The following is a 56,287-nucleotide window of genomic DNA, read 5'->3' as shown; positions in this document are numbered from 1 at the left end:
GACGGCACCGGCGTCGGCGGCGTGACTGCGCAGCAACCGCATGCCATGCTCGGTGTCGCGCGGGTCCACCGCCGTCAGCCGGTTCGCGCCGACCCCGGTGGAGCGCCCGTAGACGGCCCGGCGCTCGCTGATGGCCGCCGCCTGAAGGCAGGCCCGCTCCAAGGCGGGCAGGACATGCGGGGCGAGCGCCACCGGTGCGCCGCCGGCCACGCGGACGATCTGCTCGGCGCGCAACGGCCCTCCGCCGATCTCGACGACTGAGCTCGAATCGTGCCCGGGGCGGGAAATCACCGCCGAGGTATTGCCTTGGTCTTGCATGACGGATAGTCTGCCTGACTATCGACAATTTCACTAGATGGCCCTCGCATTTTACTTAGTGGAAACATTTGCGGCATTGTGCCGCGTATCACCACACAAATGCGCAGGCCACCGGTGAACTGCCGAGACGATACCCGATCGAGAGGATGATCTGTGGCCGAAGCATCGACCCGCACCGTGGAGCGCGCGCTCGGGCTCGTCGCCGCCGTCTGCGAGCGCGGGAACGCGAGCCTGGCGGAAGCGGCGAGGGACGTCGGCCTGCCCGCCAGCACGGCGCTGAGGCTGATGCGCACCCTGGAGAACGCCAGCTTCCTCCGCCGGGACGAGGACGGCACCTACCGGGCCGGGAGCAGGCTCATCCAGCTGGGGGCCCGCGCGTTCAGCAAGGAGATGCTGGTCTCCCTGTGCCGGCGGCCGATGGAGGACGTGGTCGAACTGACCGGCGAGTCGGTGTACCTCAGCATCGAAGGGCATCACGAGACGGCGCTCTACATCGCCATCGTCGAAGGCACCCATTCGGTCCGCCACACCAACTGGGTCGGCAGGACCATCCCGCTGGAGACCTCGGCGGCCGGACGGGTGCTCCGGGACGCGGTCCCGGAGGCCGGATACGTCGTCGTGGAGAGCACGGTGGAATCCGATGTCACCGCGATCTCGGCACCGATCCGCGCGGGAGAACGGGTGGTCGCGGCGCTGAGCATCCTGGTGCCCACCTACCGGGTGGACGACGTCAAGGCGGCACGCTTCGGACAGCTCCTGCTCGAAGCCGCGCGGGAGGTCTCCCACGGCCTGGGAGAAGGCAGCGGAGCCGGCGACGACAAGGAGAGCTCGCGATGATCGTGTTCGACCACGTCTCGAAGACCTACCCGGACGGCACCATGGCCGTCGAGGATCTGAGCTTCACCGCCCCCAACGGGAAGATCACGGTGCTGGTCGGGCCCAGCGGCTGCGGCAAGACCACCTCCATGCGGATGATCAACCGGCTGATCGACCCGACGTCCGGCACGATCACCCTCGACGGCCAGCCCACCGCCGGCATCGACAAGGTGGAGCTGCGCCGGAAGATCGGCTACGTCATCCAGAACGCCGGGCTGTTCCCCCACCGCACCGTCGTCGACAACGTCGCCGCCCTGCCCCGACTGCTCGGCGAGAGGAAGCAGGACGCGCGGGACCGGGCGCGCCAGCTCCTGAACCTGGTCGGGCTCGACGAGAGCTTCGCCCGCAAATATCCCTGGCAGCTCTCCGGCGGACAGCAGCAACGCGTCGGCGTCGCCCGCGCCCTGGCGACGGACCCGCCGTTCCTGCTGATGGACGAGCCCTTCAGCGCCGTCGACCCCATCGTGCGGGCCCAGCTGCAGGACGAGTTCCTCAAGCTGCAGGAGACCATCGGCAAGACCATCGTCATGGTCACCCACGACATCGACGAGGCGCTCATCCTCGGTGACCAGATCGCGGTGCTGCGCCAGGGCGGACGCCTCGCCCAGATCGCCTCACCGGAGGAACTGCTGCGCGCCCCGGCGGACAGGTTCGTCGCCGACTTCGTCGGGACCTCCCGCGGTTACCGGTCCCTCGGGTTCATCCACGCCGACGAGCAGCTCACCGTCCGGCACACGCCGGCCGCGCCTCTCGGCAGTTCCGCGGCCGCCCTTCCTCCCGGCTCGGACGGCTGGCTGGTCGCCGTGGACGAGCAGGCCCGCCCGCTGGGCTGGATCCACCGGGAGCGCATCGGCGAGGTCGTCACGGCCGAGGCCGTCGATCACGCCGGGTCCATCGCCGCCGAGGACGCCCCGCTGCGCGATCTGCTCGACGCGGCGCTGTCCAGTCCCAGCGGCGACGGGATCGTGGCCGGGGCCGACGGCGGCTACCTGGGCACCGTCGGCACCAGCGACATCGTCGCCGCCATCCAGCGTTCCAAACGCGGCCGCGCGCGGCCCGCGGACGAGGAAGCCGGCGACCGGGCATGAACACCGTCTGGCTGAGCTCCAACCTCTCCTGGATCGCGGAGCTGACCTTCGCTCATCTGTGGCTGACAGTCGTGCCGACGGCGCTCGGCCTCGTCCTCGCCCTGCCGCTGGGCTGGTGGGCCCATCAGGTCCCGCGGCTCTACGGGTTCATCGTCGGGTCCTCCGGCCTGTTCTACACCGTTCCCTCCCTGGCCTTCTTCGTCCTGCTCCCGGGCATCATCGGCACCAGGATCCTGGATCCGCTGAACGTGGTGATCGCGCTGACCGTCTACACCATCGCGCTCATGGTGCGGGTCGTCGCCGACGGTCTCGCCTCCATCCCGCCGGAGACCGTCCAGGCCGCCGAGGCGATGGGATACCGGGCGTTCCAGCGGTTCGTCCTGGTGCAGCTTCCCGTCGCCGTCCCCGTCATCCTCGGCGGCCTGCGGGTCGCGGTGGTCTCGAACATCAGCATCGTGACGATGGCGGCGATCATCGGCGTCCAGCAGCTCGGGTCGCTGTTCACCCAGGGGTACTCGCTCGGGCTCATGACGCCCATCGTCACCGGCATCGTGCTGTGCCTGGCGATCGCCGTCGTCCTCGACCTGCTCATCCTGTGGGCCTCGCGCGCCCTCACCCCGTGGCGACCCAAGGAGGTGGCGGCATGAGCGGCCTGGTCGAGTTCTTCGCCGATCCGGCGAACTGGAGCGGCAGCACCGGCATCCCGATGCGGGTCTGGTACCACCTGATGTATTCCCTGATCGCACTCGGCATCGCCCTGGTCATCGCGGTGCCGCTGGGCATCTACGTGGGTCACACCGGCCGTGGAGAGGCCAGCGTGGCGGGGATCGCGAACTCGCTCCGGGCGCTGCCGACGCTCGGCCTGCTGATCGTCGTGGTGATGCTCGCCGCGCCGCTGTTCAGCAGTTCCCTGGTCTTCACCGCGCCGGCCATCCTGGTCCTGGTCCTGCTGGCCGTCCCGCCCATCCTGACGGGCACCTACACCGGCATCCAGTCCGCGGACCGCAGTGCCGTCGACGCCGCCCGCGGCATGGGCTATAAGCCGTCGCAGGTGCTGCTGCACGTCCAGCTGCCCTGCGCGCTCCCCCTCATCATCTCCGGCATCCGGGGCGCGATGCTGCAGATCGTCTCCACCGCGACCGTCGCCGCCTACGTCTCGCTCAACGGCCTGGGCCGCTACATCATCGACGGGCGCGCCAACAGCGACTTCGGCCAGATGGCCGCCGGCGCCGCCCTGGTCGCGCTGGTGGCCCTCGCGCTGGAACTGGCGTTCCTGCTCATCGGCCGGCTGGTCGTCTCCCCGGGCCTGCGCAGATCCGTACGCCGCACCCGGATGCCGGGTGCCGTCGAACCGGCGGCCTGATCCCGGTTCCCCCTTCACCACACACCGCACCGCACACCGACACCACACACCTTGAGGAGCACATCATGAGAACGCGATCCTTCACCGCTCTGGCAGCGGCGGGAATCCTGGCACTGTCGGCCTGCGGGGGCGATCCGCTCGCCGATGACGGCGGCGGGAACGACGCCGGTTCCGGCGCCGTCGCGATCGGCTCCGCGGACTTCCCCGAGAGCCAGCTGATCGCCACCATCTACTCCCTCGCCCTGCAGGACGCCGGGGTCGAGGTCTCCGAGAACTTCAACATCGGCAGCCGCGAGGTGTACATCGCCGCGGTACAGGACGGCTCGATCGATCTGGTGCCCGACTACGCCGGCGCCCTGATGATGCACCTGGACTCCTCCTCGGACGCCTCCGAGACCGATGAGGTGCTCGCCGCGCTCGACGAGCTGCTTCCCCCGGAGGGCCTGACCCGCCTGGAGGCCGCGGAGGCGGAGAACCGCAACGTCCTGGCCGTGACCCAGGAGACCGCGGCGGACTACGGCCTGGAGACCTTCTCGGATCTGGAGCCGCACGCCTCGGAACTCGTGCTCGGCGGGCCGCCGGAATGGATCGACCGCTACAACGGGGTGGTCGGCCTGGAGGAGGTGTACGGCCTGCACTTCCAGGACTTCCAGGTGCTCGACGCCGGAGGCCCGCTCACCCTGACCGCGGTGACCACCGGGCAGATCGACGTGGCCAACCTGTTCAGCAGCGATCCCCAGGTGGAGGCCAACGACCTGGTGGTCCTGGAGGACGACCGCTCGCTGTTCGCCGCGGAGAACATCGTCCCCATCCTCTCCGAGGGCACCGTCACGCCGGAGATCGAGGAGGCGCTCAACGCCGTCTCCGCCGTGCTGACCACGGAGGACCTCATGGCGATGAACCAGCGGGCCTCGGAAGGTGAGAACATCGGTTCGATCGCGGAGGACTGGCTGAGCAGCAACGGCCTGGTCTGACCGCGCCGGCGACGGGACCGGGGCCTTGCGGACACCTCCGCGAGGTCCCGGTCCGACGATTCTGATCCCCGCAGTTTGACCCGGTTCACCCCCGCAGCTTGACCCGAATGAAACGAGAAAGGCGACCGCTCATGCCGTCCACCGTCACCCTCACCACCGCTCCGCTCACGGCCGGGGAGGTCGTGGACATCGCCCGCCGGGATGCGGCGGTGGAGATCGGCGCGGAGGCCCTGCGGGCGATGGCGGAGTCCCGCGCGATCATCGACGCCCTGGCCGAGGACACCGTTCCGCACTACGGGGTCTCCACCGGCTTCGGGGCGCTGGCCACCAAGCAGATCCCGCACGAGCAGCGCGCGCAGCTCCAGCGCTCCCTCATCCGCTCGCATGCGGCCTCCTCGGGGCGGCCGGTGGACCGCGAGGTGGTGCGGGCCCTGATGGTCAACCGGCTGGCCACCATGACCACCGGGCGCACGGGGGTCCGGCCGCTCGTCGCGCAAGGTTATGCGGCGCTGCTGAACGCCGGCATCACCCCGGTCATCGGCGAGTACGGCTCCCTGGGCTGCTCGGGAGACCTGGCTCCCCTCTCTCACTGCGCCCTGGCCCTCATGGGCGAAGGCGAGGTCTTCGACCGCTCGGGTGCCCGCACCTCCGCCGGGGAGGCCCTGCGTGAAGCCGGCATCGCACCGGTCGAACTGCGGGAGAAGGAGGGCCTGGCGCTCATCAACGGCACCGACGGCATGCTGGGCATGCTGCTGATGGCCGCCGAGGACCTGGCCCGCCTGTTCACCACCGCCGACGTGGCGGCGGCGATGACCGTCGAGGCGCTGCTGGGCACGGATGCGGTCTTCGCCGAGGATCTGCACGCGCTCAGGCCGCAGCCCGGCCAGATCGAGTCGGCGGCGAACATCCGCGCGCTGCTGGCCGGTTCACCGCTGATCGCCGCGACGAAGGACGGCGAACACCGCTTCACCCGCGTGCAGGACGCGTACTCGCTGCGCTGCGCACCGCAGGTGCACGGCGCTGGCCGCGCCACCCTGGCACACGCCCGGCAGGTGGCCGACTACGAGCTGGCCTCGGCCATCGACAACCCGGTCGTCACCCCGGACGGCCGGGTGGAGTCCAATGGCAACTTCCACGGCGCGCCGGTCGGCTATGTGCTCGACTTCCTGGCCATCGCGGCGGCGGACTGCGCCTCCATCTCCGAGCGGCGTACCGATCGCATGCTGGACAAGAACCGCAGTCACGGGCTCAACCCGTTCCTCGCCGATGACCCCGGCGTGGACTCCGGCCACATGATCGCCCAGTACACGCAGGCGGGGATCGTCTCGGAGATGAAACGGCTGGCGGTCCCGGCGTCGGTGGACTCCATCCCCAGCTCGGCCATGCAGGAAGACCACGTCTCGATGGGCTGGGCCGCAGGTCTCAAGCTCCGCCGCGCGGTCGACGGGCTGCAGCGCGTGCTGGCCGTCGAGCTCCTCACCGCGGCACGGGCGCTGGACATGCGCGACGGCGGCGTGGCCGCCTCGTCCTCATCGCCCGGGGTGACCGCCGTGCGCACGCTGATCCGCGAGCACGTCGAGGGCCCGGGCACGGACCGGTTCCTGGCCCCCGAGATCGAGGCCGTGAACACGCTGGTGGCCGCCGGCAGCCTGCTGGATGCGGCATCGGCGGCGGTGGGGCAGCCACTGCGCTGAAGCCGGTTGGTTTCGCGGTGATGCACCGCCCCGGCGGTAGTCGTCACACCTCATCGGGCACCAGGCCGTCGAGGATCAGGGCGAGCCCGAACTCGAACTCGTCGCCGTAGTCATAGCCCGGCGCGAGCGCGTGCTCCATCGCGATCTCCCTCAGGTAGGGGTACCGGTCCTCCGGCAGGTCGCCGAAGATGCCCTCGGCGACATCGCCGGCCTCCTCGGCGTTCCCGAAGGGAAGCGCGACCTCCTGCAGGACGAAACCGTAGATGTAGCTGTCCAGGACGGAAACGGCGTGCGCCGCCTGCCGGATCGAGAAGCCGCCGGAGCGAAGGGAGCCGAGCACCGCATCGTGATGGCGCAAGGTGGCGTCGCCCGGGCGGCTCCGCGAATCCATCAGCCCCACTGCCCATGGATGCCGGCCGAGCGCTGCGCGCGCGGAGAACGCGCGGCGGCGCATGGCCTCTTTCCAGTGCGCTCCCGGCTCCGGCAGTTCGATCTCAGCGAAGACGGCGTCCACCATGCCGTCGAGGAGATCGTCCCTGCTGGAAACGTGATTGTAGAGCGACATCGCCTCGACGCCGAGACGCGCGCCGATGGCTCGCATGGTCGCGGCCGCCCTCCCTTTCTCCGAGGCGATCTCCATGGCGGCGGCGATGACGCGCTCACGGCTCAACGGCGTCTTCTGCCGTCCTCTCGGCTGCCGGTCGGGACTCATCGGGCCGTGCTCCTTCGCGATCTTGACCTGCTTACAGTGTAAGCCTAGGCTACTTACAGCGTAAGTTTCGGTCTTGCGCCCATACGGGAGGGAACCCGGATGAAAGCGATCGTGCATGACCGCTACGGCGGCCCGGAGGTGCTCCGGCTGACGGACAGGACCATGCCGGTCCCCGGCCCGGAGGAGGTGGTGGTGCGCGTGGTCGCGGCGGGAGTCGACGCCGGCGTGGTGCACCTGCTGGAGGGCAGGCCGTTCCCGGTGCGGATGGCGTTGCCGCTACGCGGCCCGCGCGTACTGGGTACCGACGTCGCCGGGGTGGTCCACGCCGTCGGAGAACGAGTCACCGAGTTCCGCCCCGGCGATGAGGTCTTCGGCGTGTGCCCGGCCGGCGGGGACGGCTCTTTCGCCGAGTACGCCCGGACCACGGCGAGCAAGCTCGCCTTGAAGCCACGCCGCCTGTCTTTCCATCACGCCGCGGCGATTCCGGTCTCCGCCACCACCGCCCTGCAGGCGGTGCGGGACGCCGCGGCCGTCCGTGCCGGGCAGCGCGTCCTGGTCCTGGGCACGGCCGGCGGGGTCGGCCATTTCGCCGTCCAGATCGCCGATGCGGCCGGCGCCCGGGTGACCGGCGCCTGCAGCACCGCGAAGATGGCGGTGGTGCGAGACCTCGGGGCCGAGACCGTGATCGATTACACGGCCGAAGACCCGCTCCATCGAGGTCCCTTCGACGTCATCATCGACACCGGCGGCCACCGCAGCCTGCGGTCGCTGCGCCGCGCGCTCGCCCCGCGCGGGACCCTGGTCCTGGTCGGTTCCGAGCCGGAGGGGGCACCCCTGGGAGGCATGGGCCGCTCGATGCTGGCCGGTGCGCTGAACCCCTTCTCCCGCCAACGGCTGGTCATGCTCGCCTCCGCGGTGGACCGCGACGCCCTCACCGATCTGAGCGCGCTGGCCGAGGCCGGGAAGCTCGCCCCCACGGTGACGGCCACGCTGCCCCTGGACCGCACGGCGGAGGCCATCCGCCGGCTGGGCCGCGGCCACGGTACCGGCAAGACCGTCATCGCCGTCGAGGAGTAGACCGGCTGGTTCCACGGTTGTGCACTATTTCCTGGTGAGCTCACCCGGAAATAGTGCACAACCCCGGCAGCAACACTCGCACGGGTACAGGTTCAGCCGACCGCGGCAGTGCCGTCACCCCTCGTCCACCAGGAAGCCGAGTACGGGAGGTAGTTCCGTGACTCCGTCGGCACCGAGGAAGTGCCCCGCATCCGGGACGACAACCGGTTCGGTCCCCAGCCGCCGCGCCAGGCGGTCGGTCTGACACGGCAGCACGAGCTCGTCGGCGTCCGACCGGATCACCAGGAGCCGGCCGAGATGGCGTTCGATCCCCTCGACGGCGGCTCCGTCGCCGATGTGCGCGTCCAGCTCCGGCAGCGAGGGCAGCGGCTCGGCGAACGGCGCCACCAGGACCAGAGCGCCCAGCTCCCATGGTCCGCGCAGCGTCGCCAGGTGGCGGAGGATCGCCAGGCCGCCCAGGCTGTGCGCGATCACCGCGGTCCCGCCATCCGGTGTGCCGAGGCACTCCCCGACCGCGCGCTGCCATCCCACGGGGTCCGGCGAGTCCGGCGCCGGTAGCTCCGGGATGCGGACATGCGCTCCCGTCGCGGCGAGTTGCTCCGCCAGCCAGGGGAACCAGTGGTCCCGCGGGGTGGCGAGGTAGCCGTGGATGATGATGGCGCGCCTCAGCGTTGTCGTTTCCGTCATGTTCCGGAAGGCTAGGGCTTCACGCCGGCGTGAAGGTCAAGCCCGTGAGACCAGGAGGCAGATGTGCTGATCGGGGACCTCTCCCGCCGCACCGGGGTGAGCACGCGCGCGCTGCGCCACTATGAAGACCAGGGTTTACTGCGGCCCGAACGCGATACCAGCGGTTACCGGCGCTACGACGAGCACGACATCACCCGGGTGGCTCAGATCAGGACGATGCTGGCGGCCGGGATGAACACCGCGGCCATCTGCCGGTTCCTGGACTGCGCGCGGAGCGAGGAAGACGGCGTCCGCCTGGAGATGTGCCCCGATCTGCGCGCACAGCTCGACGCGCTGCAGGAGCGGCTGGAGAGCGAATCCCGCCGGATCCGCGTGACGCAGGAGAGGCTGGGCGCGCTCACCGGCTGCTGACACCCACAGGTGCCGGGCGGCCTCGTCGCCTGTTTCAGCCGCGGCCCGTGGTCCGGCCAGAGCTCGCACCCAGCAAGTGAGTACGCCGGCCGGCCCTCGCGCCGCCCGGTCCTCGACCCGGGCGGTTTCCACTGCCGGTTCTCCGGCTGGCGTTGCAGTTATGCACTAAGTCCCGCTGAGCTCACGTGGCATGAGCTCACGCGGAACTGGTGCGCAACCTGCGGCAGCAGCCATCGCGATCGGACGCCGGCGCCGGGTGATCTGCTGCGCCGCGCGCCAGGGCCTCTTCCGCACTCACCGGGGCCTCTTCCACCTGCCCCGGGCACCACGGAGGTACTGTTCTGCTAAAGCGCAAGGACTCCTGTTCCGGGCAGCCGCCCGGGGGCCACACGTGGAGTACCCGCGCCTCGGGTGGCGGAGTGCGTGAGAGCGCGCCCGGGGTGCCGCGGAGGAGTCCCCGGGGACAACGGGTGAAGGGTCAGGTGCACGCGCTGCCTGGAGCCACGCGCGAGGATTGGTGAGGCCGCAGCCGGCCGGGAACGAGGAAGGAACGGTGCATGGACGCATCGACGACGCCCCACCGTCCCAGCCCGGCCACGAGAGGCGCGCCGCCACGGGTCCTGACGGCGCTCATCGCGACATTGGCCCTGCTCGGCGGGTGCGCGCTGCCGCTCGACCCGGAGGACAGCCTGGAGCGGATCCGCGGCGGTGAGCTGCTCGTCGGCGCCACCGAGCACCTCCCATGGGTCGATCTCTCCGGGGAGCGCCCCGCCGGCCCGGAAGTGGATCTCGTGGAGGACTACGCCGGGAGGGCGGAGGCCGACGTCGTCTGGGTGCTCGGCAGCGAGGGCGAGCTGGTCCGCCAGCTGCGGGACGGTGAGATCGACCTGATCATCGGCGGGTTCGACGATCAGACGCCCTGGGAGAAGGAGGCCGCGGTCACCCGGCCGTACGCCACGAGCGCCGATGGCACCGGTCGGGTGCTGCTGACCCGGCAGGGCGAGAACGGCTTCCTGTTCGATCTGGAGAGCTTCCTGGTGGAACGCGAAGAGGCGGCGGGGGCGAGCCGGTGAACGCCGCGTTCGGGCGTGCCGAGCTGCCCGCCGAGCAGCGCGAAGCCCTCGCCAGAGCACGGCGCATCCAGTACCTGTGGCTGGGTATCCTGCTGGTCACCGTACTGGCGATGGCGGCGGTGATGGGCAATTCGCAGGCGATGAAGACCGCCTGGGCGGAGGACCTGCTGTCGTTCCTGCCGCCGCTGGCGTTCCTCATCGGCGCCCGCGTCGCGACCCGCACACCCACCTCCGCCTTCCCCTTCGGCTTCCACCGGGCGGTCGGCGTCGGGCATCTGGTGTCCGGAGTGGCGCTGGCCGGTGTCGGGCTGATGCTGATCTACGACGGCGCGAGCAGCCTCATCATGCAGGAACGTCCGCCCATCGGTGCTGTATCGGTCTTCGGCCATCCGGTCTGGCTGGGCTGGCTGATGATCGCCGTCGCCCTGGCCAGCTGCGTGGCGCCGGTGATCCTGGGCCGGATGAAACGGCGGCTGGCCGAGCAGCTGCACGACAAGGTGCTCCGCGCGGATGCCGATATGAACCGCGCCGACTGGATGACCGGGGCGGCGACCGCGGCGGGCGTGGCCGGCATCGGCGTCGGGTGGTGGTGGGCCGACGCCGCTGCGGCACTGCTGATCTCGGTGAGCATCACCAAGGACGGCTGGGAGAACGTCCGGGACGCCATCCGCGACCTCACCGACGCACGCGCCACCACGGTGGACAACTCACGGCCGCACCCGATCATCGCCCAGTTGAACGCGGCCATCCTCCAGGATCCGAAGGTGGTCGCCGTGCAGACCCGCGCCCGGGATGAGGGCCACGTCCTCCATGCCGAGGTGTTCATCCAGGTCAGCGAACCGGTCGTGGAGGTCGCCTGGCTGGAGGACCTCCGCCGCCGATCCGTCCAGATGGACTGGCGGGTCCAGGATCTGGTGATCGCGGTGACCGCCGAACCCCACCCCGACGCCGACGCCGCCTACGGTGGCCCCGAACAGGACGGCCCGGAGCAGGCGGCTGAGAGCTGAGAGACACAGAACGGCTGAGGGTCAGCGGCGCGGGCACCACGAGTCGCCCGCATCTACGCCGTCGTGTGACCGCGAACGCCCGCCCGGCGTCATCGCAGAGGATAGATTTAAGGTATGTCCCGTTCCGATCACCCCACAATAGAGTGGGGCGCACTCCGCTTGATCGGCACACCGGAGCACGCGCACGGCCCCGATCGCGTCGCCGATGCCCTGCGGAGGACGATCTCCGAAGGACGTATCCCCCCGGGTGCCAAGCTGCCCGAGATTCGGCTCACCGAGGAGCTGCGGGTCTCGCGTCACACCCTCCGGAGCGCCTTCCGCATCCTCGCGGGGGAAGGACTCGTCGAGCGGCGTCCCAACGTCGGTGTGTTCGTCCTCTCCCCCACCGCCGAGGATGTGCGCGAGATCTACCGGGTCAGGCGGATCGTCGAGACCGGGGCGGTCCGGTCCTCGGAGTTCCCCGCCGAGGCCATCTCCGCTCTGCGTGACATCGTCGCCCAAGCCGCTGCGGCACGCGAGGTGGAGAACACCTTCCTCATGACCGAGGCGAACCAGGATTTTCACCGTACGATCGTGGCTCAGGTCCGCAGCGACATGCTAGATGCGCTGATGGAGAGGATCCTCGCCCGGATGCGCCTAGTATTCGCCATCATGGGCGGGGATCCCGGCTTCCACAACGACTATCCACGACAGAATGCGGAACTCGTCGAGCTGATCGCTGCAGGTCGCAGGCAAGACGCAGAGCGCTACCTTTCCGACTACCTGACCCGGGCCGAAGGCGATCTCCTCGAGCATTTCGCGGATCCACCCCGGTAGAGACCCGTCAGCCGCAGAGACGCACGATCACACGCTTGTACAGCTGTATCGCGTCCAGATAATCATCCACCGCGACACGCTCATCAGGCATTGTGTTGAACTGGCCACCTGGACCACACACGACCCCGGGCATGCCCGTCGCGGCGAGATGCGCCGCGTCGCTGCCGAAGAACGACGAGGGAAAAAGCAGCCCGGTCGGCTGCGACGCTCCCCGAAGATCCGCCCATTCCTGGTTCAGCGTCCGGACCAGCAGGCTGTCCGTGTGGGCCTCGAACGGAGGAAAGTACGGGCGCTTCTGGATTTCGTCCAGCCACAGTACCTCGACGTGCAGCCCGGGAATGAGGTCCTGCACCGCGGCCGCTTCGCGCCGGATATCCTCGAGCACTCCCGCGACCGTCTGGCCGGGCGCGAACCGGGCACTCCCCGTCAGGTGAGCCACATCGGCAATCTGGGGTGGCCTGGATTCGTCCAGCGACTCGCCTATGCCCGCACGGACCAGCCCGATGTGACACCGATTGACAGCACGGTGGTCCGGATCCTCGGCCCCGGAGAATACGAGCCCGTTCAACATGGGTACGAGGGCCATCGCGGCGGGGATCACATCGACCGCTTCCTCCCGCTTGGATAGATGGCGAGTGCGGCCCCGCAGGACCACGCGGAAGTTGATGGAACCCGCATGCATCGTCATCGCCGCCAGATCGGTCGGTTCGCAGTTGATGAAGAAGTCAGCGGACCAGCCATCCTGAAGCAGGGCGAGGGTGCCGATGCCGTTCTGAAGCTCTCCGACCACATGGGTGAGGACGACATCGCCGGCAGGCTGAAAGCCTTCCGCAGCAAGCTCCTCCACGGCACGGAGATAGGCCGCGCATCCCGCCTTCATATTGGACACGCCTATCCCATAGATGTGGCCGTCCGCGACTCGCCCCTCCCATGGGTCCACGGTCCACCCCTCGCCCACATGATTCGTGTCGAGGTGCCCGTTGAACATCAGCCGCGGCCCCCGGCCATGCCCTTTCCACACGCCGACGGCGTTCAGCCGGCCCTCGCCGGCGTCGACGAGCCGGGTCCCAAGCCCGTGCGCCGACATCCTCTCGGCGACGTACTCCACGACCTCGGACTCGCCCGGCGTCTCTGTGCGGCTGTCGAACTGCACCAGCCGCTGCAGCGTGCGGATGCTCTCGTCCCGGTCCAGGTTCACGCGATGGCCTCCCACCCGGCGGCTCCCGAGTTCTCGCGAGCGCGGGCGGCATCCACGAATCGCTCCAGCAACCGGCGTGAGTGGGCATTTGAGGGCCAGTCGACCTCCGGATGCCATTGAACGCCAACGGCCCGGGGAGCGGGGCCTCCGATCTCGATGGCTTCAACTGTGCCGTCATAGGCCTGAGCGCTCCGCGCGACGCCGGTGCCGAGCCGGTTCAGCACCTGGTGGTGCTGACTGTTCACGACCATGCCGGTCTGCGGAAGCCCCGCGAAGATCCGTTCGAGGTACGAACCTGGCTCGACGCTCGCCTCATGTGCCGGCCCGGTCAGCTGCTCCAGGCCTGGACGATGTTTCTCCGCGGAGAACCCTGCAACGCCGAGGTCGGTCACGAGCGTGCCTCCGTGGATCACATTGACCAACTGCATCCCCCGGCAGATCGCGAGCACCGGAACGCCCAGGTTCACCGCGGTGCGGTATAACGACTCTTCGAAGTCGTCCCGGAGCACCGAGACGTTGGCTGTGAACGCATCGGCGTCAGCGTGTCCATACCGGAGCGGCGCGACATCGCCGCCGCCGCTCAGGAGCAGGCCGTCGATTCTGCCCACCCACTGCCGGACACCACCAGCCTGTTCCCGGTCGATCAGGAGCGGCACCGCCTGAAGCTCCGCGATTCCCTGGAGCATCACCCGCCAGTGGGTGAACTCCTCCAGGGTCGCCAGATCCGCGGTGACGCCGATGACGGGCATCAGGGGATCACCATCAGTTCCCGGGGGTAGTTGGTCAGCCTCTCGTAGCCATCGGCAGTGATGGCGATGGTGTCCGAGATGTTCAATCCGTCATAGCTCAGATAGGTATGGAAGGTCATGCCCTCCTCGAAGGTGAAATCGCTGGCGCTCGTCACCTGCAGAGGCTCCCAGCTGATCGGCGGAAGCATCAGCCCGACGCTGTAGAAGGTCTTGTTGATGTAGTTCTCCGCGATACCTGCCTCGCGCATCCCATCGCGATACGCCGCATCGGCCGGCCGGCAGCTGACTCCGGCCCTGACATGCTGCAGGGCGCTCTCCTGGATCTGGACCATCGCGTCATAGGTCCTGAGAATCTCGGGGGCGGGTTCTCCGATGACGGCGGTGCGCATCGCACGAGCGTGGTAACCGAGCACCCTCGGGGTGAACTCCAGGAATGCCCTGTCACCGGGGACGATCTCCCTGTCCTCGTAGGAGGCGTGGATGTGGAAGGCGCGTTCGCCGGTGGAGATCGGCCCGGGCTGGGCCCAGTCGCTGCCGGCCGAAACCGCCACCCGTGAGATTTCCGCGGCGAAGTCGCGTTCGTTCGTCCCGGCGCGGAGGGTGTCCTGTGCCGCAGCGTACATAGCGTCGACGATCTTTCCGGCCTTGCGCTGGTACTCGATTTCCGCCGGAGACTTGGTGAAGCGCAGCGCCGTGACCAGAAGCCCCACATCGACGAAGTCGATCGACGGATACGCGGCGATCATCCCGTTGATCAAACGCGCGTTCGCCCGCCAGGAACTGCCTTCATATCCCACCCGTCCCGTCACGCCGGCTTCCGCAAGCGCCATGCGGACGACCTCGTCCACCGTCTGCCAGTCTTCCCACCACACCACGGAATCCGGATAGCGGGAGTCGCGGAACCAGAACGCTTCCGCCTTGCGCACGACGTTGACCGGCTCTCCCGTCATCGGGACCGCCAGGAAGCCGAACGACGTGGCATAACCGTTGGTGAAGAATCCCGAGATGTAAGTGAGATTCTCCGGTTCGAAGATCAGGACCCAGTCCAGCCCTTCGTGACGCATCCGCTCACGCAGACGTTCCAAGCGGGCATCGTATTCTTCCGGTGCGAACCACATGCGAGCGTGGGTGTCCTTTCTTCCAGGAATGAGTAGGTATCAGAGGGACGCGGCGACGTTCTGACGCCGGCGCATGACGATGACCGCGACGATCCCGACGATCAGGATGGCCACGAAGAAGAGGAAGCCGACTGCGGCGACCTGGGGACTGACGACTTCCCTGATCGTCCTGAACATGAGCCGTTCGAGCGTCTCCGCTCCCGGCCCGCCGACGAACTGCGCGAACACCAGGTCGCTGAAGCCCATCACGAAACCGAACATCACCGAGGCGATAAGGGCCGGAGCGACCAGTGGCAGCACAACCGTGTAGGCCACCCGCGACGGTGATGACCCGAGGCTCGCAGCAGCGTTCTCGTAGACGCGGTCGAGTCCCTGAAAAGCCGTGTTCATGACGATGACGGCATACGGCAGGCATAGCAGCACATATGCGAGGAAGACCGCGGTCTCGGTGCCCTGGACATCCACCTCGACGAAACTGAACAACAGCGCCACCGCGACGACGATCTGCGGCACCACGAGCGGAGCGATCAGGAAAACATAGGCCATAGGCGACCAACGGCCCGCTGCTCCGCGAGCGATGGCGAACGCCGCCAGCGAACCGATCGCGGTGCCGATGAGCGCGGCGAGGATGGAGACTCGCACGCTCAGCTCCGTGGCTGCGAGCCACTGCGGAGAGGAGAAGTACGACTCGATCCACTGGGTCGAATAACCGGACGGCGGGAACCTGAGATAGGCGTCCTGGCTGAACGCCAGGATCGAGATGATGATGAACGGCGCCAGGGCCAGCAGGATCGCCGTGAGGGTCAACACCCAGGCGATCCAGAGCCTGACCGGCTCGAGCACCCGGCTCACAGCGGTTCCGCATCGGGAGAGCAGGCCATCGGACAGATACCGTCCCATGTCCCCGCGTCTTGTAGTGACCGCCTTCTGCTTGAGCTTCCGGCGGGCACCTGCAGACGCGTCGAGTGTCAGCCCCAGCTGCTTGCGGAAGAGCACCATGAGCACAAGGGTGATGAGCAGCATCACCACGGACTCGGTGGCCACTGTTCCGCGTTGCCCCGGCTGTCCCAGCAGTGTGTCCATCCGCTGGGCGAACATCGGCGAAGACGGGCCCTGGAGGAGCATCGGCGTGATGTAGTAGCCCATCGCTGAGATGAACACCAGAGTGGACCCGGCAAGGATGCCCGGGCGGGACAGCGGCAGGTAGACCCGAGCCCAGCTCTGCACCGCGTTGCTGCCGAGACTCCGGGAAGCTTGGAGCAAGGACCTGTCGATCCCGCGCATGGTGTTGTATAGCGGGAAGACCATCATCGGCAGGAGCACCTGGGACATGCCGATGACCACCCCGATGTCGTTGTAGACGAGCCGGATGGGATCGTCGATGACGCCGATGCCGATCAGAAAGGAGTTGATGGGCCCGCGGTCCGCCAGGATGATGGTCCAGGCGTAGGTGCGGACGAGAGCCGAGGTGAAGAACGGGAGGCAGACGAGTCCGAGCAGGATGATCCCGACGACGCTGCCCTGCCGCGAAGCGATGTACGCGACCGGATACCCGAGCACGAGGCAGACCACGGTCACGATTGCGCTGATGGTTGCTGTCCGTAACAGGACCCGCACGAAGACCGGGTCCGTCGCGTCGGCGAAGAACGTGCTCGTCCCGCCGTCGGCGAAGAGCGCGCCGTACACCATGTTCACCAGCGGCAGAAGGAACACGATGACGGCGAACACGACAGCCGGAATCAGCAGAGCCGCCAGGACCGGTGCCCGCTTGGCGCCACCCGGCGTGGCGCGTCGGCGCGAAGCGGCCCGTGCAGAGCCGTGGAACGGAAGTCTCATGGGAATCCTTCATCCGCGGATGCCGCTGACGGGACGGTGCACGGTCCCGTCAGCGGCATGCGCCAGGAGCTGTCTGGAGGGAATACAGCAGGAGCAGCGGTCAGCGGCTCATCCGGAGATCCAGTCCTGCCAGTAACCGATCGCGACCTCGGACCAGAGGCCGCCCTCAGGGGACTCCTCGCCCCAGTACTCGGTGCTCTGCGGCACGACCTGGTCGGCATGACCGGGCGCGGTGGGCAACGCAGCCTGCCGGTCTTCGTCGATGTCGTCATAGGCCGCGGCGTTGGTCGGCGCATAGGTGATGAGGCCGGCGAACTCCGCCTGGCGATCGGGGCGGCTGGCGAACTCGATGAACTGCTGAGCGGCTTCGACATTGTCGGCGCCCTCGGGAACAGCCCAGTAGTCGACATGCAGCAGCGCCTGGTTCCATGTGTATGCGATGGAATCGTCATCCGCCGCGAGGTCGTTCACGCGTCCGTTCCATGCCGACACCGCGGCGACCTGCTGATCGGCGAGGAGCTGGGCGGACTCGGCGCCGGAGGACCAGAACGTCAGGATGTCCGGACGCAAGTCGTCCATCTTCGCGAGTGCTCGCTCGTAATCGATAGGATACAAATCATCGGGTGCGACGCCGTCGGCGAGAAGCGCAATCTCGAAGACGCCGTTCGCCAGCACCGAGCCCTCTCCCATCGAACGCTGGCCGGGATAGGCGGCGGTGTCGAAGAAGTCCGACCAGTCTTCCAAGTCGCCGCCTGTGGTGTCCGGTCGGTAGGCGATCTGGGTGGCGTAGATGAGCGAGGGGACAGCGTGGTCGAGTACCGGGAACGGGTCGAAGTCCGCGGTGTCGACCGTCTCCCAGCCATCCGAAGAGACCGGCTGCAGAAGTTCGGCGTTCTCCCAGTTCGGCAACATCGAAGCGGCGATGTTCACCACATCCATGCCGGGATTGCCCGCCTCCGCTGCAGCGTAGATGGCTGTTTGTGATTCTTGCGAGGCCGGCACGATCTCGATCCCGGTCTCTTCGGTGAAGGGCTCGAAGAACGCCTGGCGTTGCGCTTCTCCCCACGCACCACCGCCGTCCGCCACATAGAGCTGCGCCGAGGCATCGCCTCCCGCGCCGGAGCCGCATCCTGTGGCGAGGAGCGTGGCGGCGGCCGAGGCGCCGAGGATCGTCGTCAGTTTTGTCGTCCGGGGCATGATGTTTTTCCTTCGCTGCGGGTTCACGGAACTGTTCACGGGAAGATGACTTCGGATCTCCGATCCCAGGTCAGGGAGACGCGGTCCCCCATCGTCCGGGACGGATTGCTGGCGGGTTCCTGCACACGCAGCGCCACCCCGTCGACATCGACGAGGACATGACGGTTCGCGCCTTCGAAAATGGTCTCCGAGACCGTCCCACGGAGGCCGGATGCGTCATCGGCTCCAATGCGCATGAGTTCGGGGCGAATGCCGAAGTTCTGCGCCCCGGCGGCCGGATCCGACGCACCGGTAGCCTCCGCATCGACAGCCCGGACCTGGCCCGACTCGCGGCGGAAGAAGTTCATCTGCCCGACAAAGGCGGCGACGAACTCGGAATTCGGGGCGTTGTAGAGTTCCTCCGGCCCGTCCATCTGGAGTATCCGGCCGTGGTTCATAACGGCAATGCGGTCGGCCATGGACATCGCTTCGCCCTGATCGTGCGTGACGAAGATGATGGTGGTTCCCAGAACCCGGTGGATCCTGCGGATCTCCAGCTGAACCTGTTCTCGCAGCTTCCGGTCCAGGGCGCCCAGCGGTTCGTCCATCAGCAGTACCGGCGGTTTGTACACCAGGGCCCGGGCAAGTGCCACGCGCTGCTGCTGGCCGCCGGAAAGCTGATGGACCTTCCGGCCGGCGAGATGCGTCATATCAGTCAGCTCAAGGACCTCTGCGATCGCCCGCTTCTTATCCTCCCGGTCCCATCTGCGGTTGCGCAGGGGGTAGGCGATGTTCTTCTCGACAGTGAGATGAGGAAACAGCGCGTACTTCTGGAACACCATGCCGAGGTTTCTCCGGTAGGTGGGTACGCGCGTCTGCGGTACCCCGCCGATGGAGACCTCTCCCTCGTCGAGTTGCACGAACCCGGCCAGTGACATCAGCAGGGTCGTCTTCCCCGAGCCGCTCGGTCCCAGCAGCGCGACGAACTCACCGGGTCGGACCGACAGGGTGACCTCGTCGAGGGCACGCATCGATCCGTACTGTTTGACCGCTCCCACCACCTTGATCGATGCGCCGTCAACCGAGGTGGCACGCGCAGCAGGAGAGTCCGTGTTCACCGGCATGAGTCCCCAATCGGTACGTTTCGCTTCAAGATTGTTCCACAATATAGCACGTGAGTGTGGGCCCCACCACACTCACGACCGCTCGGCAAAGGCTGCCGCCAGGCGGCTTGTCCCTACAGACGGACACGTTCGGCAAGTGTTCATGCGCCTGTCACGGTGCCGCGACCGGGTGAACACTCCGGGCTTCTAGCTTGGGGAGTCACCGCGGGCGAGGTCTCCCACCAGGGAGAAGATCCCGCGCAAGCCGGAAACGACCGTGAAGAGGAAGTGAGCGCACATGGGCCGTCACGACGGAGTGACCTACGACGATGCCTCCTGGCACACTGGCAGCGACTTCCCCGAGGAACTCGACACCCACGCCGGCCGCACCCACATCGGGATGTTCCTGGCCTGGGCGATCGAACGGGGCCTGGGCGGCGAACTGGTCCACGAGTCACAGCCCGGCCTTGCGGACAGCCTGCGGGCAGGAACCCTCACCGGCGCCGAGGTCCTCCGTGACACCTGTGACGACACCCTCAGCGACGACTGCTTCTCCGAGACCGGCAGGGCGTTCGCCGGCGACTACTACGAGGAGCACTACCTGGACGACTATGTGGCGCTCTCCGACGACCGCCTCCCGACCATCTACCACGAGCCGAATTCGCCGGAGAAGTACGCACGGATCTGCGCCGTCCTGGACCGACGTTTCGCCGAATGGCGGCGCGGGGAGCTGGGGGCGGCGTAGCGCTAGGACGTGACGTGCACAGCGAGGCGCCCCTGACGATGGGGGTCAGGAGCGCCTCGTCTGAAGCTCCGGGGCCTGGCCTGGCCGCGCCGGTGTCAGTGCAGCGTCATGACGTGAGCCAGTGGCGGTTTGGCCGAACGCGTGACGTAGGTGCCCTCCTGGGCGTATCCAAACGCCAGCATGCAGACGATGAGTTCTGATTCGGGAATCGCGGCGACCTTCCGGAGTTCCCTGCTCGCGGCGTCCGGCATAGACCAATTCAACAGACAGCTTCCGATGCCCTGCGACTGGAACCCCCACACCAGATTCATCAGGAAGAGCCCGCCGTCGATCCACGGTTGCGTGAGTTCCTTCGCACCGGCGAACATGCTCAGTTCTACGGTCGCGACGGCCAGATGCCTGATCCCCGTCAGCCCTCGGTTTCCCTGCTGCAGGTCAAGAAGCGGGCCGATAGCCGCCCGCCCCTCGTAGAAGTGCACCCGGCCCGCCGCCCGATTGCATACAGATGGCGAATGCAGGGCCACTTCGACTGCGCGCTCGATCGCTTCCGGACTTACCGGTTTCTCGGGGTCAAACGACCGTACGCTACTCCGCTGCGCGAAGAACTCAGTCAGCGCGTCCCGTTTCCGGCTGGGACCATCATCGGGCGCCAACAGAGCTGGCTGGGTGAGGTCGGGATCGCGCGTGCCCCTGTCAGCGCTATTCCACCGCTGCAATGCCCGCAGTGCCTCCCGCGCCTGGTCTTCTGCGCTCACCAAACCATCGCCCTTACCGGAGAGCTCGGCAGCCAGCGCGAGAAGGAATGTGAGGCGTTCCTGTGCCAACCGCCCGAATGGGCGACGAGGCTCGGCGATGCTCAGGCCCTTCTCGATACGGTGAGTCTCAAGCCGTAAATGCGCCTCGATGTTACCAGGCGGCAATGCCACGCCGGGGCGCGGCGTCTCGGGTGCGCGGAACCTCTCGAAGCGTTCTGCGACCATGGCGCTCTCGTGCATCACCAGGTCATCGCCCGGCTCGTGAGTCCCGCCGTTCTGCACACCGCAATCGCATGCACTGGATGAGGCTGTCATCCGTTCCAGAGGCGTCGGGAACCGGTCATTCACGGCGCCGGTACCCATTCGATCGTCGGACCGGACACCACGCAATCGATGTGAACGCCTGCCGCGAGCGTGCCGCCGAATGTGTCGTTGGAGCCGAAGGCGACATGAACGGTGTCATAGGCCTTCTCATCTTCCAGGATCTCACCGATGATCCGCGCCTTGTGGTTCGTACCGATCCCGAGCTCGGCGACCTGCCGGCCGAGTCCGTCACCGAGCAGCTCGAGAAGACGCTCACCCGCACTCCCGGACGCAGAGAGGAGACGCCCCTCCTCAATGGCCAGCAGCACTGGTTCCCGCAGCAGTCCGATCCCGGCAATGGAACCGTTCACTTGCAGGGTGCCGGAGGCGCGATACTCCAGGGGCGCCAGATACGCCTCGCCGCTCGGGAGATTCCCTCCGGTTGCCTTACCCCGGTAGACGCCGGTACTGGCAATCCCGGCCCGGCCCGCGACCGGGATGCGCAGCACACAATCCTTCCCGGTTCTCAAGACCACTTCATCGGCGCGGGTCAGCCGCTCCGCCATATCCAGGGTTTCCCGCTCCACCCGGGCGTAATCGGCGGTCAAGGCGCCCGATGTGAGCATCTGCGCTGTGATACCCGGCATGGTGATGAACAGCTTGCCTGCGTTGATCGCCTGCCTCCGCGCCGCGGTATGGGTGAGCGAGTGCCGCGTGAGGCAGAACACCGCATCGAACTGCAAGAGCGTGTGCACCGCGGTCTCTGGCGGTTCCTCACCTGAGCGTGACCGATCAGCGAATGTGTGGATCTCAGCGTGCCCGTGCACAGTTCGCATCGCAGTGGTGAATCGCGTGGCCAGTTCACAGGTGGAATCGTCGCTGAGGACAAGGATCCTGTCGCCGGGCTCGAGCGCGACGTTCTGATCGAGGATGTTCCGGACTGTCGCCTCAAGTGTCCGGTCGCTGGGCATCGTTGTCATTCTGCCTCTCCGAGCTTCTGCGCGACGTACCGCGGAATGAACTCCTGCGGCACAAGCACCTCACATCCACTGGCTTCCTGGACCGTCTGTCCATGCGCCGCGGTGTATCCCATGCAATCCAGCACGATCAGCTCCGGCCGGTGGACGGCCAGCACGGCCGCCGCAGCCGCCAGATCGGCCTCTCCGTAAGGCGTCGCCACGGCGGTATGGATGGTGACGCCGAGCTCGTCCCATTTGGCGCTGATGTCTTCCGTCTGCCTGCTGAGCGGCACGACCAGTCCGAGGCTCCCGTCCAGCTGACGGTCACGCGCTGCCTGAAGCAAGAGCTGGTCGGGGAAAAACAGCGGCAACCCAGAGGTGAGCATCGGGAAATCACCCGTGCATACGACCACGACGGCTGCGCACTGAGACTCCAGCTCGTTGACCCGCTGCTGCAGCAGCGGGACGACGTGCCTCTTGGCCAGTTCGACACTGGTGCCCGAAAGCAGCCTGGTGATGTAGGTGGTCTCACCTTCGGCAGGGGCCAATGTAGACCTGATCGCGTCTTCGCTCAGGCCATCGAGCGCCCCGGCCTGGACGATCCCTATACCGGCACGATCGAAATGAGGCGCGAAGGACTGGGCGATGTCCTCCCTCGGGGCCTGCCCGATCGTGACGACGCCGAGGGCGCTCATGCCGGGGCCGGCGGGACGTAGAGATGTTCCAGCGAGCCGTACAGGTCCACCAGAGAGGCATACTCCGCCTCGTCGATGAAGGCCGCGCGCTCAATGCCGAATTCCTTGGCGACCTCGATGGCGAATCGTGCGGCCAACGCGATGTCCGTCTCGTGACTGGCACCGGTTGCGCTGCCCGGGACCACGCTCTGCGCCGTGATGGCCACACCGACGACGGGGACCTGGGCGGTGACGGCGGGCTGCAGGATGCTGTTGATGTGATGAATCCCGTTCCCGTAGGGCGTGATGTCCTGCGTGGTGATGGGAAGGGTCTGCGCCGGCACCCCTGAGACGGTCTCCAGTATCCGCAGGAGATCCTCCGAGAACCGCAGGATGTATCCGCCCAGCACGGGGGCGGAAACTGCGACGCCCCGGTGATTCACTATCCGGTTTCCCTTGGTGGTATCGATGGAGAGGATCGCGTCCATCTCCGGGATCACCTCATGGGCGTTCATGGTGGCGATGTCCACCGGCGAGTCCATGAACTCCACCGGCTCATGCGGCAGGGTAGGGGCGTCGGGACAGATGTGGGTCGCGATGAGCACGTCACCGGTGAGCTGGTCACCCCGCTCGTGCATCCGCGCCAGCTTGAGTGCTGTGGCCACGGCCGCGACGGCGCCGTCGCCGTCAGAGACCAACCCGATGCGATCCGGCCGCGCGCCGATGCCGCCGAGTCGGCCGATCACGCCGAGAGTCCTGGCCTGTCCGCCGGTGCTCTTTCCCGCCGCTCCGGGGATATCGATACGGACGAAATCCGTGCCGCCCTTCGCCGTAGTGACACGCTGTGTCGAGACCGTGACTCCGGGGTAGGCGGCGAGCAACTGCACCACCTGCTCGCCGCTCACTTTCGCGTCGTCGAACAGGTCGACGACCTCCAGAACTTCCTTCAGCGCCACAGAGCCTCCTGGTGTTCGATGATCTTCTTGTTCACGATGGGTTCGATTCCGGCGAGCAGCGACGCGTCACGCATGGTGCTTCCCAAAAGCAGCCGGTCCACGGCAACTTTGATCACAACAACGTGCTGCTGTTCCTGGATCTCGGCGGTGACGACCGGCGCCCCGGTGCGCGCATCCAATGTCATGAGAAGCTCCGGGAAGGTGCCGATACGTTCCTGCCCGCACTCGGCGGTCATGTACTCGTTCCAGAACGTCAGCTCAACGCCGTCGACGCGGACGAGGCCGACGTCGAAACCGCCGCGTTGCACGATCTGGACTTCACTCACCGGACCCTCGGCCAGCCGCTCAGCGCCCAGATGCCCGACGACGGCATCGACCCGCGCCTGACCCTGCTCGGCGCCGAGGAAGACTTTGCCCAGCTCAATCGCCTGAGAGACTCCGCCCAGCGCAGCATGCTGGCGGATGTACGCCACCTCGACCGGGTTGCGGCACACGCTGACGAGCCCACCGGCGTAGACCGAAACCTGACGAACCACATCGGACGCCTCGCTGAGCGTCCCGGCGATCGTTCCGGCAAAGCGTCTGGTGCCACTGCCGCCGCTGAAGCCTTGCAACGAGCGGTATCCAGTCCGTGCATGAAGACTCAGCGCACCCATCGACCCGGTCGGATGCGCACGGCCGTTCGCAGGGCTGTCCACCACCGGAAGTCCCAGGGCAGCCGCCTGCAACCAGCCGTTGATCGTCGTCGCCGCGCCGTTCTCGTTGGTCATCAGCGCGCTGAGCCCGCTGTCGGCATGCTGCTGGACCAGTTCGACCGCCTCGACCATCTGATCAGCGGTGAGAAAAGCGTCTTGCGCCGAAGGAGCCCCTACCAGCGCCACGCACGCCACCGTCTGGTCGTCATCCAGTTCGTCGAGGCTGATCAAAGTCGGTCCCTCGGACCGTTCGAACAAATCCCGCACCTTGGCCTCACCCTCCGCGATGAGGCCACCGCCTCCGCCGCCGAGGATGCATCCGCCGTAGATGGCCGCGACGCCGTCGTCGTGGGTAAGTCTCCGTTGTGTCATGCACGTGCCTTCCAAAGTGAACTGAAGAAGCTGTAGAGCGCGTCACCGGCGATGAAGCCCGCCGCGACCGTGTACATCGTGTTCTGGGACTCCTCGCCACGCAGGCGCAGGATGATGAAACGGAGCGTGATCCCCGCGATCACAGCCCAGCCGGCCAGAGGGTTGAGGATCAGGAGACCGGTGGCGAACATGACGCCGATCTGGCGCTTCGGTCCGCCCAGGAGCTGGACCAGGGCACCGGGGATGGCCCACAGCAGCAGGAGTACGCCGACCTCGCCGCTGATACCCGATTCGATGGTCGCCGCGTAGACGTGGTTCACCGGAGCGAAGAGGTCCTGGGAGAAGTAGCTGTCATGGGCGAGCATGACGACGACGAAAGCGACCGTGAAACCGATGATGCCGGCCTTGAGCTGCTGGCGGCGACCGAAGAGTTCCTGCTGGACGCTCATTCCCTCGCGGATGAGCCTGCCGGTCTTCAGGTCGTACCCCATGTCGGCGAACGCCGGCCCGGTCGCGGCCACGTAGCCTGTGAGCAACGCCAGGGCGACCGGCGGGAAGCCCAGGAGAATTCCGACGATGAGCATGATGAGAGTGACCGCGAAAGCAGGAAACCACCCCGAATGCATCGCCGCGATGCCAACGATGATCTCCGTGGCAAAAGTGGCTGCAGCTGCGAACGCCATGAAGAGCAGCAGCTGCCCGATAGAAAGGTCCGTGATGAGACCGCCGATCAGAGCCATCATCAGGGAGCCCGAAAGGTAGAGCCCTCCGCCCACCATGAAGGCGTTGCGGATGTCCCGGTCATTCCGGGTGTACTGATGGTCCACTTCAGCCGACGGTCCGGGATTTACTTCGGCGGGGGAAGCCTGCGGTGATGGCTCCGCGGCTTTTTCGACCTTTGCCTTGCGCCGGGACTTGATCAGAATGAAGACGAACTGACCGAGGGCGACCACACCGGCACCGACCATCATGCCGTGCGGCACGTAGAGGGCGTCGAGGTCGACGCCGAACAGAGGGTCGGAGTATGCCCGCGACAGGAGGCCCACCCCGAAGAAGCCGAGCGCCCAGATATTGCCGATGAAGGCGACCCCGAATGCGGACATCGAGACCCCGAAGTGTGCCCCTGCCGCCCCTCCGAGGATGCCCAAGCCGAGCAACTTCGCCTTCTTACCGCCCTGGTCCCCAGCTCGCAGCGCTTCGGCGGAGGCGACACCGACGGGCCACGCTTCGTTCGATCCGAACAGCTTGGAGTCGAAGAGCTTGTAAAGCACGAAGACGTCGACCGCCAGGGCAAAGCCGGCACCGAAGAGCATCGGCCACACCAGCTCGGGCATTCCCAGGACATAGGGAATGCCGATGGGAATCATCAGGCTATTGGCAGCACCGAACGTCGCCGCAGAGATCGTGGTCTGGATCAGGTTCTGGTTATGGATGTTCCGGAACTGCAGGAACCAGCGAATCGGGATTCGCGCGATGATGATCGCGATCAGTACACCGATGATCGATGTGTTCGGCGTGATGCCCAACGAGGTGATGAGCTGGATCCCGATGATCGATCCCAGGACCGCCACGCCGGCCGAGACGACGACGAACGTGAAGTTGAACGACTTCTGCGGAACCGTGGTCGTGCTTGTCTGTGTTGTCTCCTGCGACATGGCTATCCCTCTACGGCTAGGAGTGTGTAAGCGATGGCCTGAGCCCGGACGAGATCAATCGAGGGGATCGTCAGGTGAGAGTCGAAATACGATTTCAAATGAATCGTAGAAAACCCGGTGCAGGCAAAGAGTATTGCGGTGGCGCCCTCTCCCTCCGCTTCTTGCGCACATTCCAGCAATGCTTTCCGGGCTCCGTCCGCATGCAGATCGGTCGCTTTACGGTAAAGCGGGTGAAAACGCACGGAGTGGAGCGCCGGACCCAGGGCGATTCTCATCTGATCCGGGACGGTTTCAGTGATGCCCAGGACTGCGACGGAACTCGAAATCATCCGTGCCGCATAGGCGCCGCTGACGCCGGCGCCGATCACAGGCAGAGACACTGCTTGACGCGTCTCCTCCAGAGCAGGGTCCGCTGCGCAGTTGATGGAAATCGCGTCGATGCGCTCGTCAGCTTCGAGGGTGCGGGCCAGTTCGACGATCTTCGGTACGGCCTGGGCTTCCGTGACCGCATCGTAGATCCCGAACGGCTGGTCCGGAATACATCTGGTCAGTGAGTCCACGGAGGACTCGTCCTTCATAAGACGGCCGTGCTCCTGGAGCACAGACTCGTCCTCTGTGGTGAGGACACGGATGATGCCCAGCATCGATAAGACCTCTTCGTTCCGGGAGGAATGATTCAAGTCGCGGCACAGGAGTGTGCTGCAGACAACATTCCGGCGTTAGTACGTCAACGCTATCCAGAACAGATCGTGTGTTCCATGCACGGAACATGCAGGATTTTCCGCTCGACGATTCCCAGGTGAGAAATCATGTTTCGTGCGCGTTTCAGGGACGCATCGACTCCGTTGCTTTGAGTGCCAGGTACAGGAGCACCTTGGTCTCGAAGGCGGCGAGATCGACTCCAAGCGTTTCTGAGATCCTGCCCAGGCGATAGGTGACGGTCCGGCGGTCGACCTGAAAGTGGTCAGCGGTACGGGTGGCGTTGCAGTCCAGCGCGATGTAGACCTGAAGTGTCTCCAACAGCGTGTGGTCTTTCCGGCGGAGCGTGTTGACCAGGCCAGCGGCATACTTCCGCAGTTCCGCCGAACGAGTCAGCGGGAAAAGAAAGGCTTCAACGCCGATGTCCCGTTGAGTGTAGACGCGGCCCTCGATCTGCTGCTTCCATGCCAGCCCCCGGATCTCATCTGCCTGCTGGACCTTCTCCTGCGCTTCCTCGGCATGCGTGAACGGTGGGCTGATTCCGACGGTGGCCCGCCAGCTTTCGGCCTCCAGCGCCCTGCGGAACCGGCTCTCGATCCAGCCTGGTGGAGCACCGGCTCCGACGTGTTCGAAGACGATGGCGCACCGCAGAACATTGCCGTCGTTCGGCAGGATATGCGGTTCTTGCCAATGGTCATGAGACCAGGAGTCACGAAGATGCCCCAGCAGTTCAAGTGTGTGGTACGCCGCGATACTGGCGTAATCGATGATCGACTGCTGAACATCGGAAGAACTGATCTGCCCGAAGTGGACCACCGCGGCTTGATAGTGTGCCTCGGCATCGTCGGAATGCTCGGGCCAGGCGCGCACCTTCTCCGCAGGATCGTCGGGAGTCAGGTACTTCCGGCGTAGCGCATTCATCGTACCCATGATGACGATGTAGAGCTTGTCGCCGATGATTTTCACCGAGTGCGGGTCAGTGGCAAGGGGCACCAACTCCGGCATAGACGACACGATGTGAACGAAAGCGAAGAGATCGCCCTGGTACGTCAGCGCGAGGAGGACACGGTACTCCTTGAGGCTCAGGTCCACGGTGCGCGCCCGGTAGAGGCCGACCGAAGATTTCCATTCGGCCAGCAGTTTCTCCCGGCGCGGATGCTCGGTCGCGGCGAAAGGGGTGAAGTCCGCGCGCCAGCTGTCAGGAGGCGCCTCCGCACTCGTATAGAGCAAGCGCCCCTGTGTGTCCTCGACGTATACCGAACCAGCCAGCTTCTCCGCGAGGTAGTCCAAAGTGGACTGAATTCGCGTCCGTTCGTTGAGTCCGGCTTCGAGGAAGTGCGCGGCCTGGTCCGCCACCATGATCCGCGCCCCTTCCCTTTCGCAGACACCTTCTTGAAAGTATCGCTCATTACACGCCGGGACGAGGCCTATGAGGCGTGCAGGGCGGGAATGCGGGGAACCGGTAAACGGAAACAGTCCAGGTCGTTCGACCTGGACTGTTTCATCGGGGTGGCTAACGGGACTTGAACCCGCGGCCCCCGCGACCACAACGCGGTGCTCTACCAACTGAGCTATAGCCACCATCTGCTGCGCAGGCAGCACCGACAATCCTACCCCGCCCGAGCGCAGTTCGCCAAACCCGCGGACCGGGGGCGCCCAGGGTCCGCCGGCCACGTCCGGCACCGGACCGGCAATGCACACGAACGGTACCGCCATGCGCGGGCGCCACGCCATCATGCGGTCGCGGCGACGTCTCCGAGGTCGGCGATGCCGATGCCCTCGAATGCGATGGCCATGTCCGGCACGCTACTCGCCCACCCCGCGACAGCCAGGTCGTAACCGCCCGGAGCCCGCCGGGACTCACACTGGCGCGGCCACCAGGTCCACGGCACGCTGCAGCCGCCGAACGCCCTCCTCGATCCGCTCCGGCCCCGAGGTGGCATAGGAGAGCCGCAGGGACTGCCGGAACGAACCGTCGATGGAGAACGCCGGGCCCGGGATGAACGCGACGCCTTCGCGGATCGCCGGCTCGAACATCGCCTCCGTATCAGCGTGAGCGTACCGGCCGGTGAAGGTCAGCCAGAGGAAGAACCCTCCCTCGGGGTCCGTGACCCGCGCATCGGCACCGAACGTGCGTTCCAGCGCCGCGCGCATCGCGTCCTTCCGCTCCCGGAACAGGCCCGTGGTACGGCTCAGATGCGCGGCCAGCTGGCCGCTGGCGACGAACTGCGTCACCAACCGCTGCGTCGGCATGCTGGTGCAGGTGTCCATCGCCTGACGTGCGCTGATCAGCAGCGGCTGCAGCCTCGCATCGGCGTCCACCCATCCGATCCGCAGGCCCGGCGCGATGATCTTGGAGAACGTCCGCACCGAGAACACCAGCGGATGTCCCGGCGCGATCGACAGGAAACCCGGCACCTCCTCTCCGGTGAAGCGCAGCATGCCGTACGGATCGTCGTCGACGATCATGGCGCCCCATTGCTCGGCGAGTTCCAGGAGCCGTCGCCGGCGCTCCAGGGTGAGGGTCACGCCGGAGGGGTTCTGGAACGTCGGGACGGTGTAGATCACCTTCGGCGGCTGGCCGGCTGACGCGACCAGGTCCGGTAGCGCATCCACCACCATGCCGTCCTCGTCCACCGGCACCTGCATCAGGCGGGCCCCGTAGCCGCGCGCCGTGACGCTGCCGTTGGTGTAGGTGGGGCCCTCGACGATCACGAGGTCGCCGGGATCGACGAACAACCGGAACGCCAGGTCCAGGCCCTGCATGCCACCGGTGGTCACCAGGATCCGGTCGGCGGAGGTCGGCGTGCCCGCCGATTCCGACAGCGCCAGGATCTGCTCGACGAGCGCCGCCTCGCCCTCCGTGGCGCCGTAACCGTACTTCCCGGCAGAGGGCCGGGCGTAACACTCGTCGAGCATGTCCACCGGCAGCAGATCGTCACTGGGCGCACCCACCGCGAACCGCACGATGTCGTGCTGCTGGCGGGCCAGCAGGGAAGCGCAGGAGTCGATGATCGAGCCGCTCAGGTCCGATGTCCGGCCGGCCAGCGGCAGCGGTGCGGAGTACATGGGCTCATCCTAGGACGCCCGCACCCACCCCGCCGCCGCGACACCCGGCGCAGGACGTCAGGCCATCACCTTGCGGGCAAAGGCCTCCGCTCGGGCCCGCAGGTTCTCCACCCGGCGGCCGATGAACGCCTCCGGATCCCCTCCCTCCACTGCGGTGGGGAGCCGCCTGACCAGTGCGGGGCAGCGGAAATCGGCGTGCAGCAGCGTGGCGACCGAGTTGCCCTGCCGTCCGCTGGCACCGGCACGGCGGGCGGAGAACATACGGACATCGGCGACGTCCGTGATGTCCTCGCACCAATTGCACATGGCCTGGTTCCTGGTGGAGGGGACTGCCCGCAGCAGGATCCCGCCCGGGGTCCCGTCCACCGGGACGACCGCATAGGCGCGCTGCGGCGTCTTGGGGTCGGTCCAGCCGAGGTACTCCAGCCGATCCCAGTCGAGGGTGTCCAGGTCGAAGGGCAGCGTCATCCGCGTGACATCGCGGCGGGAGGCGTTGACGAAGGACTTGGCGAGCGTGGCGTTCGTGAGTGCATCCATGAGGCATCTCCTACTGATTCGTTCCGTGCGCACGACGAACCGGGACGCCCGGCGCTCATCGCGGTGCGTCCGGCCCGCCCGTGCTGTGAGGGCGGGAGGAATCAGCGGGAGATGATGCAGGCCACGAGGGCCACTGCTCCTTTCATGGGGACGAACCCCAGGTCCTTCCCGGGAGCGAACCCGGGGATCAAGGCGAAAGGCTCCTCACCGCGCGGGTGAGGAGCCTTCTTTCGTACACCCCCCGGGACTCGAACCCGGAACCCACTGATTAAGAGTCAGTTGCTCTGCCAATTGAGCTAGAGGTGCGCGGCAATGCCAGATGAGTACTTTACCCACGTCCTACCGGCGACGCAAATCTCCATCGCCGCCCGCGACGGCCGAGACGCCCGCGGTCGTCTGCACCAGGGCCGGGAAAGCCACAAAGCCACGGCAGTTCTCGATTCCCACCGAAGATCGCCAGTGGTTTTTAGGAACGGGCGTGGGTTTCCCTGTCGTCCACGGCCGCCAGCCCCGGCCGGAGCGGCGGGTCTTACAGGTACAGCCCGGCGGCGGCTTCGGACTCGGTCTCGGCGATGGCGTGGACATCACGCTCCCGCAGCAGGATGTAGGTGTTGCCCTGCAACTCGACCTCGGCGCGGTCGGCCGGGTCGAACAGTACGCGGTCGCCGATGACGGCCTGGCGGACGTGCGGCCCCGCGGCCACGACCTCCGCCCAGCCGAGCCGCTTGCCCACCTGCGCCGTCGCGGGAATCACGATTCCCGCCTTCGAGGTGCGCTCCCCGGAGTCCTCGTCCACTTGCACGAGGATGCGGTCGTGCAGCATCCGGATGGGCAGCGTCGCGCTCATGGAGTCTCCGTGCCGGTCTTCGCTCACCGGCCGCGCTTCCTGAGCACGCCCGCCACCACCAGTCCCGCCACCACCAGGACCGCACCGCCGGCAGCGGCGATGCGCCCGGTATCGGGGCGCCCCTGGGCGTCGGTGAAGGCGCCGGCGGCCTTGTCCACGGCACGGCCTGCGAGCACATTGGGACGCAGCCGGCCGATCAGCTCGTCGATGTTGGACGCGATCCGCTGCTCGCGCAGGCGGATGGATTCGACCAGCGCCTCCTTGGGGGCGTCATCGACGGTCAGATCCGAGGTGTAGACGGTCGTGCTCATGACCACTGCCCTTCGCTAGTGCCTTCACGCTTCATGACTGTCTCGAGCTTATCCTGTCGGCCCCTGGCTGCGGCGGCGGCCGTGACGCAGACCGCGGCGCACTGTCCGTGACCGGCGGTAGAGTCGGGCCCAGACACCTCGCCCCTGCGAACACTGCGATCAGGAGAACCATGTCAGACGCGACTCGCCTTCAGGTGGGCCAGGAGGCCCCGGACTTCACCCTGCCGACCGCTGACGGGTCCTCCGTCACGCTCTCCGACTACCGCGGCCAGCGGGTCGTCGTCTACTTCTACCCGGCGGCGATGACCCCCGGCTGCACCACCCAGGCCTGTGACTTCCGGGATTCCCTGCCGGCGCTGCAGTCCGCCGGCGTGCAGGTCATCGGCGTCTCCCCCGATACCCCGGAGAAGCTGGCCGCCTTCGCGGAGAAGGAAGGCCTGAACTTCCCGCTGGCCGGTGATCCGGAGAAGACGGTCCTCACCGCCTGGGGCGCGTTCGGGGAGAAGAAGAACTACGGCCGCGTGATCCAGGGCGTCATCCGTTCGACCGTCGTGGTCGACGCCGAGGGCAAGGTGGAACACGCCCTCTACAACGTCAAGGCGACCGGCCACGTGGCCCGGCTGCGCAAGACCCTCGGCCTGGACTGAGCGCCTGCGGGTCTGCGCGACTGACCGCGCCTGGCGGAAAACCGGCGGGCCGGGTAGCGCAGACCGCGCTCTTTTGCCGAAGCAAACGCGGCTGCGCCACATGGTACGGTGAAGCCGGCTCTTGAGGGGCCGAAGCCTGTCGCGACACAGTTCTGCACGCGTCGCGGCTCGCGCGAGTGGCGGAATTGGTAGACGCGCTGGATTTAGGTTCCAGTGTCTGCGGACGTGGGGGTTCAAGTCCCCCCTCGCGCACAGGAGAAAAATGGTCTCTGACCAGGAGTTTGCAACTCTTGGTTGGGGGCCATCTTCGCATCATGGCGCAATTGTGTGGGTGCATAGGCGGCCGAGAGGATGAGGAGCACGCATGACGGACGACACGGTCACCTGGCGCTACCGAGCCTTCCCCGACCTTGGCGTGTCACTCACCGAGGTCGGTGCGCAGGGTTGGCACCTTCTCGACGGCGACTTCCATCTACCAGTGGTTGCGCTGCGGGCGACTGCCCTGGAGCGCAACCTCGAGCTGATGCGGGACTACTGCGCACGACACGATGTGCTGATCGCGCCGCACGCGAAGACCACGATGAGTCCGGCGCTCGTCGAGCGTCAGCTCGCCGGCGGTGCGTGGGGCATCACGGTCGCCAACGTCCAGCAGGCGAGGATCTTCATCGCCGCAGGAGTGCGGCGGCTCCTGATAGCCAATCCCGTCGTCGGCCCGGCCGACCTCGCGTACCTCGCGGCCCGTCGGCGGGCCGACCCGGACCTGGACGTTCTGCTACTGGTCGACTCGGTCGAGGCGGTCTCCGTCCTCGCCGACCGGGCGAGGGACGACTCGGCTGGCCTCCGACCCCAGCCCGTGTTAGTCGAACTCGGCTACGCCGGCGGCCGGGGCGGTGTGCGCTCGATTGACGACGGTGTACGGGTCGCTCGGGCCGTTGGCGATGCCGACGGGCTCGAACTCGTCGGCGTCGCCGGATTCGAGGGGCTGGTTCCCGGAGCCGACCTGGTCGAGCGCCGACGTAACGCCGCAGAGTTCCTCGAGTGGTCCGCGAGTGTCGTCAGTGAGCTCGTGGACCGCGGGCTGCTGTCGGCGCAAGGCGCACTGGTCTCCTTCGGCGGCAGCTCGTACTTCGACCTCGTCGTCGCACGGTTCCGCGAAGCCTGGAGCGGCGGCCGAGTCGAGGTGGTGCTGCGCAGCGGTTGTTACCTCACGCATGACCATGGCCTCTACGAACGCACATCACCCTTCGTCGGGCACGATCCGGCGCCGCTGCCGGCGCTCGAGGTATGGGCCGAGGTGCTGTCGCGGCCAGAGCCGGGTCTCGCGATCCTGGGCGCCGGTCGCCGCGATGTCTCGACCGACGCGGACCTCCCACAGCCTTGCGCGATCCGGCGCGACGGCCGCACTTGGCCTGCCGAGGGTCTTCAGGTCACCGCGGTCAACGATCAGCATGCGATGGTCTCCGTCCCGGAGGACGTCTCGCTAGAGGTCGGCGACCTCGTGTGCCTCGGCATCTCCCATCCCTGCACGACGTTCGACAAGTGGCGACTGATTCCGGTCGTCACGGACACATACGAGGTGATCGACGCCGTCCGCACGTACTTCTGAACGGGGATAGCTCTCCAGCCTCCCGAGACTGAATCTCCAGGAGTTTCTCGCCAACCTGAAGCGACTCGTCGAAGTCGAGTCGCCGTCGGCGGATCGTCGCGCCGCGACCCGCACAGCGCGTTCAGCGTCCTCCGAAGCCGGCTGGGCGGTTGCGCCGCCTGCGCGATTCCGCCGAGGACGTGTCCCCAACTGCGCAATTTTGCGTTCAAGCCGCCAGGGCTGCCTCTCCGCGGTCATGCCCGCTCCCTCCCAGCCGGCCCGGCTCCAGGTCCCGCACGATCACGGAAACCCACAGCTCCTGCTCGGCTCACTCACGTGCTACCGGCCTTGCTGGTGCGCATCACGCCCGGAAGCTAGACCGCCGGGGCATCGAAGTAGGTCGCACGCTCAGCGATCAGCTCGTCGCGCAGGGTGAAGAAGTCCGCGAAGCCGATGGAGACATCACGGCCGTCGTTAAGGCGTCCGTCGAAGCGCCCGGCGACCGCTGCCGTCGTCTGGTCGGGGCAGATGAGTCGTTCGATGGTGTGCCGTCCCTCGACGATCACTCGTTCCCCGCCATAGAAGCGGCGCAGTGCGTCGTGCCCCACCATCGGCGGGTATCCGGGTCGGCGGTAGATCGCGTCGGGAGTGAAGAGGTCGACTACCGCCATCGGATCGGGGCCGTCGACGGTTTCGTAGTAGCGGTGAATCGCGGACTCGCTCATCTCAACTCCCGCCACGCTGCGGTTTCATGCACTGTGCGTCCTTCTTGCTTGCTCGATCACGGATCTCTGCCGGGGGCAGTGACCTGCCCGGACCAGACCCGATCACTGTGGCAACAAGCCAGAACAGTGCGCAATATGAACGCATATGTCACACATACATCGCTTCACACGCGCAAAAACAGCACACTTACGAGATGATGATGTGCGTAGAACGCACATTCATTGAGGAGGGCGCATGGACGTACTGGACGAGCGCATTGTGGAGTATCTACGCCACGACGCGCGTACCCCGGTGACCAAGATCGCGCGATCGATCGGCCTGTCGAACGCCGCCACGGGGCGCCGGATCGCGCGGCTGGAACAGGATGGCGTGATTCAGGGATATGTCGCCGTGGTGAGCCCGGCCTCGACGCGCACGCTTGAGGCGTTCGCCGAGATCCGGCTTGGCGGCGAGACCAGCGGCGACCGGATGGCACAGATCGCGGCACTCATCCCGGAGATCTCCGAGTACTTCGTCGTCGCGGGGGACCCGGACGTGCTCACGCGCTTCACCGTCGACAACGTGGAGCATCTGCACTCGGTGATCAACACGATCCGCCGCCAGGAGAACGTGGTGGGCACGAAAACGCTCATCGTGATCTCCGCCTGGAACCGAGCCCTCGCAAGCAGGTGATACGACTACACGCCGGATGGCGCCCCGGAAGCCAACTCGGCCCGCAGCTGGGCATGCGATTCGTCCACGTCCAGCAGCTCGGCTTCGCCACTCTCGACGTCGTCGATACGGCGCCGCAGCTCGGCACGCCAAGCCGCATCGATCTCGTCTTGGGCGACGTCCGCGTCTTGGCCATCCAGGCTTCGCAGACCACGATGGATGACGGCGGCACGATCATGCTGACTAAGGGCGAGAAGTGCCTGCTCAACCTCTGCAGCGCTTTTGGACATGCCTCAAGTGTACGCCGCGCCGCTGACACGACTCGGGTCACTGGATGGACCTCGCCAGGCGCGCCGCTGCTCAGGCGTTGCGCTCGTAAAGGCGCCGGTGGCCGGAATACCCCGCCAGGCGGAACGGCGCCCGCGTGACCCGCGGCAGCTCGTGCTCACCGCCGTCCACGGGCACCTCGCGTTCGTGCAGCTCACGGTAGCGGGCATAGTCGATGACCTCCCTGGCCTCGATGCCCGCGCGGGTCTCCGCAGCCCGGCCGTGTGAGCGGTACCCATCCCGGACCGTGCCGGAGAAGAACTCGGACACGGAGCCCGAGCCGTAGCTGGCCAGGCCCACCGCCTGGCCGGCCAGATCCTCGCGATGGTCCAGTAGCGAGGCCAGGCCGTAGTACATGGAGGCGGTGTAGCTGTTGCCGATCAGCCGGTTGTAATGCAGGGTGTCTGCCAGCTGAGCAGCGGCTACGTCCTTCTCCACCGGCTGGCCGGCCACCTCGGCGAGCGCGACATGCGCTTTGACCGCCATCTTGGTGAAGGGCTGGTGGTAGCAGATCGTCGCGAGGTCCTCGAACGCCCGGCCACCGTGCTCGCGGTAGTCCCGCCAGGCGCCGGTGAGCGCGTCGATATATGCCCGGATCGACAGTTTCCCATCCACCAGAGCGGTGCTCAGGTAGTTCGGCCGCCAGAAGTCGGGGATGTCCCGGGTGTACACGCCGGAGAACGGGTCGAGTTCCAGCACGGCCGGATCCGCCGCCACCAGCATCGCCACGGCACCCGCGCCCTGCGTAGGCTCCCCGCCGCTGTCCAGCGCGTACCGGGCGATGTCGCTGGCGATCACGAGGACCTGCTGCGAGGGGTCCCGGGCGACCAGGCTCGCGGCGAACTGCAGCGCCGCGGTGCCGGAGTAGCACGCCTGCTTGAGCTCCACGGTACGGGCGGTGCGCGGCAGCCCCAGCAGGGAGTGCACGTACACGCCGGCGGCGGTGGACTGGTCCACGCCGGTCTCGGTGGCGAACAGCACCGTGCGGATGTTCTCCGCGCCGTGGCGCGCCAGGATCGGCGCGGCCGCGGAAGCCGCCAGCGTGACCGGGTCTTCGTCCTCGGCGGGCAGGCTCATGGCTTCCTGCCCGATGCCCACCAGGAACTTCTGCGGGTCGATCCCGTGCTGAGCGGCCAGGGTCTCCAGGGGCAGCGCATAGTGCCCCGTGGCGGTGGAGATGTCGTGGATTCCGACGCTTACCGTGCTGGTGGAGGTACTGATGGCTCTGACATCCTTCTCTTCACGGGCGCGGCCCGAGCGATCGGGCACGGCCACCGGTCCGGCGGGAACAGCGGCGGCGAGGCGGAACGACCCCTAGCGCTCGAACCGCAGGTGAGCGTTCATCAGCTCACCCGGGTTCGTCTGCGCCGCCATGAGCGAGAGCTCCCCGCAGAGCACCGCTGCTCCGACGAGAGCCGCCAGGCGCCGGGCGTTCTGCCCGGGCTCGCGCTCGTCCTTGCATCCTATGCGCTGAAGATTCTCCCCCACAAAGGCCAGATCCTTGCCGTTGCCGACGGTCCCGACGATCACGCTGGGCACGGTGCAGGAGAAGTAGAGGTCGCCGTCGCGGACCTCCGCGTGCGTGAGCCCCTGGGATCCCTCCACGATGTTCGCGGCGTCCTGGCCCGTGGCCAGGTAGAACGCCAGCAGCATATTCGCGTAGTGCGCGTTCGCCGAACGCAGGCTGCCGGCCATGATGGACCCGATCAGGTTCTTGCGGACGTTGAGCGCCTCGATCTTCTCCGGGGTGGTGTGCAGGCGCCGTTCGACGTGCTCACGCGGGACGAGCAGCTCGGTGATGACGTTCTTGCCGCGCCCGAGGATCCCGTTCACCGCGGTCGCCTTCTTGTCACTGCAGTAGTTCCCGGAGATCGACTCGTAGCGCAGGCCCGGGACGGTCCGCAGGATGTGCTCCATCAGCCGGTCAGCGGCCAGGGTGACCATATTGTGCCCGGCCGCGTCCCCGGTGGTGAACTCGAACCGCACGAAGAGCAGGTTCGCGGCGATCTCCACGTTCAGGTCGATCAGCCGCGCGAACCGGCTGCTGCCGGCCACGACGTCCTGCAGCTCGGCACGGGCGTCGTTGATGCGCTGCCAGGCGGCGTGGGCGGCTCCCGCGCCCTCCGCCTCGAACAGCACCGAGCGGGTCATCCGCTCGTCGACGATGGTGGCGACGATGCCCTTCTCCGCCAGGGTGGAGATGCGCCCGCCCCGCTTGACCGAGGGCCACAGGGTGGTCTCATAGGTCGCCAGCGGAATCTCCAGCTCCTCGGTGGCGCCGTCGATGGTGACCCGCACCGGTCCCACCCACTTCAGCGGTACCGCCGCGCTCGTCACGTCCGTCGTGTTCGCCTCGCTCATCGTCCTCCCCCTCCTTGGCTGACGGCCTCTACGCCGAAAGCCGTCGTTCCAGCGCCATGCGCTCAGGTCCCGCTGCGCCGCGCCAGTCCGGTCACGTCGATGCCGCGGAGCCGGCAGTACTCCGCCAGCTCCCCGGTGATCAGCACATCGGTGCGGCGCAGCGAGGGAACGTCCACCGCGCCCAGCAGCGCCATCAGCTGGGTCAGCTGCCCCTGCCAGCGGCGGATCTCCGCGATCAGCGCCTCGGTACCCTCCTGCACCAGCACGGCCAGGAACCTCCCGGACACCCCCACCGCCGCGGCCCCCAGGGCGAGGGCGCGCACGACGTCCAGCGGATGCCGGACCCCGCCGGAGCCGAGCACGTCGATGCCGTCCAGGCCGCCGGCCTCCAGCAGGCACGCGGGCGCGGACTGCCCCCAGCCGGACAGGTAGGCGAACTCGCCCAGTCGCCGCCGGTCGTTCTCGATCCGGGCGAAATCGGTGCCGCCCCGGCCCGCGACATCGGCGGCCGGCACCCCCAGGTCCCGCAGCCGCTCCAGGGTGCGCCGGCTCAGGCCGAACCCGACCTCCTTGACCACGACGGGCACACCGGCTCCCGCCGCCAGCTCGGCGATCCGCTCCGGCCAGTGCGAGAAGGCCCGGTCGCCCTCCGGCATCGCCGTCTCCTGCACCGCGTTGATGTGGATCTGCAGCGCGTCGGCCGCCAGCAGCTCGATCCCGCGGCGGGCCTGCTCCACGCTGGTCTCGGCGTTGATGTTCGCCAGCACGAAACCGTCCGGGTTCTCCCGGCGCAGCACCCGGTAGGTGTCCGCCTGCGACGGATCCTTGAAATACGCGCTCATGGAGCCGGAGGCGATCGGCACGCCGGTCTCCCGGGCGGCGATGGCCAGGCCGTGGTTGACCTCACCGGCGCGGGCACTGCCGCCGGTCATGCCGTTGATGTACAGCGGCACCGGCCAGTGGACGCCGGCGAACGAGGTGCGCAGGTCCACCGCGGCCACATCGCCGCCGGCCAGGGCGTGGTGGACGAACCGGACCGCGTCGAAGTCGTTGGCGCCGATGCCGGGCTGCTGGGCAAGGGCCAGCTCGATGTGCTGGTCCTTGCGCTCGGCGGTCATTCCGGCTCACCCTCGGGCGGGTGCACCTGAAGCGCCAGGTGGCGGATGTCCTCCTGCTCCCAGCGCCGCAACAGCGGGGCGAGATCCGCCTCGGCCGGCAGCAGGGCGATGCCGCAGTCCCCGCCACCGGCGCCGGAGGGCTTCCCCGCACCTCCGACGGCCTCCGCGGCGCGGCACAGCGCCGCCAGCTCGGGAGTCTCGATGTTCAGGGACGCCGCCGTGCTCAGCTCGGAGAGCAGGCCGCGGGCGGTGCGGATGGACCGCAGGGCGCCGGGCGCGTCGTCGGCGTCCAGCGCCGCGATCAGCCCGCTCACGCATGCGCCCGAGGCGTCCAGGAACCGTTCGTAGTGCGCGGACTGCCGCCACTGCCTGCCCGACAGCTCGGAGACGTACCGGGAGGTGGACGCCGGCTCTCCGGTCCAGCCGACCACGAGGCGCAGCGAGCGCGGCGCGCTGACCCGGCGCACGGACAGATCGGGCCAGTCGGAACCGACGATGGCGGCGACGCTCTCGGTGCGCAGCCGGGCGGCCAGCGCCTCCCGGTCGGGAGCGGAGTAGGCGATCCAGCCGCCGAAGACGCTCGCGGCGATGTCCCCGCCGGAGGCCCGCGGGTTGACGTCGATGGTGGCCAGCAGGGAGAGCTTGAACACCTCCAGGGGCGTCAGGTCGAGGCCGTAGTACTCGGCGACCGCCCGGACCGTGGCGACCGTCACCGCCGCGGAGGAGCCCAGGCCGAACTTGCGTCCGTTGACGTCGTCGAGCTCGCTCGTGATGGCCAGCTCGTAGAAGGACAGGGAGGTGCCCCGCTCGGCGGCGAACCGCTCAACGGTGTCGATGGCGACCGGGACGTAATCGGCGGGGCGGTCCTGCCGCTCCAGCACGATGCGGCCGGCATCGCGTCGCCACACCAGGGGCTGACGCCCGTACTGGTCCGAGTGGATCCGTCCCTGGTCCACGCTCGGAGTCAGTTCGACGGAGACGAAGCGGTCCACCGCCACGAGCACGCTCGGGTTGCCCGGCTCGACGACGGCGTACTCTCCCGCCACGAACAGCTTGCCGGCGGCCTGGCTGCGGATCACCTGGCGACCTCCTGCCCGTCGGCCCCAGCGACCCCGCTTCCGGTTTCCGGCGCCGGTCGCGTCCGGGGCCGAACGCGAGAGGCGGGGTCAGCCGCGGGCTCCCCGGGGCCGCCGGCGGTCTCGCCGGAGTACACCCGCACGCCGGGCCCCATGCCGGCGGTGATGATGCTCGCAGCGGGCACCACCCGCGCCAGGGCCTCGGCGATGCGGGAAGCCTGCCCGGCCGGGCACAGCACCTTCACGTTCGGGCCGGCGTCCATCGTGGCGTAGGCGGTCAGGCCCTCAGCCCGCAGCGCGGCCACGGCGTCGAGCACCGTGAACGAGTCGGCGCCCAGGTAACGGATCGGGGGGACCGCGCCCAGCATGGACGCGTGCATCCGCAGGGCGTTGCGCTCGGCCACCTGTCCCATGCCGTCGAGGTCGCGGGCTTCGAAGGCGGCGAGCATCTGGTCCAGGTCGTCGTTGCTGGCCTGGAGCCAGGCGGAGTAGAACGGCGAGGTCTCCGCGGTGGCGCGCATCGCCACCCGGGAGGACACCGCCTTGGCCGCGTCGTTGAGCACGACGATGACGAGCGCGGCATCGAGATCACCGGCATCGAGTCCCTCGGCGTAAGAGCCGGCGTCATCGCCGGTGCGCCACAGCGCGAAGCCCGGATGCACCGAGCGGGAGGCAGAGCCCGAGCCGCGACGCGCCAGCCGGGAGAGTTCCTCCAGATCGAGATCGAGCCCGAAAGCGGCGGAGGCGGCCCCCGCCAGGGCGGCGAACCCGGCAGCGGACGAGGCCAGCCCGGCACCCGTGGGCACCGTGTTACGAGACTCGACGACGACGCGCTCCCGGCGGCCGGCACGCTGCCGCACCAGGTCGAGGAAGGCGCTCACCCGGGCGCGCTGCCCGGCGCCGGCCGCACGGCCGTCCAGGGACAGCGAGTCCTCCGCCGCGGTGGCGTCCAGCCGCACGGTGGTGGTCGTCGGATAGGCGTCCAGCGTCATGGAGAAGCTCGGGCTCGCCGGGAGGATCAGTTCCTCATCGCTCTTGCCCCAGTATTTGATGAGAGCGATATTGGGATGCGCCACGGCGGTGAAGGTAGTCGTCAAGGCTGAAACATCCTGGTGTCGAAACGATAGATGCCTGCAGCGCCGGCCTCCCGGAGCGCCTGTTCAACCGTAGCAGAGGCCTCTTCCCCGGGAAGCAGCACGACGACGCAGCCGCCCTGGCCGCCACCTGAGAGTTTCGCCCCGAGCCCGCCCGCGGCCAGGCCGGCGGTGGCGAGCCGGTCGATCTCCTTGCTGGAGACGCCCAGACCGGCCAGCAGTTCCTGCGCCTCGTTCATCAGATCGCCCAGCTGCGTCACGCCGTCGGCCCCGCCGAAGACCTGCTCCACCTGACCGCTGATGGCGCCCAGCCGTTCCAGCGCCGCGCGACCCTGCTGCGGGTGCGCCGTCAGGTGGGCGCGGACATCGGCGACGGCGGAGCGGGTGTTGCCGTGCACGCCGGTGTCGGCGACGAGGAAGTGCGCGGTGGTGCGCACGCCCAGCCGGTGGGCGCTGCCGGACTGGAAGCGGATGGGGCCTTCGGCCGCGGTCGCGCGGGCGTCGAGTCCGCTCGGCGTGCCATGGGCGACGCGTTCGGCGTGCTGCACTAGTTCGAAGCAGAGCTCCTCGCCCAGCGGCACCCCGGCCAGATCGGCGATGGCCCGCACGATGGCGGTGGAGGTGGCCGCGGAGGAGCCCAGCCCACGGCCGGGCGGCACGGCGCTGTCCACGTCGACGGCGATGCCCGGCTCCAGGCCGAAGTGCGCCCGGGCGGCGGCGACGGCGGTCAGCGGGATCGCATCGGCGCCGGGCCGGCGGGTGGCCGGATCGCCCAGATAGGAGGAGTCCACGCGCGAGGGGCCTGAAGTCCAGGCGGCCTGAGCGTACACCGACAGGCCGTGCAACGGCACGGCGATGGCGGGGTAGCCGTAGACGACCGCGTGCTCGCCGAAGAGTATGACCTTGGCGTGCGCGCGGCCGTGGCCCGCACTGGGATCCTGGGTATCAATCGCTCTGGACAACTGGACCATCGTACCCGAGGCCGCCTGGGCACCCGCTGAGGACGTGATGCCCGGACGCTCAGTCGTCCTGACCGGCCGGATGCTCATCGGGCGCCAGGCGCGTCCAGCGCTCCACCGGTGCCGGCTGCAGCGCGGAGGGGAAGCCCTCCAGCTCGCCCTCCGGGCTGGCGTCCCATTTGGCGAAGGTGAGCTTGGTGCGCAGCCACATGGTGACCAGGCGGGCGACGGCCTCGACGGAGGCGATGGTGGTGCGCTCCCAGCCGTGGCTGCCGTCGACGCCGAAGCCCAGCAGCGCCGCGCGAGTGCCGGCGCCGGCTTCGATCGCGGCGGCCGCATCGGAGCGGTAATGCCGGAACACGTCGCGCACGCAGGGGATGTCGCCGCTGTGAGCCAGGCTGTGCAGCCGCCGGGTCAGGTGGTAGTCGTAGGGGCCGTGGAGGTCCGCCATGAGAAGCGTCACACCGTCTTCGATGGACTCCTGCTCGGGGGCGACGACGGCGTTGTCCAGCGAGACCAGCTCGGCGACGGAGTCGACCAGGCCGTGGCTGGCGCCGTGACCGACCTCTTCGCTGATGGTCACCATGATGTTCGTCTTGTGCGGCAGGACGATGCCGTTCTCCGTGATCGCCTTGGCGACCGCGAGCGCGGCGGCCACGCCCGCCTTGCCGTCCAGATGCCGGGAGACGATGTAGCCGCTGTCGGTGACCTCCGGTGTGGCCACGAGCGCCACGAAATCGCCCACCTGGACGCCGAGCCGGCGCAGGTCCTCAATGTTCTCTGCGGGCTCGTCGATGCGCAGTTCGACGTGCTCCCAGTCGCCGGGCTGGCTGTCGACGGCATCGTTGTAGCGGTGCCCGGAGGCCATCAGCGGCAGCACCGTGCCGGTGTACACCCGGTCGGGACCGTCGACGAAGAGCTTCACCCGGGCGCCGGCGGCGAACCGGGCGGAGTGGGTGCCGATGGGTGTCAGCTCCAGCCGGCCGTTGGGTTTGAGCCGCTGCACCATGCAGCCGATGGTGTCGGCGTGCACCACGATGGCCCGCTCGGCGGTGTCGGCCGGGCTGGGCTCGCCGGGGAGTTCCGCCACCAGGGCGCCGCGCCGGGTCAGGGTGAACGGGACCCCGAGCCGGGTGAACATATCGCCGACGAACTGCATCACCGCGTCCGTGCGCCCGGTGGGGCTGGGAGTCTGCAGAAGCCGGACCAGGACGCCGACGAGCCAGTCCCGGTCGATGTCCAGCGGGCTGGGCGTCTCCTGGGTGATCGGCTCGGCTGGAGCGTACTCCTCGGCGTTCTCGTTCGGATTGCGGTAGAGCTCGGTCACTTACGACCTTCCCGTGCTGTGCTGATCGGAGGTGGGGGCCGGCGGCTGCCAGGCCCACGGCGTGCGACGCGTGTTCGGGAAGAGGTAGTCGATGAACGCCTGCGGCACCGGCTGGGGCTCATGGTTGGCCAGCCCGGGGCGCTCGTTGGCCTCGATGAACACGTAGTCCTCACCCTCCACATCGGGCACGAGGAAGTCAATTCCAGTGACCGGGATGCCGATGGCCTCCGCGCAGGTGACGGCCGCCTCGGCCAGCACGGGGTTGAGTTTGGCGGTGACGTCGTGGATGGTGCCGCCGGTGTGCAGGTTCGCGGTGCGCCGCACCTGGAGCCGCTGCCCCGCCGGCAGGACGTCGTCCAGGCTCCAGCCCTCCTCCTTGACGGTGGCCTCGGTCAGGGAGTCCAGCGGAATGCGCGACTCGCCGCCGGTCTGGGCGGAGCGGCGGCGGCTCTGCGCCTCGATCAGCTCGGTGATGGTGTGCTGGCCGGTGCCGATCACCGCTGCCGGGCGCCGGACCGCCGCGGCGACGACCTTGCCGTCGATCACCACGATGCGCAGATCCTCGCCTTCGCAGAACTCCTCCAGGAGGATCTCCGTGCCCGGCCCGCCGGCCCGGCCCAGGGCCTCCTGCAGTTGCTCTGGGCTCTTCACGCCGATGGTGATGCCCACCCCCTGCTCACCGCGGGCCGGTTTGACCACGACGGAACCGACCTCGCGCAGGAACGCTTCGTCGGATTCGTCGAACGCGGCGGTCACCGAACGCGGGACCTTGATCCCGGCCTTGGCGACGACCTTGCGCGCCACCCGCTTGTCGTCGCAGCGGCTCATCGCCACGGCGGTGGTGTACTGGGACAGGGACTCGCGGGTGATGACGGTCCGCCCGCCGTGCTCCAGCTGCATGTAGCCGGTGTCCGCGTCCAGCACGGTGACGCGGATGCCGCGGCGGGCCGCCTCGTCTGCGATGATCCGGGCGTAGGGGTTGAGGTTCTCCACCTGGTCCTCGGCCTGCTTGGAGAACAGCGGCTCGTTGATGGCGTTCTTCCGTTTGAGGCCGTACACCGGGACCCGGCTGAAACCCAGTTTGCGGTACAGCTTCAGGGCGGAGTCGTTGTCGTGGATGACGGACAGGTCCAGCTGCGCCCGGCCGGCATCGGCGAACCGGTGCAGCAGGTCCATCACCAGGGCCGTGCCGATGCCCGGTTGCGAGGCCTCCGGATCCACCGCCAGGCACCACAGGCTCGAGCCGTTGTCCGGATCCTCGAACAGCGCCACGTGGTCCACGCCGGTCACGGTGCCCTTGACCTCGCCGCCGGCCGGGTCCACCGCGACGAGATAGGTCACGGCAGGATTGGTGCGGGCGTTGTCCCAGATCACCTGGGGGTCGGCAGGCACCATGCCGCAGCTGATGTAGATCCGCGAGATCGCCTCGCACTCCTGGTAGGAGGCGACCTCGCGGATCGTCAGGCCGGTGTCCCGTGGCGCGTCCAGATCGGTGAGCCGGCGGCGCAGGGTGATGCTCGGGTCGATGAAGTACTCCTGGGGATGGAGCGCCACCAGGATGTGGGCGTCCTCCAGGTACATGCAGATGTCTCGGCGCCCGGTGGTCTCGTCCCGCAGGACGTCACCGATCTTCTCGACGTCGTCGAAGGTCTGGCCGAAGACCAGGCGGCCCCAGCCCAAGTCCAGGATCGCCTCGTTCTTCATGCGGCTGCTCCCGTGATGCCGTGCTTGTCGAGCCAGAGCTGCAGGAGGCCGATCTGCCAGAGCCGGTTGCCCCTCAGCGGGGTGAGGTTGTCGTTGGGCGCTTCCAGCAGCGCCTGCACCGCTCGCGGCTCGAAGAGCTTGCGCTCCTGCGCCGCCGGCCCGATCACGGCCTCACGGACCATCTCCAGGTACGGGCCCTGCAGATGCTTGAGTGCCGGCACCGGGAAGTACCCCTTGGGCCGGTCGATGACCGCCGCGGGAATCACTTTCCGGGCGGCTTCCTTGAGCACGCCTTTGCCCTCCTGCGCGGTCTTCAGCTCCGGCGGGCAGGCCGCGGCCAGTTCCACCAGTTCGTGGTCCAGGAACGGCACGCGCGCTTCGAGGCCGTGCGCCATCGTCATATTGTCGACCCTCTTGACCGGGTCGTCGACCAGCATCACCGTGGTGTCCAGTCGCAGTGCCCGGTCCACGCCGGTCTGGGCGCCGGCCCGGGCGAAGTGGGCACGGACGAATTCGCCGGAGACATCGGCGGCCGCGAGCGCCGGAGCCGTGACCAGCTGCGCCATCTCCTCGTGGCTGCGGTCGAAGAACGCTCCCCGGTAGCGCGCCACCGCCTCGTCCAGGTCGCTGCCTGCGGCGTGCATCGGCGGGTACCAGTGGTAGCCGGCGAACACCTCATCGGCGCCCTGCCCGGACTGCACGACCTTGACGTGCTTGGCGACCTCCTGGCTGAGCAGGTAGAACGCCACCGCGTCGTGGCTGACCATGGGTTCGGCCATGGCGCCGATGGCGTCGTCCAGCGCGGGCAGCATCCGGGCGGTGTCGATGCGGATCTGGTGGTGCGAGGTGCCGTAGTGCTCGGCGATGATGTCGGAGTAGCGGAACTCGTCGCCCTCCTCTCCCCCGGCGGCCTCGAAGCCGATGGAGAAGGTGTTGAGCCCGTGCTGCCCTTCCTCGGCCAGGAGGCCGACGATGAGGCTGGAGTCGAGGCCGCCCGAGAGCAGGCAGCCGACCGGGACGTCGGCGACCAGACGCCGGCGGACCGCCACCCGGAGCGCCTCCAGGACGGCGTCCTGCCAGTCTTCCTCGCTCCACCCGGCGTACTCCTCCCGGCGGGTGAAGGAGGCCTCCCAGTAGAGCTTCTCCTGGGAGCGGCCGTCCGGTTCGATCCACTTCAGCGTGGCCGGGGGGAGCTTGCGGACGCCGGTCAGGATGGTGCGCGGCGCCGGCACCACGGAATGGAAGGTCATGTAGGAGTGCAGCGCCTCGGGGTCGATCCGGGTGTCCACGCCGCCGGCCTGGAGCAGCGCCGGCAGGGTCGAGGCGAAGCGCAGCCCGCCGTCCACCTGCGCGTAGTACAGCGGCTTGATGCCCAGGCGGTCGCGGCCCAGCAGGACCCGGCCGGAGCCGATCTCGGTCAGCGCGAAGGCGAACATCCCGATCAGCCGGTCCACGAAGGACTCGCCCCATTCGCGGTAGGCCTTCAGGATGACCTCGGTGTCGCTGTGTGAGCGGAAGCTGTGACCGCGGGAGATCAGTTCCTCGCGCAGCTTGGGGTAGTTGTAGATGCACCCGTTGAAGACGATCGACAGGCCCGTCTCCTCGTCCACGAAAGGCTGCGCGCCGGCCTGGGAGAGGTCGATGATCGCCAGCCGCCGGTGCGCGAACGCGATGTTCCCGTCCTGCCAGATCCCGCTTCCGTCGGGGCCTCGCGGCTCCAGGCACCGGGACATCCGCTCCAGGGCGTCCAGATCCGGCTTACGGCCATAGGTGATCTCACCGGCGATTCCACACACGCTGCTGTTTCCTTACTCGATGCTTCGGTTGGGGTTGAGCTAGTGGTGCAGTGTCATCCTACTTCGGGGGCGTTTCGCGCCCGGTAGCGGCCCGAAGCGGCGACGACGGTGAACCTGCGGTCCCGGGCCAGCTGCTCGACCGGGCCGATCCACCGCTCCAGCACGGGCCGGTACCGCAGATGCGAGTTGTAGACGAAGACCGCGACGCCGTCGGGAGCGAGCACCTCGCCGGCGGCGCGGATCATGCGCTGGGCAGCCGAGGTGTCCACCGCAGCTCCGGTGTGGAACGGCGGATTGCACACGAGCAGGTCCGGTGCCGGCCAGCCACCCCCGGGGTGCAGCGCGGCGGCAGGGAAGGAGGCGAGCACGTCGTCGAGCACGACCCGGATACGGGGACCGCCGCTGTCCGCGACGGCAGGCTCATCGGCGGCACCGGCATCGACGTCGGCATCGGCATCGGCATCGGCATCGGGCACAGTGAGACCGTTCGCGGCGAGTGTGCGGGCGGTGGAGTCCACTGCCAGCCGGGAGACGTCGCAAGCCCATAGGTGGTCTGGGCGCAGCTGCCGTGCCAGCCATGCGGACAGCCAGCCGTTGCCGCAGCCCAGTTCCACGACGCTCCGCGGCCGGGGGGTGCTCGCGCGAAAGGCCTGCGCCAGCGCGCGGGTCAGCAACCTGCTGCCGGCATCGACGCCCGCGCCGTGGAAAGTGCCGTGCAGCGCATGCACCGTCAGGCCGGACTCGGCGTCGATGCGGATATCGACCGGATGCTCCCAGCCGGCCGGTTGCGCGGCGGCGAGCGTCTCCTGCGCAGTGACCGGAACCGTCCGGTCTCCGGCGGCGGGGTCGCCGGCGATGAGCAGCCGGGCCTTGTGCGCCGCCGGAGAGACGTCCACGCGCGGGAACCGGGCGCGCATGTCCTCGGTGAAGCTGGGGTCCATGTGCTTGATCGCACCGGCGGCCACCACGAGGGCGCCCGGCGCCAGCTGCCTGGCGGCGTCGAGGTAGGCGCGGAACAGGCCACGGTCCTTGGGGACGCGCAGCAGCACCAGCTCCGCGCCCGCCAGCGCCGCGGTCAGTCCGCGGCTCACCAGTCCCCGCGGCCCCGCACCGGCGGTCTCTCCTGCGCTGGCCACGTCGGTTCCGCCGGGCTGGCGGTCTGCCGCGGAGGCCGGGTGAACGGCCGTGCCGGGCAGGTGAAGCTCCTGGTCCCATCGGCGTATCCGCGTGATCCCATGCTGCGGCAGCCAGTTCTCCCAGCGCTCATCGGGGGCGTCGATGAGCGCCACCTGCCGCCACCCGGGCCGGGCCTGGGATTCGCCCTCCCGGAGGGGCCTGCCGGAGAGGTCGAGGGTCCCGTCCAGCCTGCCGGTCAGGTACTCCAGCGCCAGGCGCGCGGGCCCGCTGCCTGGACGACCGGCGTCGGCGTTCATCGGCGTCATTCAGCCGCGCGAGGAGGCATCGTTCAAAGCGACGATCTCATCCGCAGTCAGGTCCAGGTCCATCGACTCCACCAGTGCAGGCAGCTGCTCCACCGTACGCGCCGAGGCGATCGGCGCCGGAACCGCGGGACGGGTGCGAAGCCATGCCAGGGCGACCGCGGCCATGCTGACGCCGCGTTCGGCGGCGAGTTCGTCCAGCAGGCCCAGCAGCATGAGGTTGCGCGGCTCGTCCAGATAGCCCGCGGCCTTGCCCGCGCGCACCGAGTCGACCTCCTTTCCCGGGCGGTATTTGCCGGTCAGGAAGCCCGATGCGAGGGACCAGTACGGAAGCTCCACCAGGCCGAGTTCCTGCACCGCCGGGAGGACATCGGCCTCGATGCCGCGCTCCACCAGGTTGTAGGGGTCCTGGGAGACGGTGAACGGGGTCAGGCCGTTGTCCTTGGCGATCTTCACCGCCGAACGCAGCCGTGCCGCCGTGAACGTGGTGGCGCCGACCTCGCGCACCTTGCCCGCGCGGACCAGCTCGTCGAAGACCGCGATGTACTCCTCCTGCGGGACATCCGGATCGTCACGGTGGGCGTAGTACAGATCCACGTAGTCGGTGCGCAGCCGTCGCAGCGAATCCTCGACTGCCTGCCGGACATTGCCCGGGGACAGGCCGGGCCGCTGGGGGTGCTGGAACACCTTGGTCGCCAGGACGACGGATTCGCGGTTGCCCCGGGAGGCCAGCCACTCACCGATGATCGTCTCCGACTCCCCGCCGGAGTTGCCTTCCGCCCAGGCCGAGTAGACATCGGCGGTGTCGATGGACTTCCCGCCCGCCGCCACGAAGGCGTCCAGGATGCGGAAGCTCTCCTCCCTGTCCGCCGTCCAGCCGAAGACGTTGCCGCCGAGCACCAGCGTGCCGAAGTCCAGTCCGGTCATGCGTTCCTCCTCCACGCGGAGCCGGCGCGGCCCCGCCTCGGGTGTCGTCCCATCACCTGGGACTCTACTCGTCCCCGCTATGCCCCTGGTCAGAGCGGCATCCGTGGATATGATGGAGGCGGCGGTGCGCAGGGGCGCGGTCTGAACGCCGGCGCGGCCCGCCGATGCCCGCCCGCCGTTCCAAAGGAGGACATGATGACAGTTCTGATCGGCTATTCCCCCACCCCCGAAGGTGAGGCCGCGGTACATTTCGGCATCCGGCAGGCCAAGGCGTTCGGTGAGGACGTCCTGGTGCTCAACGCCGGCGAGGGCCGGGAGCACGACGACCCGGGCATCGCCACGGAGCAGCAGAAGGACCATGTCCTGGACATCCTCAAGAAGTCCGGCGTGGCCTTCGACCTGAAGCAGTACGTCCGCGGCAACGACGCTGCGGAGGAGATCCTGCAGGCGGCAGAGACCGCAGACGTGTCGATCATCGTGATCGGCTCCCGGAAGCGCTCTCCCGTGGGCAAGCTCATCATGGGTTCCACCGCGCAGCGGATCATCCTGGGCTCGTCCAAGCCGGTCGTCTCCGTGAAGGCCGACTGAGCGAACACAGACTGAGCGAACGCCGGCTGGCGAAAGCGACGCGACGCTGCCCGGCTGGCACCATCGCCGGCCCGCCCACCGCGAAGCCCGCTCGCGGCCCGGCCTGCCCACCGGCACGCAGGATGGCGAGGAAGTCGCGAAGCGTGCTCACCAGCTGCCCGGCGGATGGCCGGGCAGTGCGCCGATGAACAGGCTGCATGCGGCGACGGGCACATGAGACGAGACGACGGCGCCTCCCCGGTGAGAGTTCCCCGGGGAGGCGCCGTCATCTCGTGCGCAGATCTACGCTCTGTCCGCCCGTGGCGGGGAGCCCCGTGGCGGGGCGCTGTCCCGCCTGCGGGCGCACGGGCGCTCGTCTCAGCCGGCTCGTCTCAGCCGAGCAGCTCGCGCAGGAGCCGCGCGGTCTCGGACGGGGTCTTGCCGACCTTGACCCCCGCGGCTTCCAGGGCCTCCTTCTTCGCCTGCGCCGTACCGGACGAGCCGGAGACGATGGCGCCGGCGTGGCCCATGGTCTTGCCCTCCGGCGCGGTGAAGCCGGCGACGTAGCCGACGACCGGCTTGGTGACGTTCTGCTTGATGAACTCCGCCGCGCGCTCCTCCGCGTCGCCGCCGATCTCGCCGATCATCACGATCGCCTGCGTCTCCGGATCGGCCTCGAAGGCCTCCAGGGCGTCGATGTGGGTGGTGCCGATGACCGGGTCCCCGCCGATGCCGATGGCGGTGGAGAATCCGATGTCCCGCAGCTCGTACATCATCTGGTAGGTCAGGGTGCCGGACTTCGACACCAGGCCGATGGGGCCCTTGCCGGTGATGTTCGCCGGGGTGATGCCCGCCAGGGCTTCCTCCGGAGTGATGATGCCGGGGCAGTTGGGGCCGATGATGCGGGTCTTGCCGCCCTTCTGCTGGGCGTAGGCCCAGAACTCGGCAGAATCCTGCACCGGGATGCCCTCGGTGATGACCACCAGCAGGCCGATCTCCGCGTCGATGGCCTCCTTGGCGGCGTCCTTGGCGAACGCCGGCGGCACGAAAGCGACCGAGACATCGGCGCCGGTCGTCTCCATCGCCTCCACGACGGTGCCGAACACCGGCAGCTCGACGTCGTTGCCGTCCTTGTCCTTATGAGTCACGGTGGTGCCGACCTTGCGGGCGTTGACCCCGCCGACGATGGCGGTGCCGGCCGCGAGCATGCGGGCGGTGTGCTTGCTGCCCTCGCCGCCGGTGATGCCCTGGACGATGACGCGGGAATCCTTGTTGAGGAAAATCGACATGTCTCTTGTTCTCCCTAAGCTCTTCGCAGACTCGCGCGGTCAGTTGGCGGCGGCCAGCTCGGCGGCCTTGTCCGCGCCGCCGTCCATGGTCTCGGTGAGGGTCACGAGGGGGTGCGCGGCATCCTGCAGGATGCGGCGTCCCTCCTCCACGTTGTTGCCGTCCAGGCGGACCACGAGCGGCTTGGTGGCCTCGTCGCCGAGGATCTCCAGCGCCTTGACGATGCCGTTGGCGACGGCGTCGCAGGCGGTGATGCCGCCGAAGACGTTCACGAACACGGACTTGACCTGGCTGTCGGAGAGGATCACGCTCAGGCCGTTGGCCATCACCTCGGCGGAGGCGCCGCCGCCGATGTCCAGGAAGTTGGCCGGCTTCACGCCGCCATGGCCTTCGCCGGCGTAGGCGACGACGTCGAGGGTGGACATCACCAGGCCTGCGCCGTTGCCGATGATGCCGACCTCGCCGTCGAGCTTCACGTAGTTGAGGTCGAGCTCCTTGGCCTTGAGCTCCAAGGGGTCGGTGGCGTCGATGTCGTGGAGCTCGGCATGGCCGGGCTGCCGGAACTCGGCGTTCTCGTCCAGGGACACCTTGCCGTCCAGCGCGATGATCTCGCCGTCGCCGGTCTTCACCAGCGGGTTGACCTCCACGAGGGTGGCGTCCTCTTCGGCGAAGACGGTCCACAGGCTCTGCAGGACGGGAGCCACCTTGGCGGCGGTCTCGGCGTCGAAGCCGGCTGCTTCGGCGATCTCCGCGGCCTTGGCCTCGTCGATGCCGGTCAGCGCGGAGACCGGGACCTTAGCCAGCGCCTCGGGGCGCTCTTCGGCGAGCTGCTCGATCTCCATGCCGCCCTCTTTGGACGCCATGGCGAGGTACGTGCGGTTCGAGCGGTCCAGGAGGACGGAGAAGTAGTACTCCTCGGCGATATCGGCGCCCTGGGCGATCATCACCTTGCGCGTGATGTGGCCCTTGATGTCCAGGCCGAGGATCTCCTCGGCGCGCGCCTTCGCCTCCTGCGGGTTCTTCGCCAGCTTCACGCCGCCGGCCTTGCCGCGGCCGCCGATCTTCACCTGGGATTTCACCACGACGGTGCCGCCTCCCAGCTGCTCCGCTGCGGCTTCGGCCTGCTCGGGGGTCTCGGCCACGAGGGCCTTGAGCACGGGCACGCCGTGCTTCTCGAACAGATCGCGCGCCTGATACTCGAACAGATCCACGTCTTCACGTCCTATCGTCTCGTGTTCGCGCCCGAGGGCCCGCGGCCGGCCGCACTCCCCTTGCCGCCGCCGTGGAGCCTGCTGTGGCGCTCACTCTTATTGCCATGCAGCCAAGTCCAACCTTAAGCCCGCCCTCACGGATTTCGCATACAGCCTGCTGTGACGCAGACCACACGGGTGAGGCGGGGCGACCCCGTCACGGGCGCGGACAACACCGGGTCCCGTCGCAGCCGGTGATGCGCGCAGCAGCACCCGGGGCGCCGCGGAGCATCCGCCGGGCAGGGTCAGTTCTCGAAACCGGTCGACAGGCTCCGCAGCAGCTCGGCCAGACGCTTGCGCTGCGCCGCGGTGAGTCCCGCCAGGAGCTCCTGCTCGTGAACCAGCAGGTCCTGCAGGGAGTTGTCCACCTTGGACTTTCCCGCATCGGTCAGGCGCACCAGGACTCCGCGGCGATCGTAGGGGTCCGGGTGCCGCTCCACGAGACCGGCTGCCACCAGGCGGTCGATGCGATTGGTCATCGTCCCGGAGGTGACGAGGGTCTGCGTGAGCAGCTGGGACGGGGTGAGCTGGTACGGCTCACCGGAGCGGCGGAGCGCCGAGAGCACGTCGAAGGCCCACACCTCCAGACCGTGCTGGGCGAAGGTGGACTTCCGCGCCAGGTCCAGCTGCCGGGACAGGCGCGAGACCCGGGAGAGGATCTCCATCGGGCTGACCTCGAGGTCGGGCCGCTCGCGCCGCCAGGCCGCAACGATCCGATCCACTTCGTCCATGGATCAAGAATACCCTCGGCCAAGCTTCTCGACGTCAAGACGTCGGCCTTGGCACCTGCCGCGAGCAGCGGAGGTGCCAGTGGCGCTCACCGGCGCATCACGCGAGCACCCGGGCGGGGGCCGGTGGTTCTGAGCACCGCGGTCACATCGGGCGTGGCCGAGAGCATGACGGACAGTTCCAGGGCGTGCGCCGCGTCCCGGGCCAGCAGCGCGACGGTGGGACCGGATCCGGTCAGCACCGAGCCCAGGGCGCCGGCCTCGAGTCCGGCCCGGTGCACATCGGTGACAAGGGGCGCCATCCTGCGGGCGGGAAGGTCGAGGTCGTTGACCAGCTCGGCGGCGAGATGCGCGGCGTCGCCTGAGGCGAGCGCCTGGAGCAGGTCCGGTGCGGCCTCGGGATCGCGGATGCGCCGGCTCTCCCGCAGATCGTCGAGCCGCCGGTACACCGACGGCGTAGGCAGGCGGGCGTCGGAGAGGACGAGCACCCAGGTGTAGGCGCCGCGGCACAGCAGCGTGGTGAGCCGGTCGCCCCGGCTGGTGCCCAGGGCGGTGCCGCCGGCCAGGGCGAAGGGCACATCGGCGCCGAGCTCGGAGGCCAGGCCGTGCAGCTCGGCGCGGCTGAGCTCCAGACCCCACAGCTGGGCACAGGCCACGAGGGTGGCGGCGGCATCGGCGGGGCCGCTGCCCAGGCCGGCCTCGGCCGGGATGTTCTTCTCCACCTCGATGCGGCACGGCCGGCGCACCCGCGCGAAGCGGCCGGCCAGCAGCCGAGCGGCGCGCATCGCCAGGTCGGTCTCGTCGGCGGGGAGACGGTCAGTGGCGAAGGGCCCGTCGTAGTGCACGGACCAGTCATCGGCGGGCTTGACCGTCACGTAGTCCGTCAGGCCGACCGCCTGGAAGACGCTCGCCACGGGATGGTAGCCGTCGGCGGCGCGCGGTCCCACCCGGAGGGAGAGGGTGATCCGGCCGGGGGCGCTCGCGGTCACGGCGCGCGGCGTCCTGGAACTCTGCGCCATCCATGCCTCCCTCAGGCGGGCCGTACCGGCGATGTCCGCCGACGCCAGCTGGGGCCCCGGCATCGGGCGGATGTGTCGCCGCTCACATGCGATGTCTCCACCGTACCAAGCAGGGATGAGCGCTCAGCATCCACCCGGGCGCTGCCGCCGGGGCCGCTCAGCCGGCGAGCTGCTCGGCGATGCGGGCGTAGTCCTCGATCCGCAGCTGCTCGCCTCGCGCCCGCGGGTCCACTCCGGCGGCGCGAAGTGCCCGCTCGGCGGCTTCGCCGGACCCGGCGAGCCCGGACAGCGCGGCGCGCAGGGTCTTGCGGCGCTGCGCGAACGCGGCGTCCACGAGCGCGAAGACCTGCGGCCTCGACGCGGTCGTGACGGGAGGCTCGCGCCGGTCGAAAGCGACCAGACCCGAGTCGACGCGAGGCGCCGGCCAGAAGACGTTCCTGCCGATCGAGCCGGCTCGGCTGACTTCGGCGTACCACTGGGCCTTCACGCTGGGCACGCCGTAGACGCGCGAGCCCGGCGGCGCGGCGAGCCGATCCGCCACCTCGGCCTGCACCATCACCAGCACGCGTTCCAGCCCGGGGACCTCTGCGAGCATATGCAATAGCACCGGTACGGAGACGTTGTAGGGCAGATTCGCCACCAGCGCCCTCGGGTCCGCCCCGCCGCCGGCGAGCTCGTCCCGGGTGATGCGCAGGGCGTCCGCATGCAGCACCCGCAGGCGCGCGGCGGCCTCCGGGCTGCGGCCCCGGACCGTCTCGGGAAGAGCCCGTGCCAGGGCGGGGTCGATCTCCACGGCGGTGACCCGGCAGCCGGCCTCCAACAGACCGAGGGTCAGGGAGCCGATGCCGGGGCCCACTTCGACGATGTGGTCGCCCTCGCGCACCCCTGCCGCCGCCACGATCCGCCGCACGGTGTTGGGGTCGATCACGAAGTTCTGCCCCCACTGCTTGGTGGGCTTCAGATCGAGCGCCCCGGCGATGCGCCGGATGTCATTGGGGGTGAGAAGGAGATCCACATCCAGCAGTCTAGGCCTCCGCGCAGCGGGCACGACCCCAGCAGACGAGGAGCACCGGGCCCGCGCCCGAGCAGACGCGGACGCGGGAGACCGCGCACGCCAGGACCCTCAGGACGCGTAGGCTTGACCGGGTGGACAGGGAAGGACTTGCGGAACTGCTGACGCCGGAGGGCTACCGGCTGCTGATGGAGATCGGCGAATACAGCTCCTCGGATTCGCTGGCACAGGGCGAACGCCTCCGGAAGGAGGGGCACTCCCCCGCGCTGGTCTCCGCCGCGCTCACCCAGGCCCAGCTGCGGCAGGCGGCCAGGGCCAAGTTCGGGGAGTTCGCCCAGGACATGCTCTTCACCCGGGACGGGCTGGAGCAGGCCACCCGGCTCCCCGTGGCCGCCAGGCACGCCCACCGGCTGACGGCCGCCGGCTGTGAGCACATCGCGGATCTGGGCTGCGGAATCGGCGGGGACGCGATGGCCCTGGCCGGGCTAGCGCCGCGGGTCACCGCCGTGGACGCCGATGAGGTCACCGCCGCCATCGCCACCTTCAATCTGCGCCACTTCGACAACGCCGTCGCGCGGCAGGGCGCAGCAGAGGACTTCGATCTGGGGCAGGCTGACGGGCTGTGGCTGGACCCCGCCAGACGGCAGGCGAGGGGCCGGCGCAGCCGTGGTGAGGCCGCGCGCCTGTTCGACCCCGAGGCGTTCTCACCGCCGCTGTCCTGGGCCGTCGGCGCGGCGCGTGAGGTGCGCGCGGCAGGCATCAAGCTCGGGCCGGCCCTGCCTCACGACGCGATCCCCGAGGACGCGCAGGCGCAGTGGGTCTCGCACGGCGGCG

56 protein-coding genes and 3 tRNA genes (2 of these 59 cut by a window edge) are annotated in these 56,287 nt (G+C 68.4%); 18 read left to right on the top strand and 41 right to left on the bottom strand.

Annotated elements, in window-relative coordinates; translation table 11 throughout:
* Positions 1-318 carry the start of an aromatic amino acid lyase gene (locus IEW13_RS00780; RefSeq protein ID WP_188549015.1) on the bottom strand. 1,164 nt of this gene lie to the left of the window's left edge, so the window shows 318 of its 1,482 coding nt (coding positions 1-318); the start codon lies at positions 316-318; the stop codon falls past the left edge of the window.
* 153 nt (positions 319-471) lie between these two features.
* On the opposite strand from IEW13_RS00780, the gene IEW13_RS00775 reads away from it, so the two are divergent.
* The 6 genes from IEW13_RS00775 (at position 472) to hutH (ending at position 6,313) form a co-directional block, all read left to right on the top strand.
* Complete coding sequence (locus tag IEW13_RS00775; protein ID WP_188549014.1) at positions 472-1,155, top strand: IclR family transcriptional regulator; 684 nt, start codon at positions 472-474, stop codon at positions 1,153-1,155.
* On the top strand, positions 1,152-2,282 hold the full coding sequence (locus IEW13_RS00770) for an ABC transporter ATP-binding protein (RefSeq protein ID WP_188549013.1): 1,131 nt from the start codon (positions 1,152-1,154) through the stop codon (positions 2,280-2,282). The genes IEW13_RS00775 and IEW13_RS00770 overlap by 4 nt, the downstream gene beginning before the upstream one ends.
* Complete coding sequence (locus tag IEW13_RS00765) at positions 2,279-2,929, top strand: ABC transporter permease (protein WP_188549012.1); 651 nt, start codon at positions 2,279-2,281, stop codon at positions 2,927-2,929. The genes IEW13_RS00770 and IEW13_RS00765 overlap by 4 nt, the downstream gene beginning before the upstream one ends.
* The gene (locus IEW13_RS00760) at positions 2,926-3,645 is read left to right on the top strand and encodes an ABC transporter permease (RefSeq protein WP_229744838.1); all 720 of its coding nucleotides are present in this window, start codon (positions 2,926-2,928) and stop codon (positions 3,643-3,645) included. The genes IEW13_RS00765 and IEW13_RS00760 overlap by 4 nt, the downstream gene beginning before the upstream one ends.
* A 65-nt stretch (positions 3,646-3,710) precedes the next feature.
* Positions 3,711-4,619, top strand: coding sequence for an ABC transporter substrate-binding protein (locus tag IEW13_RS00755; protein ID WP_188549011.1), 909 nt, complete (start codon positions 3,711-3,713; stop codon positions 4,617-4,619).
* Between the two features lie 131 nt (positions 4,620-4,750).
* Complete coding sequence (hutH, locus tag IEW13_RS00750) at positions 4,751-6,313, top strand: histidine ammonia-lyase (protein ID WP_188549010.1); 1,563 nt, start codon at positions 4,751-4,753, stop codon at positions 6,311-6,313.
* A 43-nt stretch (positions 6,314-6,356) separates the two neighbouring features.
* On the opposite strand, the gene IEW13_RS00745 is transcribed toward hutH, so the two are convergent.
* Positions 6,357-7,025: a TetR/AcrR family transcriptional regulator gene (locus IEW13_RS00745; RefSeq protein ID WP_188549009.1), complete on the bottom strand. Its 669-nt coding sequence runs from the start codon at positions 7,023-7,025 to the stop codon at positions 6,357-6,359.
* A 99-nt stretch (positions 7,026-7,124) separates the two neighbouring features.
* On the opposite strand from IEW13_RS00745, the gene IEW13_RS00740 reads away from it, so the two are divergent.
* Complete coding sequence (locus tag IEW13_RS00740; RefSeq protein ID WP_188549008.1) at positions 7,125-8,102, top strand: NAD(P)-dependent alcohol dehydrogenase; 978 nt, start codon at positions 7,125-7,127, stop codon at positions 8,100-8,102.
* A 114-nt stretch (positions 8,103-8,216) separates the two neighbouring features.
* Here IEW13_RS00740 and IEW13_RS00735 read toward each other — a convergent pair whose 3' ends face one another.
* Positions 8,217-8,789, bottom strand: a complete 573-nt coding sequence (locus IEW13_RS00735; protein ID WP_188549007.1) for an RBBP9/YdeN family alpha/beta hydrolase — start codon at positions 8,787-8,789, stop codon at positions 8,217-8,219.
* A 63-nt stretch (positions 8,790-8,852) separates the two neighbouring features.
* Between IEW13_RS00735 and IEW13_RS00730 the strand changes: the two genes are divergently transcribed.
* The 4 genes from IEW13_RS00730 to IEW13_RS00715 all read left to right on the top strand — a co-directional run bounded on the left by IEW13_RS00730 (position 8,853) and on the right by IEW13_RS00715 (position 12,096).
* Positions 8,853-9,200, top strand: coding sequence for a MerR family transcriptional regulator (locus tag IEW13_RS00730; RefSeq protein WP_188549006.1), 348 nt, complete (start codon positions 8,853-8,855; stop codon positions 9,198-9,200).
* A 557-nt stretch (positions 9,201-9,757) separates the two neighbouring features.
* Positions 9,758-10,273: a transporter substrate-binding domain-containing protein gene (locus IEW13_RS00725; RefSeq protein ID WP_188549005.1), complete on the top strand. Its 516-nt coding sequence runs from the start codon at positions 9,758-9,760 to the stop codon at positions 10,271-10,273.
* A complete protein-coding gene (locus IEW13_RS00720; RefSeq protein ID WP_188549004.1) occupies positions 10,270-11,280 on the top strand; it encodes a cation diffusion facilitator family transporter in 1,011 nt (336 codons plus the stop codon). Before IEW13_RS00725 ends, IEW13_RS00720 begins: the two co-directional genes overlap by 4 nt.
* Positions 11,281-11,394: 114 nt before the next feature.
* Positions 11,395-12,096 (top strand): GntR family transcriptional regulator, encoded by a 702-nt coding sequence (locus tag IEW13_RS00715; protein WP_188549003.1) that lies wholly within the window; start codon positions 11,395-11,397, stop codon positions 12,094-12,096.
* 7 nt (positions 12,097-12,103) lie between these two features.
* Here IEW13_RS00715 and IEW13_RS00710 read toward each other — a convergent pair whose 3' ends face one another.
* The 6 genes from IEW13_RS00710 to IEW13_RS00690 all read right to left on the bottom strand — a co-directional run bounded on the left by IEW13_RS00710 (position 12,104) and on the right by IEW13_RS00690 (position 19,291).
* A complete protein-coding gene (locus IEW13_RS00710) occupies positions 12,104-13,294 on the bottom strand; it encodes a M20 family metallopeptidase (RefSeq protein WP_229744837.1) in 1,191 nt (396 codons plus the stop codon).
* Positions 13,291-14,043, bottom strand: a complete 753-nt coding sequence (locus IEW13_RS17275) for a gamma-glutamyl-gamma-aminobutyrate hydrolase family protein (RefSeq protein ID WP_229744836.1) — start codon at positions 14,041-14,043, stop codon at positions 13,291-13,293. The genes IEW13_RS00710 and IEW13_RS17275 overlap by 4 nt, the downstream gene beginning before the upstream one ends.
* Positions 14,043-15,128, bottom strand: coding sequence for a M24 family metallopeptidase (locus IEW13_RS00705; RefSeq protein WP_188549001.1), 1,086 nt, complete (start codon positions 15,126-15,128; stop codon positions 14,043-14,045). Before IEW13_RS00705 ends, IEW13_RS17275 begins: the two co-directional genes overlap by 1 nt.
* 72 nt (positions 15,129-15,200) lie before the next feature.
* On the bottom strand, positions 15,201-16,997 hold the full coding sequence (locus IEW13_RS00700; protein ID WP_188549000.1) for an ABC transporter permease subunit: 1,797 nt from the start codon (positions 16,995-16,997) through the stop codon (positions 15,201-15,203).
* 108 nt (positions 16,998-17,105) lie between these two features.
* A complete protein-coding gene (locus tag IEW13_RS00695) occupies positions 17,106-18,221 on the bottom strand; it encodes an ABC transporter substrate-binding protein (protein WP_188548999.1) in 1,116 nt (371 codons plus the stop codon).
* Between the two features lie 8 nt (positions 18,222-18,229).
* Positions 18,230-19,291 (bottom strand): ABC transporter ATP-binding protein, encoded by a 1,062-nt coding sequence (locus IEW13_RS00690; protein ID WP_188548998.1) that lies wholly within the window; start codon positions 19,289-19,291, stop codon positions 18,230-18,232.
* Between the two features lie 283 nt (positions 19,292-19,574).
* Between IEW13_RS00690 and IEW13_RS00685 the strand changes: the two genes are divergently transcribed.
* Positions 19,575-20,021: a DUF7832 domain-containing protein gene (locus tag IEW13_RS00685; RefSeq protein ID WP_188548997.1), complete on the top strand. Its 447-nt coding sequence runs from the start codon at positions 19,575-19,577 to the stop codon at positions 20,019-20,021.
* Positions 20,022-20,116: 95 nt separating this feature from the next.
* On the opposite strand, the gene IEW13_RS00680 is transcribed toward IEW13_RS00685, so the two are convergent.
* The 14 genes from IEW13_RS00680 to IEW13_RS00615 all read right to left on the bottom strand — a co-directional run bounded on the left by IEW13_RS00680 (position 20,117) and on the right by IEW13_RS00615 (position 31,853).
* Positions 20,117-21,124, bottom strand: coding sequence for a nitroreductase family protein (locus IEW13_RS00680; RefSeq protein ID WP_188548996.1), 1,008 nt, complete (start codon positions 21,122-21,124; stop codon positions 20,117-20,119).
* Positions 21,121-21,822 (bottom strand): aminopeptidase, encoded by a 702-nt coding sequence (locus IEW13_RS00675; RefSeq protein WP_229744835.1) that lies wholly within the window; start codon positions 21,820-21,822, stop codon positions 21,121-21,123. The genes IEW13_RS00680 and IEW13_RS00675 overlap by 4 nt, the downstream gene beginning before the upstream one ends.
* A gap of 233 nt (positions 21,823-22,055) precedes the next feature.
* Positions 22,056-22,733, bottom strand: coding sequence for an AroM family protein (locus IEW13_RS00670; protein ID WP_188548994.1), 678 nt, complete (start codon positions 22,731-22,733; stop codon positions 22,056-22,058).
* The gene (locus IEW13_RS00665) at positions 22,730-23,668 is read right to left on the bottom strand and encodes a DUF1177 domain-containing protein (protein ID WP_188548993.1); all 939 of its coding nucleotides are present in this window, start codon (positions 23,666-23,668) and stop codon (positions 22,730-22,732) included. Before IEW13_RS00665 ends, IEW13_RS00670 begins: the two co-directional genes overlap by 4 nt.
* Entirely contained in the window at positions 23,659-24,735 is a 1,077-nt protein-coding gene (locus tag IEW13_RS00660; RefSeq protein ID WP_188548992.1) for an S-methyl thiohydantoin desulfurase domain-containing protein, read from the bottom strand. Before IEW13_RS00660 ends, IEW13_RS00665 begins: the two co-directional genes overlap by 10 nt.
* Positions 24,732-26,390 carry an OPT/YSL family transporter gene (locus tag IEW13_RS00655; protein WP_188548991.1) on the bottom strand — a complete coding sequence of 553 codons (1,659 nt, stop codon included), beginning with the start codon at positions 26,388-26,390 and terminating at the stop codon, positions 24,732-24,734. The genes IEW13_RS00660 and IEW13_RS00655 overlap by 4 nt, the downstream gene beginning before the upstream one ends.
* Before the next feature lie 2 nt (positions 26,391-26,392).
* A complete protein-coding gene (locus tag IEW13_RS00650) occupies positions 26,393-27,034 on the bottom strand; it encodes an aspartate/glutamate racemase family protein (protein WP_188548990.1) in 642 nt (213 codons plus the stop codon).
* A 181-nt stretch (positions 27,035-27,215) separates the two neighbouring features.
* Positions 27,216-28,448 carry a PucR family transcriptional regulator gene (locus tag IEW13_RS00645; RefSeq protein ID WP_188548989.1) on the bottom strand — a complete coding sequence of 411 codons (1,233 nt, stop codon included), beginning with the start codon at positions 28,446-28,448 and terminating at the stop codon, positions 27,216-27,218.
* Positions 28,449-28,597: 149 nt separating this feature from the next.
* Positions 28,598-28,670 (bottom strand) — tRNA-His (locus IEW13_RS00640).
* Between the two features lie 279 nt (positions 28,671-28,949).
* Positions 28,950-30,158 carry an aminotransferase-like domain-containing protein gene (locus tag IEW13_RS00635; RefSeq protein ID WP_188548988.1) on the bottom strand — a complete coding sequence of 403 codons (1,209 nt, stop codon included), beginning with the start codon at positions 30,156-30,158 and terminating at the stop codon, positions 28,950-28,952.
* A gap of 57 nt (positions 30,159-30,215) precedes the next feature.
* Positions 30,216-30,695 carry an FBP domain-containing protein gene (locus tag IEW13_RS00630; RefSeq protein WP_188548987.1) on the bottom strand — a complete coding sequence of 160 codons (480 nt, stop codon included), beginning with the start codon at positions 30,693-30,695 and terminating at the stop codon, positions 30,216-30,218.
* A gap of 233 nt (positions 30,696-30,928) precedes the next feature.
* Positions 30,929-31,001, bottom strand: a tRNA-Lys gene (locus tag IEW13_RS00625).
* Between the two features lie 223 nt (positions 31,002-31,224).
* Positions 31,225-31,542: a GroES family chaperonin gene (locus IEW13_RS00620; RefSeq protein WP_188548986.1), complete on the bottom strand. Its 318-nt coding sequence runs from the start codon at positions 31,540-31,542 to the stop codon at positions 31,225-31,227.
* 23 nt (positions 31,543-31,565) lie between these two features.
* Entirely contained in the window at positions 31,566-31,853 is a 288-nt protein-coding gene (locus IEW13_RS00615) for a DUF3618 domain-containing protein (RefSeq protein WP_188548985.1), read from the bottom strand.
* Positions 31,854-32,023: 170 nt separating this feature from the next.
* Between IEW13_RS00615 and bcp the strand changes: the two genes are divergently transcribed.
* The 3 genes from bcp (at position 32,024) to IEW13_RS00600 (ending at position 34,106) form a co-directional block, all read left to right on the top strand.
* Positions 32,024-32,500 carry a thioredoxin-dependent thiol peroxidase gene (gene bcp, locus IEW13_RS00610; protein ID WP_188548984.1) on the top strand — a complete coding sequence of 159 codons (477 nt, stop codon included), beginning with the start codon at positions 32,024-32,026 and terminating at the stop codon, positions 32,498-32,500.
* Positions 32,501-32,670: 170 nt separating this feature from the next.
* Positions 32,671-32,752 (top strand) — tRNA-Leu (locus IEW13_RS00605).
* A gap of 112 nt (positions 32,753-32,864) precedes the next feature.
* Complete coding sequence (locus IEW13_RS00600) at positions 32,865-34,106, top strand: alanine racemase (protein WP_188548983.1); 1,242 nt, start codon at positions 32,865-32,867, stop codon at positions 34,104-34,106.
* A gap of 353 nt (positions 34,107-34,459) precedes the next feature.
* Here IEW13_RS00600 and IEW13_RS00595 read toward each other — a convergent pair whose 3' ends face one another.
* Positions 34,460-34,810 carry a nuclear transport factor 2 family protein gene (locus IEW13_RS00595; RefSeq protein WP_188548982.1) on the bottom strand — a complete coding sequence of 117 codons (351 nt, stop codon included), beginning with the start codon at positions 34,808-34,810 and terminating at the stop codon, positions 34,460-34,462.
* Positions 34,811-35,045: 235 nt separating this feature from the next.
* Here IEW13_RS00595 and IEW13_RS00590 point away from each other — a divergent pair, with 235 nt between their 5' ends.
* Complete coding sequence (locus tag IEW13_RS00590; protein ID WP_188548981.1) at positions 35,046-35,483, top strand: Lrp/AsnC family transcriptional regulator; 438 nt, start codon at positions 35,046-35,048, stop codon at positions 35,481-35,483.
* Between the two features lie 5 nt (positions 35,484-35,488).
* Here IEW13_RS00590 and IEW13_RS00585 read toward each other — a convergent pair whose 3' ends face one another.
* From IEW13_RS00585 to IEW13_RS00530, 12 genes are all read right to left on the bottom strand, one after another.
* The gene (locus IEW13_RS00585; RefSeq protein WP_188548980.1) at positions 35,489-35,752 is read right to left on the bottom strand and encodes an addiction module protein; all 264 of its coding nucleotides are present in this window, start codon (positions 35,750-35,752) and stop codon (positions 35,489-35,491) included.
* A 70-nt stretch (positions 35,753-35,822) separates the two neighbouring features.
* Positions 35,823-37,058 carry a hydroxymethylglutaryl-CoA synthase gene (locus tag IEW13_RS00580; RefSeq protein ID WP_229744834.1) on the bottom strand — a complete coding sequence of 412 codons (1,236 nt, stop codon included), beginning with the start codon at positions 37,056-37,058 and terminating at the stop codon, positions 35,823-35,825.
* Positions 37,059-37,103: 45 nt separating this feature from the next.
* Positions 37,104-38,150, bottom strand: coding sequence for a hydroxymethylglutaryl-coenzyme A reductase family protein (locus IEW13_RS00575; RefSeq protein ID WP_188548979.1), 1,047 nt, complete (start codon positions 38,148-38,150; stop codon positions 37,104-37,106).
* A gap of 62 nt (positions 38,151-38,212) precedes the next feature.
* Complete coding sequence (fni, locus tag IEW13_RS00570) at positions 38,213-39,268, bottom strand: type 2 isopentenyl-diphosphate Delta-isomerase (RefSeq protein WP_188548978.1); 1,056 nt, start codon at positions 39,266-39,268, stop codon at positions 38,213-38,215.
* Positions 39,265-40,347, bottom strand: coding sequence for a phosphomevalonate kinase (locus tag IEW13_RS00565; RefSeq protein WP_188548977.1), 1,083 nt, complete (start codon positions 40,345-40,347; stop codon positions 39,265-39,267). The genes fni and IEW13_RS00565 overlap by 4 nt, the downstream gene beginning before the upstream one ends.
* Positions 40,344-41,441 (bottom strand): diphosphomevalonate decarboxylase, encoded by a 1,098-nt coding sequence (gene mvaD, locus IEW13_RS00560; protein ID WP_188548976.1) that lies wholly within the window; start codon positions 41,439-41,441, stop codon positions 40,344-40,346. The genes IEW13_RS00565 and mvaD overlap by 4 nt, the downstream gene beginning before the upstream one ends.
* Positions 41,438-42,400 (bottom strand): mevalonate kinase, encoded by a 963-nt coding sequence (mvk, locus tag IEW13_RS00555; protein WP_188548975.1) that lies wholly within the window; start codon positions 42,398-42,400, stop codon positions 41,438-41,440. Before mvk ends, mvaD begins: the two co-directional genes overlap by 4 nt.
* Before the next feature lie 58 nt (positions 42,401-42,458).
* The gene (locus tag IEW13_RS00550; protein ID WP_229744833.1) at positions 42,459-43,724 is read right to left on the bottom strand and encodes an osmoprotectant NAGGN system M42 family peptidase; all 1,266 of its coding nucleotides are present in this window, start codon (positions 43,722-43,724) and stop codon (positions 42,459-42,461) included.
* Positions 43,725-45,428, bottom strand: a complete 1,704-nt coding sequence (ngg, locus tag IEW13_RS00545; RefSeq protein ID WP_188548974.1) for an N-acetylglutaminylglutamine synthetase — start codon at positions 45,426-45,428, stop codon at positions 43,725-43,727.
* Positions 45,425-47,224, bottom strand: a complete 1,800-nt coding sequence (locus tag IEW13_RS00540) for an N-acetylglutaminylglutamine amidotransferase (RefSeq protein ID WP_188548973.1) — start codon at positions 47,222-47,224, stop codon at positions 45,425-45,427. The genes ngg and IEW13_RS00540 overlap by 4 nt, the downstream gene beginning before the upstream one ends.
* Before the next feature lie 53 nt (positions 47,225-47,277).
* The gene (locus tag IEW13_RS00535; protein WP_188548972.1) at positions 47,278-48,657 is read right to left on the bottom strand and encodes a class I SAM-dependent methyltransferase; all 1,380 of its coding nucleotides are present in this window, start codon (positions 48,655-48,657) and stop codon (positions 47,278-47,280) included.
* A gap of 9 nt (positions 48,658-48,666) precedes the next feature.
* The gene (locus IEW13_RS00530) at positions 48,667-49,590 is read right to left on the bottom strand and encodes an aldo/keto reductase (protein ID WP_188548971.1); all 924 of its coding nucleotides are present in this window, start codon (positions 49,588-49,590) and stop codon (positions 48,667-48,669) included.
* 192 nt (positions 49,591-49,782) lie between these two features.
* Here IEW13_RS00530 and IEW13_RS00525 point away from each other — a divergent pair, with 192 nt between their 5' ends.
* On the top strand, positions 49,783-50,178 hold the full coding sequence (locus IEW13_RS00525; protein ID WP_229744832.1) for a universal stress protein: 396 nt from the start codon (positions 49,783-49,785) through the stop codon (positions 50,176-50,178).
* 371 nt (positions 50,179-50,549) lie between these two features.
* Here the strand turns inward: IEW13_RS00525 and sucD are convergent, their stop codons facing one another.
* From sucD to rsmA, 5 genes are all read right to left on the bottom strand, one after another.
* A complete protein-coding gene (gene sucD / locus IEW13_RS00520; RefSeq protein ID WP_188548970.1) occupies positions 50,550-51,446 on the bottom strand; it encodes a succinate--CoA ligase subunit alpha in 897 nt (298 codons plus the stop codon).
* 39 nt (positions 51,447-51,485) lie between these two features.
* A complete protein-coding gene (gene sucC, locus IEW13_RS00515) occupies positions 51,486-52,655 on the bottom strand; it encodes an ADP-forming succinate--CoA ligase subunit beta (protein ID WP_188548969.1) in 1,170 nt (389 codons plus the stop codon).
* A 284-nt stretch (positions 52,656-52,939) separates the two neighbouring features.
* Positions 52,940-53,425, bottom strand: a complete 486-nt coding sequence (locus tag IEW13_RS00510) for a MarR family winged helix-turn-helix transcriptional regulator (RefSeq protein ID WP_188548968.1) — start codon at positions 53,423-53,425, stop codon at positions 52,940-52,942.
* 86 nt (positions 53,426-53,511) lie between these two features.
* Positions 53,512-54,504, bottom strand: coding sequence for a 4-(cytidine 5'-diphospho)-2-C-methyl-D-erythritol kinase (locus tag IEW13_RS00505; protein ID WP_229744831.1), 993 nt, complete (start codon positions 54,502-54,504; stop codon positions 53,512-53,514).
* Positions 54,505-54,598: 94 nt separating this feature from the next.
* The gene (gene rsmA / locus IEW13_RS00500) at positions 54,599-55,456 is read right to left on the bottom strand and encodes a 16S rRNA (adenine(1518)-N(6)/adenine(1519)-N(6))-dimethyltransferase RsmA (RefSeq protein WP_229744830.1); all 858 of its coding nucleotides are present in this window, start codon (positions 55,454-55,456) and stop codon (positions 54,599-54,601) included.
* Between the two features lie 131 nt (positions 55,457-55,587).
* On the opposite strand from rsmA, the gene IEW13_RS00495 reads away from it, so the two are divergent.
* Positions 55,588-56,287, top strand: partial view of a class I SAM-dependent methyltransferase gene (locus IEW13_RS00495; RefSeq protein WP_188548967.1) — the 5' portion only. 512 nt of this gene lie beyond the right edge of the window; the window shows 700 of its 1,212 coding nt (coding positions 1-700); the start codon lies at positions 55,588-55,590; the stop codon falls past the right edge of the window.

The organism is Sediminivirga luteola (assembly GCF_014639315.1).
In the GTDB taxonomy this organism is placed as follows: domain Bacteria; phylum Actinomycetota; class Actinomycetes; order Actinomycetales; family Brevibacteriaceae; genus Sediminivirga; species Sediminivirga luteola.
This window is presented reverse-complemented; position numbering and strand designations above follow the sequence as displayed.

Excerpts from the sequence above, each read along its gene's own strand:
- IEW13_RS00770 (WP_188549013.1), top strand. The coding sequence starts at position 1,152 with ATGATCGTGTTCGACCACGTCTCGAAGACCTACCCGGACGGCACCATG.
- IEW13_RS00765 (WP_188549012.1), top strand. The coding sequence starts at position 2,279 with ATGAACACCGTCTGGCTGAGCTCCAACCTCTCCTGGATCGCGGAGCTG.
- IEW13_RS00760 (WP_229744838.1), top strand. The coding sequence starts at position 2,926 with ATGAGCGGCCTGGTCGAGTTCTTCGCCGATCCGGCGAACTGGAGCGGC.
- IEW13_RS00755 (WP_188549011.1), top strand. The coding sequence starts at position 3,711 with ATGAGAACGCGATCCTTCACCGCTCTGGCAGCGGCGGGAATCCTGGCA.
- hutH (WP_188549010.1), top strand. The coding sequence starts at position 4,751 with ATGCCGTCCACCGTCACCCTCACCACCGCTCCGCTCACGGCCGGGGAG.
- IEW13_RS00745 (WP_188549009.1), bottom strand. The coding sequence starts at position 7,025 with ATGAGTCCCGACCGGCAGCCGAGAGGACGGCAGAAGACGCCGTTGAGC.
- IEW13_RS00740 (WP_188549008.1), top strand. The coding sequence starts at position 7,125 with ATGAAAGCGATCGTGCATGACCGCTACGGCGGCCCGGAGGTGCTCCGG.
- IEW13_RS00735 (WP_188549007.1), bottom strand. The coding sequence starts at position 8,789 with ATGACGGAAACGACAACGCTGAGGCGCGCCATCATCATCCACGGCTAC.
- IEW13_RS00725 (WP_188549005.1), top strand. The coding sequence starts at position 9,758 with ATGGACGCATCGACGACGCCCCACCGTCCCAGCCCGGCCACGAGAGGC.
- IEW13_RS00715 (WP_188549003.1), top strand. The coding sequence starts at position 11,395 with ATGTCCCGTTCCGATCACCCCACAATAGAGTGGGGCGCACTCCGCTTG.
- IEW13_RS17275 (WP_229744836.1), bottom strand. The coding sequence starts at position 14,043 with ATGCCCGTCATCGGCGTCACCGCGGATCTGGCGACCCTGGAGGAGTTC.
- IEW13_RS00700 (WP_188549000.1), bottom strand. The coding sequence starts at position 16,997 with ATGAGACTTCCGTTCCACGGCTCTGCACGGGCCGCTTCGCGCCGACGC.
- IEW13_RS00685 (WP_188548997.1), top strand. The coding sequence starts at position 19,575 with ATGGGCCGTCACGACGGAGTGACCTACGACGATGCCTCCTGGCACACT.
- IEW13_RS00670 (WP_188548994.1), bottom strand. The coding sequence starts at position 22,733 with ATGAGCGCCCTCGGCGTCGTCACGATCGGGCAGGCCCCGAGGGAGGAC.
- IEW13_RS00660 (WP_188548992.1), bottom strand. The coding sequence starts at position 24,735 with ATGACACAACGGAGACTTACCCACGACGACGGCGTCGCGGCCATCTAC.
- IEW13_RS00655 (WP_188548991.1), bottom strand. The coding sequence starts at position 26,390 with ATGTCGCAGGAGACAACACAGACAAGCACGACCACGGTTCCGCAGAAG.
- IEW13_RS00650 (WP_188548990.1), bottom strand. The coding sequence starts at position 27,034 with ATGCTGGGCATCATCCGTGTCCTCACCACAGAGGACGAGTCTGTGCTC.
- IEW13_RS00645 (WP_188548989.1), bottom strand. The coding sequence starts at position 28,448 with ATGGTGGCGGACCAGGCCGCGCACTTCCTCGAAGCCGGACTCAACGAA.
- IEW13_RS00635 (WP_188548988.1), bottom strand. The coding sequence starts at position 30,158 with ATGTACTCCGCACCGCTGCCGCTGGCCGGCCGGACATCGGACCTGAGC.
- IEW13_RS00630 (WP_188548987.1), bottom strand. The coding sequence starts at position 30,695 with ATGGATGCACTCACGAACGCCACGCTCGCCAAGTCCTTCGTCAACGCC.
- IEW13_RS00620 (WP_188548986.1), bottom strand. The coding sequence starts at position 31,542 with ATGAGCGCGACGCTGCCCATCCGGATGCTGCACGACCGCATCCTCGTG.
- IEW13_RS00615 (WP_188548985.1), bottom strand. The coding sequence starts at position 31,853 with ATGAGCACGACCGTCTACACCTCGGATCTGACCGTCGATGACGCCCCC.
- bcp (WP_188548984.1), top strand. The coding sequence starts at position 32,024 with ATGTCAGACGCGACTCGCCTTCAGGTGGGCCAGGAGGCCCCGGACTTC.
- IEW13_RS00600 (WP_188548983.1), top strand. The coding sequence starts at position 32,865 with ATGACGGACGACACGGTCACCTGGCGCTACCGAGCCTTCCCCGACCTT.
- IEW13_RS00595 (WP_188548982.1), bottom strand. The coding sequence starts at position 34,810 with ATGAGCGAGTCCGCGATTCACCGCTACTACGAAACCGTCGACGGCCCC.
- IEW13_RS00590 (WP_188548981.1), top strand. The coding sequence starts at position 35,046 with ATGGACGTACTGGACGAGCGCATTGTGGAGTATCTACGCCACGACGCG.
- IEW13_RS00585 (WP_188548980.1), bottom strand. The coding sequence starts at position 35,752 with ATGTCCAAAAGCGCTGCAGAGGTTGAGCAGGCACTTCTCGCCCTTAGT.
- IEW13_RS00575 (WP_188548979.1), bottom strand. The coding sequence starts at position 38,150 with ATGAGCGAGGCGAACACGACGGACGTGACGAGCGCGGCGGTACCGCTG.
- fni (WP_188548978.1), bottom strand. The coding sequence starts at position 39,268 with ATGACCGCCGAGCGCAAGGACCAGCACATCGAGCTGGCCCTTGCCCAG.
- ngg (WP_188548974.1), bottom strand. The coding sequence starts at position 45,428 with ATGAAGAACGAGGCGATCCTGGACTTGGGCTGGGGCCGCCTGGTCTTC.
- IEW13_RS00535 (WP_188548972.1), bottom strand. The coding sequence starts at position 48,657 with ATGAACGCCGACGCCGGTCGTCCAGGCAGCGGGCCCGCGCGCCTGGCG.
- IEW13_RS00530 (WP_188548971.1), bottom strand. The coding sequence starts at position 49,590 with ATGACCGGACTGGACTTCGGCACGCTGGTGCTCGGCGGCAACGTCTTC.
- IEW13_RS00525 (WP_229744832.1), top strand. The coding sequence starts at position 49,783 with ATGATGACAGTTCTGATCGGCTATTCCCCCACCCCCGAAGGTGAGGCC.
- sucD (WP_188548970.1), bottom strand. The coding sequence starts at position 51,446 with ATGTCGATTTTCCTCAACAAGGATTCCCGCGTCATCGTCCAGGGCATC.
- IEW13_RS00510 (WP_188548968.1), bottom strand. The coding sequence starts at position 53,425 with ATGGACGAAGTGGATCGGATCGTTGCGGCCTGGCGGCGCGAGCGGCCC.
- IEW13_RS00505 (WP_229744831.1), bottom strand. The coding sequence starts at position 54,504 with ATGCCGGGGCCCCAGCTGGCGTCGGCGGACATCGCCGGTACGGCCCGC.